Origin of the sequence: Ancylobacter aquaticus, assembly GCF_004339465.1 — a bacterium.
GTDB classification, from domain to species: domain Bacteria; phylum Pseudomonadota; class Alphaproteobacteria; order Rhizobiales; family Xanthobacteraceae; genus Ancylobacter; species Ancylobacter aquaticus.
The window spans coordinates 1228597-1283712 of sequence record NZ_SMFY01000002.1 but is presented as its reverse complement, the minus strand read 5'-3'; the positions used below and the strand labels follow the sequence as shown (position 1 = coordinate 1283712).

At 67.3% G+C, this 55116-nt stretch carries 52 protein-coding genes and 1 riboswitch; of the genes, 37 read left to right on the top strand and 15 right to left on the bottom strand.

Annotation, left to right across the window (positions count from 1 at the left end; translation table 11 throughout):
• Positions 1 to 93: 93 nt before the first annotated feature.
• Positions 94 to 2376 (bottom strand): FdhF/YdeP family oxidoreductase, encoded by a 2283-nt coding sequence (locus tag EV667_RS15590; protein ID WP_131836207.1) that lies wholly within the window; start codon positions 2374 to 2376, stop codon positions 94 to 96.
• A 717-nt stretch (positions 2377 to 3093) separates the two neighbouring features.
• On the opposite strand from EV667_RS15590, the gene EV667_RS15585 reads away from it, so the two are divergent.
• From EV667_RS15585 to EV667_RS15555, 7 genes are all read left to right on the top strand, one after another.
• A complete protein-coding gene (locus tag EV667_RS15585; protein WP_131836206.1) occupies positions 3094 to 4485 on the top strand; it encodes an Nramp family divalent metal transporter in 1392 nt (463 codons plus the stop codon).
• Positions 4486 to 5075: 590 nt separating this feature from the next.
• Positions 5076 to 7931: a monovalent cation/H+ antiporter subunit A gene (locus EV667_RS15580; protein WP_131836205.1), complete on the top strand. Its 2856-nt coding sequence runs from the start codon at positions 5076 to 5078 to the stop codon at positions 7929 to 7931.
• A gap of 3 nt (positions 7932 to 7934) precedes the next feature.
• Positions 7935 to 8333: a Na+/H+ antiporter subunit C gene (locus EV667_RS15575; RefSeq protein WP_131836204.1), complete on the top strand. Its 399-nt coding sequence runs from the start codon at positions 7935 to 7937 to the stop codon at positions 8331 to 8333.
• Complete coding sequence (locus tag EV667_RS15570; protein ID WP_131836203.1) at positions 8330 to 9859, top strand: monovalent cation/H+ antiporter subunit D; 1530 nt, start codon at positions 8330 to 8332, stop codon at positions 9857 to 9859. Before EV667_RS15575 ends, EV667_RS15570 begins: the two co-directional genes overlap by 4 nt.
• Positions 9860 to 9866: 7 nt before the next feature.
• A complete protein-coding gene (locus tag EV667_RS15565; RefSeq protein WP_207907780.1) occupies positions 9867 to 10355 on the top strand; it encodes a Na+/H+ antiporter subunit E in 489 nt (162 codons plus the stop codon).
• Positions 10352 to 10621, top strand: coding sequence for a K+/H+ antiporter subunit F (locus tag EV667_RS15560; RefSeq protein ID WP_131836201.1), 270 nt, complete (start codon positions 10352 to 10354; stop codon positions 10619 to 10621). Before EV667_RS15565 ends, EV667_RS15560 begins: the two co-directional genes overlap by 4 nt.
• Before the next feature lie 7 nt (positions 10622 to 10628).
• Positions 10629 to 11003, top strand: a complete 375-nt coding sequence (locus EV667_RS15555) for a Na+/H+ antiporter subunit G (RefSeq protein WP_131836200.1) — start codon at positions 10629 to 10631, stop codon at positions 11001 to 11003.
• Positions 11004 to 11026: 23 nt separating this feature from the next.
• Here the strand turns inward: EV667_RS15555 and EV667_RS15550 are convergent, their stop codons facing one another.
• Positions 11027 to 11659: a pyridoxamine 5'-phosphate oxidase family protein gene (locus tag EV667_RS15550; protein ID WP_131836199.1), complete on the bottom strand. Its 633-nt coding sequence runs from the start codon at positions 11657 to 11659 to the stop codon at positions 11027 to 11029.
• Between the two features lie 230 nt (positions 11660 to 11889).
• On the opposite strand from EV667_RS15550, the gene EV667_RS15545 reads away from it, so the two are divergent.
• Positions 11890 to 12180 (top strand): BrnA antitoxin family protein, encoded by a 291-nt coding sequence (locus EV667_RS15545; RefSeq protein ID WP_207907757.1) that lies wholly within the window; start codon positions 11890 to 11892, stop codon positions 12178 to 12180.
• 221 nt (positions 12181 to 12401) lie between these two features.
• On the opposite strand, the gene EV667_RS15540 is transcribed toward EV667_RS15545, so the two are convergent.
• Entirely contained in the window at positions 12402 to 12668 is a 267-nt protein-coding gene (locus EV667_RS15540; RefSeq protein ID WP_131836197.1) for a hypothetical protein, read from the bottom strand.
• 238 nt (positions 12669 to 12906) lie between these two features.
• Between EV667_RS15540 and EV667_RS15535 the strand changes: the two genes are divergently transcribed.
• The 7 genes from EV667_RS15535 (at position 12907) to EV667_RS15505 (ending at position 18614) form a co-directional block, all read left to right on the top strand.
• Positions 12907 to 13218, top strand: a complete 312-nt coding sequence (locus EV667_RS15535) for a PepSY domain-containing protein (protein ID WP_131836196.1) — start codon at positions 12907 to 12909, stop codon at positions 13216 to 13218.
• 41 nt (positions 13219 to 13259) lie between these two features.
• Positions 13260 to 13898, top strand: a complete 639-nt coding sequence (locus EV667_RS15530) for a general stress protein (RefSeq protein ID WP_131836195.1) — start codon at positions 13260 to 13262, stop codon at positions 13896 to 13898.
• 214 nt (positions 13899 to 14112) lie between these two features.
• Complete coding sequence (locus EV667_RS15525; protein WP_131836194.1) at positions 14113 to 15432, top strand: NtaA/DmoA family FMN-dependent monooxygenase; 1320 nt, start codon at positions 14113 to 14115, stop codon at positions 15430 to 15432.
• 33 nt (positions 15433 to 15465) lie between these two features.
• Entirely contained in the window at positions 15466 to 16311 is an 846-nt protein-coding gene (locus tag EV667_RS15520) for a transporter substrate-binding domain-containing protein (RefSeq protein ID WP_131836193.1), read from the top strand.
• A gap of 25 nt (positions 16312 to 16336) precedes the next feature.
• A complete protein-coding gene (locus EV667_RS15515; protein ID WP_131836192.1) occupies positions 16337 to 17065 on the top strand; it encodes an ABC transporter permease in 729 nt (242 codons plus the stop codon).
• On the top strand, positions 17062 to 17829 hold the full coding sequence (locus tag EV667_RS15510; protein ID WP_131836191.1) for an ABC transporter permease: 768 nt from the start codon (positions 17062 to 17064) through the stop codon (positions 17827 to 17829). Before EV667_RS15515 ends, EV667_RS15510 begins: the two co-directional genes overlap by 4 nt.
• Positions 17826 to 18614, top strand: coding sequence for an amino acid ABC transporter ATP-binding protein (locus EV667_RS15505; RefSeq protein ID WP_131836190.1), 789 nt, complete (start codon positions 17826 to 17828; stop codon positions 18612 to 18614). Before EV667_RS15510 ends, EV667_RS15505 begins: the two co-directional genes overlap by 4 nt.
• A gap of 125 nt (positions 18615 to 18739) precedes the next feature.
• On the opposite strand, the gene EV667_RS15500 is transcribed toward EV667_RS15505, so the two are convergent.
• Positions 18740 to 20053 carry an NtaA/DmoA family FMN-dependent monooxygenase gene (locus tag EV667_RS15500; RefSeq protein WP_131836189.1) on the bottom strand — a complete coding sequence of 438 codons (1314 nt, stop codon included), beginning with the start codon at positions 20051 to 20053 and terminating at the stop codon, positions 18740 to 18742.
• A 292-nt stretch (positions 20054 to 20345) separates the two neighbouring features.
• On the opposite strand from EV667_RS15500, the gene EV667_RS15495 reads away from it, so the two are divergent.
• The 5 genes from EV667_RS15495 (at position 20346) to gltS (ending at position 26823) form a co-directional block, all read left to right on the top strand.
• Positions 20346 to 21377: a LysR family transcriptional regulator gene (locus EV667_RS15495; protein WP_131836188.1), complete on the top strand. Its 1032-nt coding sequence runs from the start codon at positions 20346 to 20348 to the stop codon at positions 21375 to 21377.
• A 124-nt stretch (positions 21378 to 21501) separates the two neighbouring features.
• Positions 21502 to 22719, top strand: coding sequence for a nucleotidyltransferase domain-containing protein (locus tag EV667_RS15490; RefSeq protein ID WP_131836187.1), 1218 nt, complete (start codon positions 21502 to 21504; stop codon positions 22717 to 22719).
• A gap of 152 nt (positions 22720 to 22871) precedes the next feature.
• Positions 22872 to 24035, top strand: coding sequence for a patatin-like phospholipase family protein (locus EV667_RS15485; protein WP_245516171.1), 1164 nt, complete (start codon positions 22872 to 22874; stop codon positions 24033 to 24035).
• A gap of 3 nt (positions 24036 to 24038) precedes the next feature.
• Positions 24039 to 25484 carry a GntP family permease gene (locus tag EV667_RS15480; RefSeq protein ID WP_131836186.1) on the top strand — a complete coding sequence of 482 codons (1446 nt, stop codon included), beginning with the start codon at positions 24039 to 24041 and terminating at the stop codon, positions 25482 to 25484.
• A gap of 133 nt (positions 25485 to 25617) precedes the next feature.
• Positions 25618 to 26823, top strand: a complete 1206-nt coding sequence (gltS, locus tag EV667_RS15475; protein WP_131836185.1) for a sodium/glutamate symporter — start codon at positions 25618 to 25620, stop codon at positions 26821 to 26823.
• Positions 26824 to 26830: 7 nt separating this feature from the next.
• Here the strand turns inward: gltS and EV667_RS15470 are convergent, their stop codons facing one another.
• Complete coding sequence (locus EV667_RS15470) at positions 26831 to 28048, bottom strand: alpha/beta hydrolase (protein WP_131836184.1); 1218 nt, start codon at positions 28046 to 28048, stop codon at positions 26831 to 26833.
• 245 nt (positions 28049 to 28293) lie between these two features.
• Here EV667_RS15470 and EV667_RS15465 point away from each other — a divergent pair, with 245 nt between their 5' ends.
• Together EV667_RS15465 and EV667_RS15460 are read left to right on the top strand one after the other, a co-directional pair.
• Positions 28294 to 29379, top strand: a complete 1086-nt coding sequence (locus EV667_RS15465; protein WP_131836183.1) for an efflux RND transporter periplasmic adaptor subunit — start codon at positions 28294 to 28296, stop codon at positions 29377 to 29379.
• Complete coding sequence (locus EV667_RS15460; RefSeq protein ID WP_131836376.1) at positions 29379 to 32417, top strand: efflux RND transporter permease subunit; 3039 nt, start codon at positions 29379 to 29381, stop codon at positions 32415 to 32417. The genes EV667_RS15465 and EV667_RS15460 overlap by 1 nt, the downstream gene beginning before the upstream one ends.
• Before the next feature lie 10 nt (positions 32418 to 32427).
• On the opposite strand, the gene EV667_RS15455 is transcribed toward EV667_RS15460, so the two are convergent.
• Together EV667_RS15455 and EV667_RS15450 are read right to left on the bottom strand one after the other, a co-directional pair.
• Positions 32428 to 33894 carry an alpha/beta hydrolase gene (locus EV667_RS15455; RefSeq protein WP_131836182.1) on the bottom strand — a complete coding sequence of 489 codons (1467 nt, stop codon included), beginning with the start codon at positions 33892 to 33894 and terminating at the stop codon, positions 32428 to 32430.
• A gap of 2 nt (positions 33895 to 33896) precedes the next feature.
• Complete coding sequence (locus tag EV667_RS15450; protein ID WP_131836181.1) at positions 33897 to 34922, bottom strand: AI-2E family transporter; 1026 nt, start codon at positions 34920 to 34922, stop codon at positions 33897 to 33899.
• A 266-nt stretch (positions 34923 to 35188) separates the two neighbouring features.
• Between EV667_RS15450 and EV667_RS15445 the strand changes: the two genes are divergently transcribed.
• Both EV667_RS15445 and EV667_RS15440 read left to right on the top strand, forming a co-directional pair.
• Complete coding sequence (locus EV667_RS15445; RefSeq protein WP_131836180.1) at positions 35189 to 35728, top strand: TRAP transporter small permease subunit; 540 nt, start codon at positions 35189 to 35191, stop codon at positions 35726 to 35728.
• A gap of 61 nt (positions 35729 to 35789) precedes the next feature.
• Positions 35790 to 37202: a TRAP transporter large permease gene (locus EV667_RS15440; RefSeq protein ID WP_131836179.1), complete on the top strand. Its 1413-nt coding sequence runs from the start codon at positions 35790 to 35792 to the stop codon at positions 37200 to 37202.
• 2 nt (positions 37203 to 37204) lie between these two features.
• Here the strand turns inward: EV667_RS15440 and EV667_RS15435 are convergent, their stop codons facing one another.
• Entirely contained in the window at positions 37205 to 37693 is a 489-nt protein-coding gene (locus EV667_RS15435) for a hypothetical protein (protein ID WP_245516170.1), read from the bottom strand.
• Between the two features lie 324 nt (positions 37694 to 38017).
• Here EV667_RS15435 and EV667_RS15430 point away from each other — a divergent pair, with 324 nt between their 5' ends.
• Together EV667_RS15430 and EV667_RS15425 are read left to right on the top strand one after the other, a co-directional pair.
• Positions 38018 to 39229 carry a multidrug effflux MFS transporter gene (locus EV667_RS15430; RefSeq protein ID WP_131836177.1) on the top strand — a complete coding sequence of 404 codons (1212 nt, stop codon included), beginning with the start codon at positions 38018 to 38020 and terminating at the stop codon, positions 39227 to 39229.
• Between the two features lie 123 nt (positions 39230 to 39352).
• The gene (locus EV667_RS15425; RefSeq protein WP_131836176.1) at positions 39353 to 39760 is read left to right on the top strand and encodes a DUF1236 domain-containing protein; all 408 of its coding nucleotides are present in this window, start codon (positions 39353 to 39355) and stop codon (positions 39758 to 39760) included.
• Between the two features lie 72 nt (positions 39761 to 39832).
• On the opposite strand, the gene EV667_RS15420 is transcribed toward EV667_RS15425, so the two are convergent.
• The gene (locus EV667_RS15420) at positions 39833 to 40381 is read right to left on the bottom strand and encodes an NUDIX hydrolase (protein WP_245516169.1); all 549 of its coding nucleotides are present in this window, start codon (positions 40379 to 40381) and stop codon (positions 39833 to 39835) included.
• 76 nt (positions 40382 to 40457) lie between these two features.
• Here EV667_RS15420 and EV667_RS15415 point away from each other — a divergent pair, with 76 nt between their 5' ends.
• The 3 genes from EV667_RS15415 to EV667_RS22925 are packed head-to-tail and all read left to right on the top strand — an operon-like array spanning position 40458 to position 41438.
• A complete protein-coding gene (locus EV667_RS15415; RefSeq protein ID WP_131836175.1) occupies positions 40458 to 40856 on the top strand; it encodes an MAPEG family protein in 399 nt (132 codons plus the stop codon).
• 14 nt (positions 40857 to 40870) lie between these two features.
• Entirely contained in the window at positions 40871 to 41125 is a 255-nt protein-coding gene (locus tag EV667_RS22930; protein WP_245516168.1) for an RBBP9/YdeN family alpha/beta hydrolase, read from the top strand.
• 22 nt (positions 41126 to 41147) lie between these two features.
• Positions 41148 to 41438 carry an RBBP9/YdeN family alpha/beta hydrolase gene (locus EV667_RS22925; protein WP_245516167.1) on the top strand — a complete coding sequence of 97 codons (291 nt, stop codon included), beginning with the start codon at positions 41148 to 41150 and terminating at the stop codon, positions 41436 to 41438.
• 16 nt (positions 41439 to 41454) lie between these two features.
• Here EV667_RS22925 and EV667_RS15405 read toward each other — a convergent pair whose 3' ends face one another.
• Entirely contained in the window at positions 41455 to 41664 is a 210-nt protein-coding gene (locus EV667_RS15405; protein ID WP_131836174.1) for a hypothetical protein, read from the bottom strand.
• A gap of 90 nt (positions 41665 to 41754) precedes the next feature.
• On the bottom strand, positions 41755 to 42531 hold the full coding sequence (locus EV667_RS15400) for a phosphatase PAP2 family protein (RefSeq protein WP_131836173.1): 777 nt from the start codon (positions 42529 to 42531) through the stop codon (positions 41755 to 41757).
• 295 nt (positions 42532 to 42826) lie between these two features.
• Between EV667_RS15400 and EV667_RS15395 the strand changes: the two genes are divergently transcribed.
• The 6 genes from EV667_RS15395 (at position 42827) to EV667_RS15370 (ending at position 48547) form a co-directional block, all read left to right on the top strand.
• On the top strand, positions 42827 to 45151 hold the full coding sequence (locus EV667_RS15395; protein ID WP_131836172.1) for an MHYT domain-containing protein: 2325 nt from the start codon (positions 42827 to 42829) through the stop codon (positions 45149 to 45151).
• A 75-nt stretch (positions 45152 to 45226) separates the two neighbouring features.
• A riboswitch (TPP riboswitch) is annotated at positions 45227 to 45347 on the top strand.
• Positions 45348 to 45397: 50 nt separating this feature from the next.
• The gene (gene thiO / locus EV667_RS15390) at positions 45398 to 46420 is read left to right on the top strand and encodes a glycine oxidase ThiO (RefSeq protein WP_131836171.1); all 1023 of its coding nucleotides are present in this window, start codon (positions 45398 to 45400) and stop codon (positions 46418 to 46420) included.
• Positions 46398 to 46595: a sulfur carrier protein ThiS gene (gene thiS / locus EV667_RS15385; RefSeq protein WP_131836170.1), complete on the top strand. Its 198-nt coding sequence runs from the start codon at positions 46398 to 46400 to the stop codon at positions 46593 to 46595. Before thiO ends, thiS begins: the two co-directional genes overlap by 23 nt.
• A gap of 21 nt (positions 46596 to 46616) precedes the next feature.
• Positions 46617 to 47426, top strand: coding sequence for a thiazole synthase (locus EV667_RS15380; RefSeq protein WP_207907778.1), 810 nt, complete (start codon positions 46617 to 46619; stop codon positions 47424 to 47426).
• 18 nt (positions 47427 to 47444) lie between these two features.
• Positions 47445 to 48041: a thiamine phosphate synthase gene (locus EV667_RS15375; RefSeq protein WP_131836168.1), complete on the top strand. Its 597-nt coding sequence runs from the start codon at positions 47445 to 47447 to the stop codon at positions 48039 to 48041.
• Positions 48042 to 48103: 62 nt separating this feature from the next.
• On the top strand, positions 48104 to 48547 hold the full coding sequence (locus tag EV667_RS15370; RefSeq protein WP_131836167.1) for a YybH family protein: 444 nt from the start codon (positions 48104 to 48106) through the stop codon (positions 48545 to 48547).
• 33 nt (positions 48548 to 48580) lie between these two features.
• On the opposite strand, the gene EV667_RS15365 is transcribed toward EV667_RS15370, so the two are convergent.
• The 4 genes from EV667_RS15365 to EV667_RS15350 form a co-directional block, all read right to left on the bottom strand.
• Positions 48581 to 49951 carry an NAD(P)H-dependent oxidoreductase gene (locus EV667_RS15365; RefSeq protein ID WP_131836166.1) on the bottom strand — a complete coding sequence of 457 codons (1371 nt, stop codon included), beginning with the start codon at positions 49949 to 49951 and terminating at the stop codon, positions 48581 to 48583.
• A gap of 82 nt (positions 49952 to 50033) precedes the next feature.
• Positions 50034 to 51083 (bottom strand): coiled-coil domain-containing protein, encoded by a 1050-nt coding sequence (locus EV667_RS15360; RefSeq protein WP_131836165.1) that lies wholly within the window; start codon positions 51081 to 51083, stop codon positions 50034 to 50036.
• 124 nt (positions 51084 to 51207) lie between these two features.
• A complete protein-coding gene (locus tag EV667_RS15355) occupies positions 51208 to 51783 on the bottom strand; it encodes a DUF1134 domain-containing protein (RefSeq protein WP_131836164.1) in 576 nt (191 codons plus the stop codon).
• A 170-nt stretch (positions 51784 to 51953) separates the two neighbouring features.
• Positions 51954 to 52781: a 3'(2'),5'-bisphosphate nucleotidase CysQ family protein gene (locus tag EV667_RS15350; RefSeq protein ID WP_131836163.1), complete on the bottom strand. Its 828-nt coding sequence runs from the start codon at positions 52779 to 52781 to the stop codon at positions 51954 to 51956.
• A gap of 156 nt (positions 52782 to 52937) precedes the next feature.
• Between EV667_RS15350 and chpT the strand changes: the two genes are divergently transcribed.
• Together chpT and EV667_RS15340 are read left to right on the top strand one after the other, a co-directional pair.
• Entirely contained in the window at positions 52938 to 53585 is a 648-nt protein-coding gene (gene chpT, locus EV667_RS15345; RefSeq protein ID WP_131836162.1) for a histidine phosphotransferase ChpT, read from the top strand.
• Between the two features lie 155 nt (positions 53586 to 53740).
• Positions 53741 to 54997, top strand: coding sequence for a CheW domain-containing protein (locus EV667_RS15340; RefSeq protein ID WP_131836161.1), 1257 nt, complete (start codon positions 53741 to 53743; stop codon positions 54995 to 54997).
• Positions 54998 to 55116 lie beyond the last annotated feature (119 nt).

Here is a 55116-nt window from a genome sequence, read left to right as displayed (position 1 = left end):
GGGTAAGGTAGCGGGCAACTTACTCGGGCGCTAACGCATCGGAAGGGAGGGGGTTCCTGCAAAAGCGATCCGGCACCTGCCGCAGTGCAGCACTCAGTCCGGACGGACCCAGATCGGCACGGACTTGGCGGCGGGCGTTTTGCTGCCTTGCGCGTAGTGCCAGAGCGGGATCAGCGCGTTGCACTCGGGGAAATAGGCGGCGCAGGTGCCGGGCGGCAGGTCGTAGTCGATCACCTGGAAGCCGCTCATGGCACGGTAGATGCCGTCATCGACCGCCGTCACCAGCCGCGCCCTGCCATCCTCGGTCAGACCGAGCCGGATTCGGTCGTCGCGATTCATCATCACGATAAGCCGCGAGCCGTGAATGCCGCGCAGCCGGTCGGCATCGCCATAGACCGTGGTGTTGAACTGGTCGTTGGAGCGCAGCGTGATAAGCCGCAGCACATCGGCGTCGGTGCCGTCGTCGAAACTCGCCGACAATGCCTTGGGGATCTGGAAATTCGCCTTGCCGTTCTCGGTTTCCCACCGGCGCTCGCGGGCCGCGACCGGGCGGGGGAAGCCGCCGGGCGTGTCGAGCCGGGCGTTGAAGTCGTGAAAATCGTCGGGAAATGTTTCCTCGATGGCCTCGCGCACGATGGAATAGTCCTCCACCCACCGCTCCCACGGCACGAGCGGGTTCGGCGGCAAGGTCGCCTTGGCGATCTCGGCGACGATGCGCGGTTCCGACAGCAGCGTTTCCGCCGCCGGCTGGAATTTTCCCCGCGAGGCGTGGACGCAGGTGGTCGAATCCTCGATCGTCACGATCTGCGGGCCGCTGTGCTGGGTGTCAATCTCCGAACGAACGAGCGTCGGCAAAAGATAGGTTGCCCGCGCCGTGACCAGATGGGTGCGGTTGAGCTTGGTGGCGATCTGCACCGAGAGGTCGATCTCCCGCCATTTCTGCTCCATCAGCTCCCGCTCGGGGATCGCCCGCACGAAATTGCCGCCGAGGCCGATGAAGGCGCGGATCTTGCCGGCAATCACCGCCTCGCACACTTCCACCGTGTTCAGCCCGTCCTCGCGCGGCGGCTGGAAGCCGAACTGCTCCGCCAGCTTGTCCAGCGGTACCAGCTCGGCCTTCTCGGCAATGCCGACCGTGCGCTGGCCCTGCACGTTGGAATGGCCGCGCACCGGGCAGATGCCGGCGCCAGGTTTGCCGATATGTCCGCCCATCAGCAAAAGGTTGACCAGCGTCTGGATGGCGTCGACGCCGAGGCGATGCTGGGTCAGGCCCATGCCATAGATGGCTATGACCGCGCGGGCGCGGGAGAAGGTGAGGGCGGCGGCTTCCAGCGCGGCCTGGGGCAGCCCCGACTCGCGCTCGATCTCGTCCCAGTTCGTCTCGCGCACCTTCGCCTCGAAGGCGGGGAAGCCGTCCGTGTGCTCGGCGATGAAGGCGTGGTCCAGCACCGGCTTGCCCCCGGATGCCCGCGCCTCGTCGTCCAGCGCCAGCAGCGCCTTGGCCATGCCCATCATGGCGGCGATGTCGCCGCCGGCGCGCACCTGGTGATACTGGGTGGCGATGAGGGTTGGTTCGTTGGTGAGCATCTGGCCCGGCCGCTGCGGGTTGACGAAGGCCTCCCAACCTTTCTCCCGCAGCGGATTGAACACGACGATCGGCACGTCGCGCTCGCGCGCTTCCTGCAGGGGGTGCAGCAGTCGTGGGGCATTGGTGCCGACATTCTGCCCGAAGGAAAGGATGCAGTCGGTGTGCTCGAAATCCTCCAGCAGCACCGTGCCGACAGGCGTTCCCAGGCTCGGCGGCAGCGCCACCGAGGTGGTCTCGTGGCACATGTTGGAGCTGTCCGGCAGGTTGTTGGTGCCATGCAGCCGGGCCAGCAACTGGTACATGTAGGAGGTTTCCAGCGAGGCCCGCCCTGAAGCGTAGAATACCGCCTCATTCGGCGGGTAGCTCTGCAACTGGGCCCCGATCTGCGCGAAGGCCTCCTCCCACGTCACCTCGACATAGTGGTCGGTGCCGGCGTCATAGCGCATGGGGTGGGTGAGGCGGCCTTCCTTCTCCAGCTCGTAGTCCGACCAGCCCAGCAGTTCGGAGACGGTGTGGCGGGCGAAGAAGTCGGGCGTGGTGCGCTTCGAGGTCACGTCCCAGAAGGTGGCTTTGGCGCCGTTCTCGCAGAATTCTGCCGCGTGAGGCTTGGCGGGCTTGGCCCATGCGCAGCTGGTGCACATGTATCCGCCCGTCTTGTTGTGGTCCGCCACCAGAGCTGCCAAGGCGGAAACGGCATGCTGCTCGGTGGAATGTTTGAGAAGAGACTTCGCCGACCCCCAGCCGCCTACGGGTTGTTCATAGGATTCGTGCCGGGCGCGTTCGGTCATCTCGGTCTCCTTGGCTGTGAGACGCTAATGGCCCGGTGCCGCTTCGGTTCCGGCGCACGGCGCACGGACGGACACATCGGTGTGACGGCGGGGACGTCTAAACTGTGCCGTTCCAGCGATTTAACTCGTGATTCGTCGGGTGCCGGCTAGAACCGAAACGCTATTTCTCAATTAATCTGTCCCTCAACGGTCGCTTCCGTCGCGGAAATGGGTTAGACCTTTGGTTGGGTGTCAACGTCGCGTTCGGCGACCGAGACAGGTTTTTGCGCTGGTCGGGCCGCCGCGCGGGAGCCACGCTTATGCCACGACACCCTTTCCCCCATCTGCGGCGCAGCTGCGCCTTTTTCTCTGGTTTCGACGCGCCGTGTGAACGCGCGCGGCGGGAAGATCCGGCATAAATCCGGCCCTGCGGGGCCTGTCAGGGGTGGCGACCGGGCGAGCCTCCGGCGCCTGACATCCGACACGACGCCCGCATCAAAGTAAATTTTAAATATAAAATCACCAAGATAAATCATTAGATCAGAACATAACATGAACGTGTAATATACAACATGATTAAAACTCACAATCGCGTTATATGTTCGATTCTATAGTTCGCGCCTCCAGTCCAATGGATTAGTTATAAATTATGCCACGCCTCCGGAGGCGGGCATCAAGGAGAAAAAGACCTGCCACACCTGATGTTCGGCTCGGCAAGCCGAGGAGAGGAAACGTCACATGAATATCGTCACCGACGCGGAAAACGCTGAGGCGGGAGCCAAGCTGCACCCGGAAAAAAAGACCATTCGCCTTGAGGCGCCGGGCCTTGGCGCGGCCAGCACATGGCGGCACATGGGCCCTGGCGTTGCTGCCGCCATGACCGGCATCGGCGCCAGCCACATCATGCATGCTCCCACGGCAGGCGCCCAATATGGCTACGCCCTGCTCTGGGTCATTCCCTTCGCCTATATCCTGAAATACTGCGCCTTCGAATTCGCCCACCGCTATACGCTGGTGAAGGGCGAATCCATCATGGATGCCTATCACCGCATCGGCCACGGCAAGGGCAACTGGCCGCTCTGGTATCTGATGTTCCAGGGCGTGGCCAACACGTTCGGCATCGCCGGTCGCACGTTGGGCTGCGCCGCCATGATCTGGGCTGCCTTTCCCTTCCTGTCGCTTGAGCTCTGGTCGGTCGTCATCCTTCTCGTGACTGTCGGCATTCTCTGGCTCGGCAAATATGCCGCCGTGGAAGCGGTGGTGAAGGCGCTCATCATCGTGTTCGCCCTCTCGTGCTTCATCGCCTTCTTCCTGCAGGCGCCGTCGCCGGGCGAGTACATGTCGCGCCTGCTGCCGACCCTGCCGCCGATTGGCGCGGCGCTGCTGTTCGGCGCCATGTGGGGCTATTTCCCGACGACGCTCGAAGTGGCGCCGATGCAGTCGAACTGGGCGGTCGACAAGAAGTCCGGCATGGTGAAGGTGCGTGATCTTCGCCGGCAGGGCTACGAGGTCGAACTCGCACCGAACTACATGCGCAACTACTTCACACTGTTCAAGCGCGACATGAACATCAGCTACATCATTTCCGGTCTTACCGGCATGATCTTCCTGATCGTCGGCGCCGCCGTGCTCCACCCCATCGGGCTGGTGCCGTCGAGCCGCGAAATGGGCCTGACCATCGCCCGCATCTACACCGATACCTTCGGCGCGTGGATTTTCCCGGTCATCATCGCTGGCGGTGTCGCCGCGCTGTTTTCGACCGTCTTCACCTATTACGACGGTCAGGCGCGGCTGGTCGAGGAATCGGCGGTGCGCCTGCGCGCCTCGCTCGATACGCCGGAGCGTCGCAAGCTCATCTATCGCGGCTTCCAGGTCTTCCTGACCGCTGCCGGCATCGGCATCGTGTACGGCCTTCCCAACCCGATCTTCGTCGTGCAGATCGCCTCCTTCGTCGCGCTGCTGTTCTCGCCGGTGCTGTTCTGGCTGAGCATCCAGTCGGTGAAGCGCAACTTCAAGACGCCTGAGGAAATGGAGTTCATGCCCTCGAAGTTCATGTTCGCCTGGGCATGGGTGGGCACGGTCGGGCTGGCGTTGATCAGCGCCTACGTCATTTGGATCGGGTGGCTCTGAATTCCTCTCCCTAGGGCCTGAGACACTCGAAACTGCCCCGCCTTCCCGAAGGCGGGGTCTTTTTTGGGGAACGCCGCTGGCATGCCTCAAACGGCGTGACAAGAGCCGCCCGATCCATTAGAAAAGCCGCAGGGTGTCTCTTCTCGTCACAGTAGAGGCAGGTTTTGCGTCGGTCGGGCCGCCACGCAGGAGCTGCCGTGCATGAGATCATCTGACATCCATTTTCCGTCTTCTCACTTTATTAGATCGTCGCGCCACGTCCGCGCGAGCGCTGGGCCTATTGCGTTTTGCCTGAACTTTGCCCTGCCCGTATTGACGAGCCTCTAGTCTTATCGAAACTACGGCGGAACAGGATTGTCACGATTGTCTCGGAATGACTGCGATTTCAAGGGATTGGCAGGGCGGCGCTCAAGCCATCATCGCCAGGCACGTGGCCGGCGGCGGCGTACGGCGCTTCGCGACGGGTGGCAGGACGGCGGGCCATCCGGCGCGCGTGGCGCCCCGGTGCAGCATCGGCCCGGCGCGCATGAGACGGTGCGGCCCTCCGTCGGCGGATGGCGCGGGATGGCTTTCGGCGGGATGATGTTCTGATGGTGCTCTGGCTCATTCCCCTTCTGCCGCTGATCGGCGCCATTCTTCCCGCGCTCCTCATCCGCTCGGGGCGCGATGTCTGCGCGGGGGCGACAGGCTTCGTGTCGTTGGCGGCGCTCGCGCTGTTGCTGTCGCAGGCGCCGGCGGTCTTTGCCGGAGAGGTGGTCAGCGTCAGCTTGCCCTGGGTGCCGCAGATCCAGCTGTCCTTCTCCTTCATGCTGGACGGGCTGGGCTTCTTCTTCGCGGCGATGATCCTCATCATCGGCCTGCTGGTCATTGTCTACGCGCGCTTCTATCTAGACCGCGCCGACCCGATGGGGCGTTTCTACGCCTACCTCCTGCTGTTCCAAGGGGCGATGCTGGGCGTGGTGTTGTCCAACAACGTCATCCTCCTGCTGGTGTTCTGGGAACTCACCAGCCTGACCTCCTTCCTGCTGATCGGCTTCTGGCGCCATCGCGCCGATGCGCGGCAGGGGGCGCGCATGGCCCTCATCGTCACCGGCGGCGGCGGCCTCGCGCTGATCGGCGGGCTGCTGCTGCTCGGCAACATTGCCGGCAGCTATGAGATTTCCGAGATTCTGGCACGCGGCGACATCATCAAGGCCTCGCCGTTCTATCTGCCGGCGCTGGTGCTGATCCTTATCGGCGCCTTTACCAAGAGCGCGCAGTTCCCGTTCCATTTCTGGCTGCCGCACGCCATGGCGGCGCCGACGCCGGTGTCGGCCTATCTGCACTCTGCCACCATGGTGAAGGCGGGGATTTTCCTGCTGGCGCGGCTGTGGCCTGCGCTGGCCGGCACCGAGGCGTGGTTCCTCATCGTGGCGCCGGTCGGGCTGGCGACGATGGTGATCGGGGCGTGGATCGCCAATTTCCGCGACGACCTGAAGAGCCTGCTGGCCTTCTCCACGGTAAGCCATCTCGGGCTCGTCACGATGCTGCTGGGCCTCGGCACGAAGATGGCGGCGGTGGCGGCGGTGTTCCACATCCTCAACCATGCGACCTTCAAGGCGGCGCTGTTCCTCAGCGCCGGCATTGTCGACCATGAGGCCGGCACGCGCGATGTGCGGCGGCTCGGCGGGCTCGCCAGCCTGATGCCGATCACCGCGACACTCGCCATGCTGGCCACCGCCTCGATGGCGGGCGTGCCGTTCTTCAACGGCTTCCTGTCCAAGGAAATGATGCTGGAGGAGGCCGCCCACACCACCTATGCCGGCATGGCCTGGCTGTTCCCGGTGCTCGCCACCCTCGGGGCGCTGCTCTCTGTTGGCTACTCCGCGCGCTTTGCCATCCGCACCTTTCTCGGCCCGGTCCGGCACGATTACCCCCATCACCCGCACGATCCGCCGGTGGGCATGTGGCTGCCGGTCGCGCTTCTCATCGTGCCGGTGCTCGCCATCGGCCTGTTTCCCGGCGCGGTGGCGGGCGGGCTTGTGGCGCTGACCGCCGGGGCGGTGATCGGCGGGCCGCTGCCCGATTATTATCTGGCGCTCTGGCACGGGCTGACGCCGGCGCTGATCATGAGCGCCGTCGCCTTCGCCGGCGGCGCTATGCTGTTCCTGACGCAGGAGCGCATGGATGCGCTGCGGCGGCGCTTCCCGCGCCCGGAGGCGAAGGCGCTGTTCGAGGCGGGCTCCAGCGCGGTGGTGCTCGCCGCCCGCCGCGCGACCGCGTGGTCTCATGACGGCTCGCTCGCCTTCTATTTCAGGGTGATCCTTGCCGTGCTGGTCGCCACCGGCGTCTATGCCATGGCGACCGCGTCGCACGAGGCGGGCACCCGGGCGATGATCCCGGTCACGCTCCCCGCGCTCATCGCCTGGCTGGCGCTTGTCGTGGCGTGCCTCGCCACCGTGATGCGGCACCGCGACCGGCTGCTGGCGCTGATCCTGACCAGCGTGGTGGGGCTGATCGTGGCGCTCGGCTTCGTGCAGTTCTCGGCGCCGGATCTGGCGCTGACGCAGGTGTCGGTCGATGTCGTCACCACCATCCTGATGCTGCTGGCGCTTAACCTGTTGCCCAAGACCAGCCCCAACGAGTTCAGCCTGCCGGCGCGGTGGCGCGACGGCGCGATTGCCGGTGTCGGCGGGCTGGGCATAGGGCTGCTCGCCTATGCGGTGATGACGCGCGATGGCGCCTCGATCGCCGACTATTTCCTGGCGCAGTCGAAGCCCGGCGGGGGAGGGACCAACGTCGTCAACGTCATCCTGGTCGACTTCCGCGGCTACGACACCTTTGCCGAGATCATCGTTCTCGGCATCGCGGCGGTCGCCATCTTCGCCCTGCTCGACCCCAGACTGCCGGCGGGGGCGCTGAAGCGGGTGCGTATGCTGATGCCGCAGGAGGAGTCCGGCGACGTTCATCCGCCCATGCTCGTGGTCGCGGCGCGCGCGCTGCTGCCGCTGGCGCTGGCGGTGGGGGTCTTCATTTTCCTGCGCGGGCACAATCAGCCGGGCGGCGGCTTCATCGCCGGGCTTGTGGTGGCCATCGCGCTGATGCTGCAATATGTCGCCTCCGGCTATCGCTGGGTGGCCGACCGCAAGCGCATCGATTCGCAGGCGATGATCGGCGCCGGCGTCGGCATTGCCGGGCTCACCGGCATTGCCGCCTGGGCGTTCGGCAAGCCCTTCCTCACCAGCACCTTCGGCTATTTCACCCTGCCGGTGGTCGGCACGTTCGAGCTGGCTTCGGCCCTGCTGTTCGACCTCGGCGTCTTCCTCACCGTGGTCGGCGTGATGGTGCTGTCGCTGGCGCAGCTCTCGCGCGTCGGCCAGAGCGTCGACCCGCTGCCCACGCCGGAACAGCCGATGGATCTGCCGCTCGATGCGGCGCCCCTGCACCCCCAGCCGAGGGAGGCCTGAGCCATGGAAATGCTTGTCGCCAGCGCCATCGGCCTGATGACCGCCACCGGCCTGTTCCTGATTCTGCAGGGGCGGAGCTTTCCGGTCATTGTCGGGCTGACCTTCCTGTCCTACGCGGTCAACGCCTTCCTGTTCGCCATGGGACGGCTGACCATCAACCTGCCGCCGATCATCACGCCCGATGCGGCCTATACCGACCCGCTGCCGCAGGCACTGGTGCTGACCGCCATCGTCATTTCCTTCGGCATGACGGCGCTGATCGTGGTGCTGGGGCTGCGCGGCTTCCTAGAGACCGGCTCCGACCGCACCGATCTCAGCCTTGCGGAGGCGGCCAAGGAGCCTGCCGCCGCCCCGGACAGTGACCCTGCCGGCACGCCGGCGGGTGAGGCCACACGGGCATGAACAACTGGATCATCATGCCGGCCGTCCTGCCGGCCTTCACCGCGGCCTTCCTGCTGCTGACGCTTCGGCATCGGCCGCAGGCCCAGCGCATCGTCTCGATCGTCGCCACCGCGCTCGGCCTTCTGGTGGCGATCGGCCTCGCGGTTGAGGCGTCGGACGGGGTGCCGCAGGCCTACCGGCTGGGCGACTGGCCCGCCCCCTTCGGCATCGTGCTGGTTCTCGACCTCCTGTCGGCGACCATGCTGGTGCTCACCGGGGTGCTGTCGCTGTGCGTCGTGCTCTACGCCGCCGCCGGCTGGGACCGGCGCGGGCAGCATTTCCATACCCTGCTGCAGTTCCAGTTGCTGGGCATCAACGGGGCCTTCCTCACCGGCGACGTGTTCAACCTGTTCGTGTTCTTCGAGGTCATGCTGATCGCCTCCTACGGGCTGATGCTGCATGGCGGCGGTCCGGCGCGGTTGAAAGCGGGCTTCCACTATGTCGCCATCAACCTCATCGCCTCGGCGCTGTTCCTCATCGGCGTCGGGCTGATCTATGCCGTCACCGGCACGCTGAACATGGCCGATCTCGCCATGAAGGTGCCAGAGGTGGCGCCGGCGGATCAGGGCCTGCTGAAAGCCGGGGCGCTGCTGCTGTTCCTTGTCTTCGCCACCAAGGCCGCGCTGGTGCCGCTGCACTGGTGGCTGCCGGCGACCTATGCCGCGACCTCCGCGCCGGCCGCCGCCATGTTCATGATCATGACCAAGGTCGGCGCCTACGCCATCCTGCGCGTCTATGGGCTGGTGTTCGGCGCGGAGGCGGGCGCGCTGGCGCTGGTCGCCGCGCCCTTCGTCCTGCCGGCGGCGGTGGTGACGCTTCTGCTCGGCACCGTCGGCGTGGTGGGCAGCCGCAGCCTGCGAGGCCTGTCCGCCTTTGCCATCGTCGCCTCCATGGGTACGCTGCTGATCGCGCTGGGGCTGTTCGACGAGACCGGGGTTTCCGCCGCGCTTTACTACATCGTCCATTCCTCGCTTGCCGGGGCGGCGCTGTTCCTGCTCGCCGGGCTGGTGCTGGAAGGGCGCGGCGCCGTGGGGGATCGCCTGCTGCCGGCGCCCGCCATGCGCGGCGAGATCCTGGTCGGCGGCCTGTTCCTGCTCTGCGCGGTGGCCATGGTCGGCCTGCCGCCGCTGTCGGGCTTCCTCGGCAAGGTAATGATCCTGGAGGCGGTGCGGTCCTCGGCGGGCTGGCCGTGGATCTGGGCGCTGATCCTCGGTGCCAGCCTCGCGCTGACGCTCGGTTTCGTGCGGGCCGGCGCCGTGCTGTTCTGGGCGAGTGGCCCGCCCGGCGTCGGTCCCCGCCGGCGGCTCGCCCCGCTGCCGATCACCGCCATCGTGCTGCTGCTGGCGCTCACCGGCGCCTGGACCGGCGCCGCCGGCCCGGCCATGGACTGGATGGACGCCACCGCCCGGCAATCGCTCGACCGCGCGGGGTATGTCGAGGCCGTGCTGGGGCCCACCAACACCCGTTCCGCCGGGCTGGGGGAGTGAGACGATGATGGCGCGCCTCTTCCCCCATCCCGTTCTGTCCGTTGTCATCGCGGTGGTCTGGTCGCTGCTGCTGAACGAGGTGAGCGCCGGCGGCGTCGTTCTCGGCGTTGCGCTGGGCCTGCTCATCCCCTGGTACACCGCCCGTTTCTGGCCGGACCGGGTGCGGCTGAAAGCGCCGTTCACCATCGCCGAATATGTCCTCATCGTGCTGTGGGACATCGTGGTGTCGAACGTGCAGGTGGCCTGGCTCATCCTGTTCCGGCGCGGCGACAGCCTGCACTCGCGCTATGTCACCGTGCCGCTGGACCTGAAGACGCCGGAGGCCATCGTGGTCTTCGCCGGAACCATCACCATGACTCCCGGCACGGTGAGCGCCGATATCAGCGCCGATGGCCGCTCGCTGCTGGTCCATTGCCTGGAGGCCTCGGACCCCGACGAGGTCGTGGCCAACGCCAAGAGCCGGTATGAGCGCCGCCTGAAGAGGATATTTGAATGATAGCCACCGCTTCGATGATCGCCGTCGGCGCCGTCGGCCTGTCGCTGGCGCTCACCCTTTACCGGCTGCTCAAGGGGCCGGACGCGCCCGACCGCGTGCTGGCGCTGGACACGCTGGCGATCAACGCGATCGGCCTCATCGTCCTGTTCGGCATCATCTTCGCCACCACCATGTATTTCGAGGTCGCGCTGCTGTTCGCCATGGTCGGCTTCGTGACGACGGTGGCGTTCTGCAAATTCCTGCTGCGCGGCAATGTGATCGAGTGAGGGCACCATGTCGTTCGTCATCGAACTGATCATCAGCGCGCTTCTCGTCATCGGCGCGTTCTTCCTTCTGGTCGGCTCGCTCGGGTTGGCGAAGCTGCCGGACACGATGCGCCGGCTGCACGGGCCGACCAAAGCGACGACGCTCGGCATCGGCAGCCTGCTGATAGCCTCCATGCTGTATTTCTTTTTCCAGCACGGCCAGCTCTCCATCCATGAGCTGCTGATCACGCTGTTCCTGTTCCTCACCGCCCCGATCAGCGCCAACATGATCGCCAAGGCGCATATTCTGCGAAGCGCGCGCGAGCGCGGGGAACTCACCCCGGCCGGCGCGGACACCGGCTGGGCGACGCTGCAGCCCCCTCGGCCGGCCAAGGGACCTTGAGGCCGGCGCCCGACGTGCGGGGCTCAGCCTTCTTTCGCTCCCATCGCGAGGCGCTCGCGCAGCTCGGCATTCTCCGCTTCCAACTGCGCCAGCCGGTCGCGCAGCGGGCGCACGGCGTCGGTGATTTCCGTCTCGGTGAAGCGCGGGGTGATGTGCTGGGGGCAGTTCCAGTCAAAGGCGTCGAGCCGCAGCCGGAACAGCCGTTCCAGCCGGGCGCGATAGCCCTGCGGGCTCAGTTGCTCGGTCAGCTCCGGTTCGGCGTCGAGGGGCAGGACTTCGGCATGGGCATAGATCTTGAGGCGGGTGCGCCGGGGATAGTCCATCAGGAACAGGCAGGCCCGCCTGTTGGCCGCGACATTGCCGGTGCTGATGTACTGGCGGTTGCCGCTGTAATCGGCGAAGGCGAGCGTGCGGTCGTCGATCATCTTGAGAAAGCCGGGCGGCCCGCCCCGGTGCTGCACATAAGGCCAGCCGGTCTCGGAAACGCTGGCGATGTAGAAGCTGTCGCGCGCGGCGATGAACAGCGCCTCGCTCTGGGTGAAGCGGTCGGAAGGGCGGTCGCCCCTGAAGTCCTTCCAAAGATGATCCACCCCCATCTTTTCCTGCGCCGCCCGGACGCTGGGGGTGATGGCGATATCGAGGAAGCCATAGGACATGAAGAACCTCCGGCCAGCGCGCCCTCGCGCCGACGCAACCTCTTTGCGCCAGCGTGGCTGGCCTGATGCCCGCCCGCAAGAGATTTCAAGAACAGATTTCAAGCCGATTTCAAGCGCGCCCGAGCCGTGCCTGAAGGGAGCCACGCCGCGCCCATGCCGCCGAAATCGCCGTGCAGGCTGGCGGGCGGGCGGTGTTGAGTTGTAGTCTGCAGGAGATTCGAGGACCCCCTATGGCAATGACCCCCACACGACGCACCATCGGCTCCGCCCGCGATGTCGCCGAAGCGGCCTTCAAGAGTGCGACCGCCAAACCAGCCGCGATGCCCGCAGCGATGCCCGCGCCGAAGACTGCCACGACCACGGCGGGAAACACGCTTTCGGCCAAGGCGCCGTCGCTCCCCAACGCCCGGGAAATGGTGTCGCTGCGGCTCGACAGGGATGTGCTGGAGCATTTCCAGCAGGACGGCCCCGGCTGGCAGGATCGGGTCAATGCCGCTCTGCGCAAGGCGGCCGGGCTCTAGCCGCCCGAAGGCGGGCGGGCTCTGGCCGCCTGTATTGAAATTCGGTCGCCTGCTCCATCCAATGAGGACCGCAGGCGCTGTGGGGATCGCTTCGGCGTCCATCCCGGTGGGCGGTCCCGGCTTGCTCACCGCTTCTCACCGCAGCCGGGATGACTGTCCCCAAGGGGCAGACAGGCGCAAAGTCCCTCGAGCGCCGCTTCCGCTCCGCTCCGCAGGCGCCCTCAGGAAGGCGACCGGCGGATGATCGGCGGGGCGTTGCACGGCAAGGTGATGCAACTCGGATTGGGATTGTTCTCGCGCACCACCGGCGGGGGCTGAGGCGCGGGCTCCCACGTCTGCGGCGGCGGATCGGCGCGCTTAGGGATCGGCGTCGTCGCGCCCGGATTTCGCAGCGCCGGATTGCCTGAATACTGGGCCGATACGACGCCCACGCTGGCGGAGAGCGTCAGCGCGACGAGAAGGGCCGTGAGGGGAAGGCGGTTTTCCATGACGTTTCCTTGCATGGGGCTCGCCATCTAATCAAGCGCGCCGGCCGTTCGGGTCAAGGGCGCCCCGCCGGCGGCGGGCGCGTCGCGGCGTTCCCGGCGCCCCTCTCCCTCGACTGCTTCCCCACCTTTTCTGTTCTTAGAGTCTGCCGCGACTGCCGCCCAATCTGTGGCGCCGGAAGGGAACCGATCTGCCTAAATGGCGTTCACTCTTCACATTTTGTGATCAGAGGGCCATCAAATGAAGCACGTTCTGCCCATCATCGCTGCGGTTGCGATCGCTGTTCCCGCCTGGGCCCAGACCCCGCCGGCCACTCAGGATCCCGCCACCCCCGCCGTGACCACCGAGAGCGCGCCCCAGCCGTCCGAGCCCGCCAAGGGCGCCAACAGCTTCACCGAGGCGCAGGCCAAGGAGCGCATCGAAGCGCGCGGCTTCGCTGACGTGACCGGCCTTGCCAAGGACGCTGACGGCGTCTGGCGCGGCAAGGCCATGAAGGCCGGCGCCTCGCACGACGTCGCGCTCGACTATCAGGGCAACGTTTTCCCGAACTGAATGTAACCGGGGTCCTCGACAGGATCCGCTGGGAGGAACACATGGCGACCGTTTCCGGACTTTTCGACAATTATGACGATGCCCTCACGGCTGTGAACCGGCTTCAGGCTCTGGGCATCGACCGCGCGCAGATCAGCCTCGTCGCGAACAATGCCGATGACTGGTATGGCCGCGATACCACGACGACCCACACCGAGACCCGCACGGGCACGCATGAAGAGAGCCATGCGGGCGAGGGCGCGGCCACGGGTGCTGGCATCGGTGCCGTGCTGGGCGGTGCCGGCGGCCTGCTCACCGGCCTCGGGCTGATGGCCATTCCCGGCGTCGGCCCGGTGGTCGCGGCCGGCTGGCTGGTGGCGACCGGCGCAGGCCTGGTAGCCGGCGCGGCGGCGGGTGGCGCCGTCGGCGGCATGGTCGGCGCGATGACCTCCGAGGGCGTTCCCGAGGAGCGGGCTCATGTCTATGCCGAAGGCGTGCGCCGTGGCGGCACCGTGGTCTCGGCCCGCGTTCCCGACGAGCACGAGGTTGAGGCCCAGGCCATTCTCGATGACGAGGCGGCCGTGGATGTGACGGCGCGCGAGCGCATCTATCGCGACGAGGGCTGGACCCGCTTCGATCCCGATGCGCCGGCTTATACCGCCCCGGAAGTCCAGAAAGAACGCGACCGCTATCGCGCGTGAGGCTTGACGAACACGATGCCGGGCTCGCAAGGGCCCGGCATTTTTCGTGGGCCTGACGGAAAATGGTGTAATCTGCACCTGTTTTAGGCAGGCTTAATTCTCAAGCAGAAAACCAAGCTTCGCCTCTTGGCGATACTCCCCCCGGGGGACCCGCCTTTAACCTGCTGTGCGTGTCGACGGAAGTCGGCGCGCGGATCAGGAAGAAGGTGCGTGCATGACGGCGAATCCTTTCCATCTCGCCTGGTTTCTCCAGGGCTCCAGCGTTCAGGCGTGGGGCGAGCCGTGGACCGGCAATATCGGTCAGGACTGGATGAGTGCCGATCTCTTTGTCGACCTCGTGCGGTCGATGGAGCGCGCCTGCTTCGATTATCTGCTCATCGAAGATTCCATCTATGTCGGCGAGAACTGGCAGAATTCCCGCGACATCTTCCTGAAGGGCGGCATCTGCATCCCCCGGCAGGAGCCCAGCGTGGTCGCCACGCTGCTGGCCGCCTCGACGCGCAAGCTCGGCATCGTGCCGACGCTCTCCACCTTCGCCTACCACCCCTACCTCACCGCCCGCATCGTTTCCTCGCTCGATCAGATTTCGGGCGGGCGTGCCGGCTGGAACATGGTGACGGGCTCGTCGGATTTCTCGGCCCAGAACTTCGGCATGGATAAACTGCCCGAGCACGATGAACGCTATCTGATGGCGGAAGAATATATCGACATCGTCAAGAGCCTGTGGGGTTCCTGGGAGCCCGGCGCCTTCCTCGACGACCGCGAGAACGGCGTTCTGATCGACCCCGCCAAGGTCCACACCATCGACTATCGCGGGACCTATTACTCTTCCCGCGGCCCGCTCAATTCCGGGCCGTGCCCGCAGGGCCAGCCGGTGATCGCGCAGGCCGGCGGCTCGAAGAGCGGGCGCAAGATCGCCGCCACCCACGCCGACACCATCGTCGCCGCGCCCAACGGCGTCGCCGCCATGAAGCAGTACCGCGACGACGTGCGGGCGCAGATGGCCTCGCTCGGCCGCAACCCGGACGACTGCAAGATCCTGTTCCTGCTCTCGCCCATCGTCGCCGAGACCGAGGACCAGGCGAAATGGGCGGCCGACCAGCGCCGCGTCTCCGCCGCGCAGAACCTCGACACGCGCATGGCCCGCTTCGGCTGGAGCACCAATCTCGATCTCTCCAGCCTCGATCTCGACACGCCGGTCAGCCAGCTCAGCCTCACCACCAATGGCCACCAGTCCTCGCTCTCGCAGTTCCTTACCCGCGCCGGCGACAAGCCGCTGCGCGAGGCGATGCTCGACCATGTGAGCGGCGGCTACTGCGTCGACGTGGTGGGCACGCCCGACAGCGTCGCCAGCCAGATGGACGAGATCATGGAGGAGATCGGCGGCGACGGCTTTCTCATCGCCCTCTCCGACGTCTCGCGCCGCTCGGTTTCCACCATCACCGACGGGCTGGTGCCGGTCCTGCAGCGCCGGGGCCTGACACGCGCCGCCTACACCCACCAGCATCTGCGCGACACGCTGACCGAATTCTGATCCCAAACCGCCCCTCACCATGGAATGACGCCGATGATCACACGCCTGCCGCATCATCCTCTCCGCCGGGCCGGTGCCTTCGCCCTCGGCGTGCTCCTGGCGAGTGCCGGCCTGTCGGCCGCTTCCGCCGAAAAGCTCAAGCTCGGCAATGAGGGCGTCTACCCGCCCTTCTCCATGGTCGAATCCTCCGGCACCCTCACCGGCATGGAGCCGGAGCTGGCGCGCGAAATGTGCAAGCGCATCGGCGCCGACTGCGAGATCGTGGTCATGGACTTCAAGGCGCTGATCCCGTCCATGCTGCAGGGCAAGTTCGACGGCATCGTCACCCAGATTTCGCCGACCCCCGAGCGGGTCGACAAGGCGCTCTTCGCCACGCCGATCGTCTACAACCCGGCGACCTTCATCGTGAAGAAGGACAGCAATCTGACGCTCACCAAGGAAGGCGTCACCGGCAAGGGCCTGCGCATCGCGCTGCAGCGCGGCGCCTCCATGGTGCCTTACATCCACAAGCATTTCGGCAAGGACACCTTCGTCGAGGTCTATTACGACAATCCCGACCAGATGAAGCTCGACCTGCTCGCCGGGCGGCTCGACCTCGTCTTCGATTCCAAGATCAACTGGACGCTGGAACTGATCGCCAAGCCCGAGGGCAAGGACTACATGCTCGCCGGCGGCGACCATTGGCTGGGCGACCCCGCCATCCCCGAGGCCGAGCGCGGCTATAGCTGGATCTTCCCGAAGAAGAGCGAAGAGCTGGTCAAGCGCGTCAACACCGCGCTCGCCGAGATGATCAAGGACTGCACCTACACCACCATCCGCAAGAAATACGTGCCGGTGGCCACGCTCGCGGCGGAAGCGGCCTGCGAGAAGACCAACTGACCGCGCCCCACCCGGAGAACGGCGGATGACGAACCTCTCCCTTGCCGATTTGGCAGGCTATCTGCGCCAGCTCGGCGAGGGAGCGCTCATCACGCTGGAACTCTTCTTCGCCAGCTTCACGCTGGCTTTCGTGCTGGGCGTGCTGATCGGGGTGGTGACGCTCTCGCGCAACCGCTTCATCCGCGCGGCGTGGCGGGTCTATGCCTCCGTCTTCATGGGCGTGCCCTCGCTTCTGGTCATCTTCCTGATCTTTTATGGCGGCAGCGCCATGCTGGCGGCGGTGCTGGGCGAGTTCGGCGCCCGCATCGACATTTCTCCCTTCGGGGCCGGCGTCGCGGCGCTCGGCATCGTCTATGCCGCCTATATCGCCGAGCTGGTGCGCGGGGCGATCGAGAATCTGCCCAAGGGCCAGTTCGAGGGCGCCCGCGCGCTCGCCATTCCCCCGCTCATCATGTGGGGGCGGGTGATCCTGCCGCAGGTGATGCGCCTGGCTCTGCCCGGCCTCGTCAATGTGTGGAGCTTCATGCTCAAGGAGACGCCGCTGGTGTCGCTGGCCGGGCTGCAGGACCTTGTCGCGGCCGCCAAGATCGCGGCAGGGGCGACCAAGGAGCCCTTCCTCTTCTTCGTCGCCACGGCCCTGCTTTTCATCGCGTTCAGCGCCGCCAGCCTCTGGCTCGCCAACCGGCTGGAGGCCCGCCTCGACCGTGGCCAGCGACGCGCCCCGGTCCGCTCGTCCGCGCAGGCCGAGGCATGAACGCGCTGCCGATCGACCTCGACCTCGCCTGGGAGAGCCTGCCGGCGCTGTTCGACGGGCTGATGGTGACGGTGTTCCTCACCGTGCTGCCGCTCATCATCGGCCTCGCGCTGGCCTTTCCCATCTGCTTCGCCCGCATGTCGTCGCGGCGTGCGCTGGCGCTGCCGGCGGAAACCTTCGTGGTGTTCTTTCGCGGCGCACCGCTGCTGATCCTGCTCTATCTCGTCTATTACGGCCTCGGCCAGATCGAGGCGCTGCGCAACGGGCCGTTCTGGATCGTGTTCGGTTCGCCCTTCGGCTGCGCGATCGTGGCGCTCAGCCTCAACCACGCCGCCTACATGGTCGAGGTGCTGCGCGGCAGCCTGCTGGCCGTGCCGCACGGCATCGTTGAGGCCAGCGAGGCGCTGGGCATCACCCGGCGCAACATCTTCCTTTGGGTGCGGATGCCGCTCGCCCTGCGCTATGGGCTGAAGGCCTACCAGAACGAGGTGGTGAGCTTCGTCAAAGGCACCGCCATCGTTTCGGTGGTGACGATCACCGACCTGATGGCGGTGGCCAACTCGATCTTCGAGCAGACCTATGACCCGTTCACCCCCATCCTCTGCGCTGCCGCCTTTTACTGGGCCTTCGTCAACCTGATCCGCGTCGGCTTCACCTTCTGGGGAGGCTGGCTCAATCGCCACAATGCCGAGGATGTCGCCATGCCCGGGCCCGGCCGACTGGCGCTGGCGCGGCTCGCGGGCCGGGCGAAGGTGATGCCATGATCGCCCGCCCGCCCGCTTCCGACCTCGCCGGCGACCTCGCCCCCGCGCCGGTCGCACCGGCCATCCTCCTCGCCGGCGTGGTGAAGCGCTACGGCGCCCATCGCGCGCTGGCTGGCGTCGACCTCCAGGTGCAGCGCGGCGAGAAGGTCGTCATCTGCGGCCCCTCCGGCTCGGGCAAGTCGACCCTCATCCGCTGCATCAACGCGCTGGAGCGCCATGATGGCGGGCGCATCGTGGTCAACGGCATCGAACTGACGGGGGACGAAGGCACGGTGCAGGACATCCGCCAGGAAGTCGGCATGGTGTTCCAGCACTTCAACCTGTTCCCCCATCTCACCGCGCTGGAAAACTGCATGCTGGCGCCGCAACTCAATCGCGGGCTGTCGAAGGCGCAGGCGGAAAAGCTCGCCATGGCACATCTGGAGCGCGTCCACCTCGCCGATCAGGCGCGCAAATATCCCGCGCGTCTGTCCGGCGGGCAGCAGCAGCGCGTCGCCATCGCCCGCGCGCTGTGCATGGAGCCGCGCATCCTTCTGTTCGACGAGCCGACCTCGGCGCTCGACCCTGAAATGGTCAAGGAGGTGCTGGGCGTGATTGAGGAACTCGCCGCCAGCGGCGTCACCATGGTTTGCGTCACCCACGAAATGGGTTTTGCCCGGCGCGTGGCGGATCGCTGCGTGTTCATGGACCGGGGCGAGATCGTGGAAGAGGGCGGGGCGCAGGATTTCTTCGACGCCCCGAAGAGCGAGCGCCTGCGCCATTTCCTCGCGCAGATCCTGCGCTGAGGGGCGGGCACCTCGACGACCCGTCCCGCTTGAGCCGGGATCGCCCACCGGGATACGCCAGCGGTCCCGGACAGGACCTTCGGTCCTTCCGGGATGACGCCTGCTCGTGGAGTCGTCAGCCGCGCTCAGAACTCCCGCAGCATCTGCCGCAGCGTCGCGCCCTCGGTGTAGCTCGTGCGGGCGAGGCCCCGGCGCTGCAAGGCCGGCACCAGCCCCTCGCAGATATCGGTGATGTATTGCCGGCTGATATTGGCGGTGAACGGGCGGGTGATGAGGAAGCCGTCGCCGCCCACTTCCGCCATCACCTCTCCCATGCGTTCGGCCACCTGGTCAGGCGTGCCCACCAGCCCGTCCAGCCCGCGCGAGAGCTGGTCGGCGCAGAGCTGGCGCAGCGTCTTGCCCGAGCCGGTCTGCTGGAAGGCATCGAGCGAGCCTTGCTCTCCATTGGTGGTGAGGGGAGGCAGCGGCGCGTCGAGGTCGAACGTTGAGAAGTCGATGTCGGTGATGGCGGCGATCAGCGCCAGCGCCTTCTCGCAATAATCCGGCGCCTCGATGATGCGCGCGGCCTTCGCCTTCGCCTCTTCCTCGGTTTCGCCGAGAATGGGGGCGACGACGAACAGCACCTTGATCTCGTCCGGGTCGCGTCCGCCGGCCTCGGCCCGTGCCCGCACATCGGCGCGGTAGGCCTTGAGGCCTGCAACGCCCATGGAGGGGGCGATGATGCTGTCAGCGGTCATCGCCGCGAACTGCCGCCCGCGCGGCGAGCCGCCGGCCTGTACGAAGGCGGGGCGGACCTGCGGCGAGGGCACGCAGTTCAGCGGTCCCCGGCTCTTGAAATACTTGCCGTTGAAATGGATGGGCCGGACCTTGGAGGCATCGGCATAGGTGCCGGTGGCATGGTCGCGCACCACGGCGTCGGAATCCCAGCTGCCCCAGAGCTGCTTGCACAGCTCGACATACTCATCCGCCATGTCGTAGCGCTCCTGGCGCGGCGGCAGCTTGTCCATGCCGAAATTCTCGGCAGCGAGGTCCTCGCCCGTGGTGACGATGTTCCAGCCGAACCGGCCCTTGCAGATGCTGTCCAGCGTCGAGCACAGCCGCGCCAGCATGAAGGGCGGATAGGCCATGGTGGAAAAGGTCGCCACCACGCCGAGGTTCTTGGTGTTGGCGCCGATCAGCGCCGCCATCGGCGAGGGGTCGGCCTTCGGCCCCATGATGTTGTGCTTGAGATAGACCTCGTTGGAGCCGCCATAGGCCTCCGAGATCATCAGCGTGTCTTCCAGCATGATGTAGTCGAAGCACGCCCGCTCCATGGCCTGCGCCATGTCGATGTAGAACTTGCCGTCCCACGGGTCGCCGCCGCCGCCGGTGAAGGGTCTCGTCCATTCGTCGACCGCGAAATTGGTGAACCACCCGAGGTGTAACGGTCGCGGACTCATGACGCTGCCCCATCTGCCTGCTCAAACGAAGCAGCCAGCGTAAGCCGGCGACCCTTGCCGCCACCATTGCGAAAAGCCCAAGCGATGTTCCGCTCAGGGGCGGCTCAACATTGGGCAGAGGGCGGGGGCGTGGGCAAACACTGTGCAATCGGCCCGGTCGGCGCGGCGGCGGCGCGCCCCGATGGCTCTGGAATATCAGCAAGACCGCGCCGGCGCTGGTGCGGCGCACAAATTGCTAAGTGCGGTGCGCCGGGGGGAAAGGGACGTCATCGACACGGAGCGAGGCATAGCCATGTCGCACATCAGCCAGATCTACGATATCGACCTGAAGCTGCTGCGCTGCTTCTGCACCATTGTCGAGGAGAGAAGCTTCACCGCCGCGCAGGCGGCGCTCAATCTTTCGCAATCCACCCTCAGCGAGAACCTGAAGTCGCTGGAGATCCGCCTCGGCACGCGGCTCTGCCGGCGCGGGCCGAAGGGCTTCAAGCTCTTCCGCGAGGGGGAGGTGGTCTACAAGGCCGCCAAGGAACTGTTCGCCTCGGTGGAGGCCTTCAAGCAGAAGGCCTCGAACATCAACCAGAACACCGTCTACGAACTCTCCATCGGCATTCAGGACGGCATTGTCGAGAACCCGTCCGCGCGGCTGCATGACGCCATTCGCCGTTTCTCCGACTATTACCCCAATGTCCGCTTCCGCATGGAGGTCATGCTCGGCTTCCAGCTTGCCGGGCGGGTGGCCGACGGCATGCTGCATGTCGGCATCGGGCTGGTGAACGAGCATTACGCGCAGCTCACCTACGAGCACCTGTTCGACGAGCAGGGCTTCATGTGCTGCGGCGACCGGCACCCGCTCTACGCCATTCCCGAGGACGAGCTGACGCTGGCGGACATCGAATCCGCCGCCTATTGCAGCCGGGGGCACCTTGAATATTACCATCCCGAGCGCGCCCGCCGCAGCGACACCTGCGGCGATATCGGCCTCGGCATCCAGTCGCAGCTGGCGCTGATCCTGTCGGGGCGCAATATCGGCTATGTGCTGGACCACACCGCACAGCCGCTCATCGCCAGCGGTGCCTTGCGGGCGCTGCGGCCGGACCGGGTGCGCATCGTCAACCCGATCACCGCGATGATGGGCCCCGCCGCTGCCGACTTCAAGCTCGCCCGCCAGTTTGTCGACTGCCTGATCGACGTGCATATGGAGCTCGGCCAGAGCCGCCTGCTGCCCCGGCCGGACTTCGTCACCAGCTGCGGCACGGTGGTGGACCGGGACGGCGTGTTCCGGGTGTTGTCGAACGCCAAGGCACCGGCCCTCGCCGGCGCATGAGGCACCGGCCATGCGCGCCGAAGCTGTGCCATCGCGCCTTTACAGCCGAGGGATCGAAACGGTAAAATCCGCCCACATGCGACGCGGGGGCGGGTGCCTCGCGTCCCGCAGTGATCGGGCGGGGATGAGCGGAACGTCAGGGCACGCCACGCGCGAGGCCGATGCGACCTTTGCGCTGCTCCTGCGGCTGTGCGCGCTGGCCGCGCGGCACGGGGCGCCGGACGTGGCCGCGCCGGCCGGCCGGGTGGATTGGAAGGCGTTCATCCGCCTCGTGGAGCGGCACCGCGTGCCCGGCATCGTCCATCTGGCGCTGGGGCGCCTGGCCGGTGACGCGGCGGACGAGATTCCCGGGCATGTGCGCCAGTTCGTCGCCGAGAAGGCGGGGGTTCTGGCGCGGAACAACCTTGCCATGGTGGCCGCCACGATCCGCCTGCAGAAGATGTTCGACGCCGCCGGCATCGAGGCGGTCTTCTTCAAGGGCGCGCTGGTCGGCCAGCGGGCCTATGGGTCGGTGGCCGTGAAGCATGGCAAGGACATCGACTTCCTGGTGCGGCCGGACGATCTGCCCGCGATGTTCGCGTGTCTCGCGGGCGAGGGCTATCGGCCGGTCTTTCCCAAGGCTCCGCTGACCCCGGCTAGAATCAACGCGTTGCGTGCCTTCCAGATGGAAGCGATCCTGGTCGATCCGGCGCGCGGCGTGCAACTGGAGCCGCATTGGCGCCTGACCGAAAACCGCCGGCTGCTGCCGCTTGCGCCGCTTCTGGCGGCGACGGGAAAGCGCGAGAGCCTGGGCGGCGTCTCCGTTCGGGGTTTCCATCCCGATGACGAGTTCGCCTATCTGTGCGTCCACGGCGCCCGCAGCGGCTGGTTCCGCCTCAAATGGCTGGCCGATCTGCACGCGCTTCTCGCGGGGCTGCCGGAGGAGGAGCGGCTGCGCCTCTATCGCCACGCGCAGGCGCGCGGGGCCGGGCCGGCCGCCTTGCTCGCCTTCGACCTGTGCCGCGAGCTTCTGGGTCTGCCGGTGCCGGCGGCCTTGACGCGTCCGGTGGAGGCGCCGCTGCAGCGGGCGATGCGCCGGCTCTGCCTCGCCTCTCTCGGCGCGGCCAAGCCGCAATTCGCGCTCCGTCAGGTGGTGCTGCTGCCGATGCTGCACGCGCTGGCCTGCGGCCCCGGTCATGTGGGCACCGAGATCCTGCGCTGGACGGTGAACTGCCAGGACGCGCTCGACATGCCGCTGCCGCGCCGGCTGTATTTCCTCTACCCGCTGCTGCGTGTTCCGCTCTGGTTCGGGCGGCTGCTGGGAGGCAAGGGCCTGCTGCGCCGCAAGGTGGCCCGCGACTGACGCGGCATCCCCTCGTTCCGCCGCTTCCGGCCGCGTTCCCGGCATCTGGCCACACGCCCCACAGGGTCGCGGGCCCGCCATGCCGGTTTCGATGTTGCGATGCAGCATCCGGGCCGGTACGGTAAGGCTATCCGGTTCCGAAAGGCGCGCCAATGCCCTCCAAGGTCCTGCCTCCCGCCCCGCCTCCCGAAGTCTCCGCCGCCAGGACGCCGCGGCGAGGGGTCCGCAAAAGCGCCGACAGCGGTCCGGCCGCCGCTTCCGAGGACACTTCCGCAGCACCGGCGGCGCCGGCGCCCACGCCATCCGGGCCGATCCGGGTCGATCTCGCTTTGCAGGGCGGCGGCTCGCACGGGGCCTTCACCTGGGGCGTGCTCGATCGGCTGCTGGAAGAGGACTGGCTCGCCATCGAGGGTATTTCCGGCACCTCGGCCGGGGCGATGAACGCGGCCGTGCTGGCCGATGGCTTTGCCGCCGGCGGGCGGGAGGGCGCCCGCGCGGCGCTCGATGCCTATTGGCGTCACGTGTCGGACGCGGCGCGCTTCAGCCCGTTCCAGCGTGGCCCGCTGGATGTGCTGCTGGGCCGCTGGTCGCTCGATCATTCGCCGCTGTTCGTGACCATGGATTTGATGTCGCGGCTTTATTCGCCCTATGACCTCAATCCGGGCGGCTCCAATCCGCTGCGCGCCATCCTGGAAAAGGCGATCGACTTCGAGCGCCTGCGAAGCTCCCCGGTCAAGCTGTTCATCACCGCCACCAATGTGCGCACCGGGCGCGGCCGGGTTTTCCGCAATGCCGAAATCACGCCGGAGGTGCTGCTCGCCTCGGCCTGCCTGCCCACCCTGTTCCAGGCGGTGGACATCGACGGCGAAAGCTATTGGGATGGCGGCTATTCCGGCAACCCGACCATGACGCCGCTGGTGCGCGAACTCGAATCCGACGACACCATCCTCATCCCGATCAACCCGGTGGAACGGCCCGGCACGCCGCGCACCGCCTCGGAAATCCTCAACCGGCTCAACGAAGTCTCGTTCAATGCCGTTCTGCTGAAGGAATTGCGGATGATCGCCCTGCTGCGGCAGGTCGCCGATCCCGGCAATTGCGAGGGGGCCCAATGGGCCCGCATGCGCATTCATCTGGTGCGCAACGAGGTCATGGACAAGCTCGGCTATTCCTCGAAGCTCAATGCCGAATGGGAATTCCTCAGCATGCTGCGCGACGAGGGCCGCAAGGCCGCCGATGCCTTCCTCGAAGCCGATGGCGGCAATATCGGCAAGCGCTGCTCGGTCAATCTCGACGTGCTGCTGGAAGGCGTGTGAGCCATGGGCCTCATCGGCATCCTGCTCGGCCTCGGCCTTCTCGTCTGGTTCGCCTATCGCGGCTGGAGCGTGCTGCTGCTGGCGCCGCTCGCGGCGCTGATCGCCGCCCTCCTGTCCGGCGAGCCGCTGCTGGCGAGCTGGACGCAGACCTTCATGGGCAGTGCGGCGAGCTTTGTCGGGCAGTTCTTTCCCCTGTTCCTGCTCGGCGCGCTGTTCGGCAAGCTGATGGAGGATAGTGGCTCGGTCTCGGCCATCGCCGAGTTCATGACGGCGAAGCTAGGCGCGCAGCGCGCCATCCTCGCCGTGGTGCTGGCGGGCGCCATCGTCACCTATGGCGGGGTGAGCCTGTTCGTCGCCCTGTTCGTGCTGGCGCCGATGGCGCAGGCGCTGTTCCGCACCGCCGACATTCCGCGCCGGCTGATGGCGCCGGCCATCGCGCTCGGCACTTTCACCTTCACCATGATGGCGCTTCCGGGCACGCCGGCGATCCAGAACGCCATTCCCATGCCGTTCTTCGGCACCACGCCCTTCGCCGCGCCGGGCCTCGGCATTGTCGCCTCCGCCATCATGCTCGGCTTCGGCCTGTGGTGGCTCGCCCGCGTGGAGACTTCCGCCCGCCGGGCGGGGGAGGGGTTCGGCGGCGGCACCGTCAACGCCGACCTCGACGACCCGGTGCTGCGCGAGCGGGCGAGCACCGCGCACGCCTTCGACCCGGCGGAAATCGCCCACGGCCACCAGAGCGTGGAGCGCCCCTCCATCGCGCTGGCCGCGCTTCCGCTCGGGCTGGTCATCAGTGTCAATCTGCTGATGTCCTTCGTGCTCCTGCCGCGCCTCGATTTCGGATTCCTGGCCGAGGAGCGCTGGGGCGGCATCCCCCTCTCGGCGGTCAGCGGCGTGTGGTCGGTGGCGGTGGCGCTGATCGTGGCGATACTGGCGACGCTTGCCCTCAACTGGCGCCGCCTGCCGAAACTGCGCGAAACCATGGATGCCGGCGCCAACGCCTCGGTGCTGCCGATCTTCTCGGTGGCGAGCCTTGTCGGCTTCGGAGCCGTGGTGGCGGCGCTGCCGGCCTTTGCGCTGGTGCGCGACTGGGTGCTCTCCATTGAGGGCGGGCCTCTGGTGTCGCTGGCTGTGGCGGTCAACATCCTCGCCGCGCTCACCGGCTCTGCGTCGGGCGGCCTCACCATCGCGCTCGACGCGCTGGGGCCGGTCTTCCTGGAGCGGGCCGGCGCGCTCGGCATCGAGCCTTCCCTGCTGCACCGCGTGGCCGTCATGAGCGCGGGCACGCTCGACAGCCTGCCCCATAGCGGCGCGGTGGTGACCCTGCTCGCCGTCTGCGGGGTGACGCCGAGGGAGAGCTATCTCGACATCGTCATGGTTGCCATCGTCGGTGCCCTGGTGGCACTAGTGGCTGTCATCGGGCTTGGCTCGGTGTTCGGCAGTTTCTGAAGGCGGCAGCCGGGCGGTGCAGCGTTGCAGCGGCCTTGCAGCTTGAAGTGGCAGCAGCGGCTGCAGCCGCATGTGCAGCCGTGCCTGCAGCGGAAGTTGCAGCGCGCTGCGGGGCAGTGACGACGGGGTGACGATGTCGACGATCGAGATTTCAGGACTTCTCACCTTCACCATCGCCATCGTCGTCTTCTTCGTCGGCTCCGGCATCAACAGGGCTATTCCCCCGCTCGGCCAGTTCAACATCCCCGAGGCCGTGACCGGCGGCCTGCTGGCGGCGCTGGCGACGCTGGTCGCCTATCAGTTCTCCGATACCGCCATCGTCTTCGATCTCGCCGCGCGCGATCTGCTGCTGCTTTATTTCTTCACCGGCATCGGCCTCAATGCCCGGCTCGACGACCTGCTGGCGGGCGGCCGGCCGCTGGTGGTTCTTCTCGTTCTGACCGTGGTTTATCTGGTCATCCAGAACGCCATCGCGCTCGGCGCTGTCGGCCTGCTGAATCTGCCGGAAGGGCTCACCGTGTTCCTCGGCTCGGCCTCGCTGATCGGCGGCCACGGCACCACCATCGCCTGGGCACCGCTGATCGCGGACCGCTTCGGCGTCGCCAATGCAATGGAGGTCGGCATTGCCGTGGCGACGCTTGGCCTCGTGCTGGCGAGCCTCGCGGGCGGGCCGATCGCGCGCTATCTCATCACCCGCCACGAGTTGAAGAGCGAACCCGGCCAGGAGGCCGTTGTCGGCCTGCCCAAGGCGGTGGACGAGCGCACGGATGACGACATCAGCCATGTCAGCCTGCTGCGCACCGTGCTGGTGCTCAACGTCGCCATCCTCATCGCCTTCGGCCTTGAGGAGGCGGTGGAGTGGACCGGGCTGAAACTGCCGATGTTCGTGGTCTGCCTGCTGGTCGGCATCGTGCTGACCAACACCGTGCCACGCCTCCTGCCGCGCGTGCGCTGGCCCACCCGCACACGGGCGCTGGCGCTGGTGTCGGACCTCGCGCTGAACGTTTTCCTCGCCATGTCGCTGATGAGCATGCAGCTGTGGAGCATTGGCGGGCTGGGGATCGCGCTGGTCGTGGTGCTCGCCGTGCAGACGGTGGCGGCGGTCGCCTACATCATCTTCGTGGTGTTCCCGGCGATGGGGCGCGACTATCAGGCGGCGGTGATCTCCGCCGGCTTCACCGGCATCAGCCTGGGGGCCACGCCCACCGCCATCGCCAACATGACCGCCGTCACCAAGACGCACGGCCCCTCGCCCCGAGCGTTCATCATCCTGCCGCTGGTGTCGGCCTTCTTCATCGACATCATCAACGCCGCCGCGATCGGTTTCCTGGCGAGCTGAGAGGCGCCTAGTCGGCGCCTGGGTCCTCGACGGTCTCGGTCACGGTGCGCCCGAAGCGCTCCACCTGCCCCTGATAGGTGCGGCGGGTGTTCGGGTCGATGACGGCGAGCGGCGCGCTGATGGCAAGTCCCGCCGCGCTGCCTACGGTCTGCCCGACCCCCATCGCTCCCGCCGCGATGCGGTCGCCGAGGCTGACGTCGGAATCGGTCACGGTCTGGCCGTTCACCAGCCGCTGGCCGATCAGTTGCACCACTTCCGGAGAGGAGGCGAAGCGGCCGTGGTTGAGCGAATCGCCGCTGCGCATGGCGGTGAGGTCGATCACCACGATGCCGGACTTCTGCAGCTCGCCATAGAAATGCTGCGTGTCGATCATCCCCAGCCGATCCACGCCGCCGGCGATGCGGCGCGACACCTGCAGCGCCCGGTCGTCGCGCGAGACGAACAGGGTAAAGCGCGCCTGCGTGCCCTGAAGCGCCCGCCATTGCGAGGCGAACACGTCGACATCGACATCGGGCGAGGCGAGGATGACGTTGCGGATTTTGGCGGGCAGCTTGCCGTGGCGGATCGCCATCTGCCGCAGGCTCTCCATCGCCAGCCACGCACCCATCGAATGGGCCATGATGGTCACGTCCTCGACCCGCGGGTCGCTGGCGACCTGCCAGACCGTGTCCTCGAAGGCGTCGCGCGAGACGATGGTGCTCTCGCGGTCGAACAGATAGTCGAACACCCGTGCGCGCGAGGGCCAGGTGAACAGCACCGGCGCCACCTCCGAGCCTGAATCATGGACGATCTGGGCGAAGCGGTAGACGGCGTCCTCGAAACGGTTGTTGAAGCCGTGCACGAAGATCAGCACCCGCCGGCTCTTCGGCAGGTGCCCGTCAAGCCAGCCCTTGGCTGCCTTCACGTCGGGCAGCGGCTTCACCGCGAGGGTGGCGAAGTCGGTTTCCGGGTTGGGCGGCAGGCTGCGCGGCCACTGCACCTCGCCGATCTGCCGGCGGCTGTCCGGGGGAATTGAGACGGTGAAGGCGTCGAGCGAGACGCCTGCGGCGCGCTCGCCGGTATAGAGCGTGGCGACGTCGTTGGAGGCCTCGCGGGTGGTGGCCACAAGGAGGTCGACCTTGGTGGTGCCGGGCACGGCAGCCTCGACGGGCGTCAACACACCCACCGGCCTGTTCGAGCATCCCGCGCACAGGGCCATAGCCAACGCAACAACGACCAGACGCATTCTGCCTCCGCAGGCCCCTGCCTGTAATGAGCGCCAGCATTAGCGCGCCGATGCGCCAAAGGCGAGTCGACCCTGTCCCCGGTCTGAATGGGGGTATCTCATAGGACATGCAAAAAGGGTCGTTTACGTGTCGCTTGGCCGCTGTACTGTGACGGTAGGATCAGGCCGGCGGCCGGAGACGTCGCGGATGAGCTCCATTCGACAACGCCGGCGCCGGGAATGGCGTTTGTGAGGAGCAGGCCGCTATGGTGACGATGAAGCCGTTCGTGGCTGTAATGGCGCTCGGTGCCAGTCTCGCTCTCGCCGGCTGCGGCCAGGAAAGCGAGGCCGATGCCCCGGCCCCCCGCCCGGTGCGGGTCGTCACGGTGGAAAAGGGTGTTGGCGGGCAGGTGGCCACCTTCACCGGCGATGTGCAGGCGCAGGATGAGGCCGCGCTCGCCTTCCGCGTTTCCGGCCGGATGATCGAGCGCAGCGCCAATGTCGGCGATCAGGTAAAGGCCGGGCAGGTCGTCGCCCGGCTCGATCCGCAAAACGCGTTGAATGCCCTGCGGTCGGCGCAGGCGGCTCTGGCGGCTGCCGAGAGCCAGCTCGTCACCGCCGCCAATACGTTCGATCGGCAGGATCGGCTGCTCGGTAACGGCTTCACTACCCAGGCCAACCACGACGCCGCGCGCACCGCTTTGCAGGCGGCGCAATCGGGGGTGGACGATGCCGAGGCGCAGCTGAAGACCGCGCAGGACAATGTCAGCTATACCGACCTCATCGCCGATGCCCCGGGCACCGTGACGGCGCGCGGCGCCGAGCCGGGCGAGGTGGTGCAGGCCGGGCAGATGATCCTGCAACTCGCCCGGCAGGGCGGGCGCGACGCGGTGTTCGACGTGCCGGCGAATGTCCTGCGCGCGGCGCCGGCAGACCCGGTCATCACCGTCACGCTGAGCGACGATCCCTCCGTGACCGCTATCGGCCGGGTGCGTGAAGTGGCGCCGCAGGCCGACCCCGTCACCCGCACCTTCCGGGTGCGTATCGGGCTCGACAACCCGCCGGCCGCCATGCGCCTCGGCTCGACGGTCATCGGGCGGGTGGAACTCGGCAGCGACGCGGCGATCGAGATTCCGGCTTCGGCGCTTACGGCGGTCAATGAGCGCCCCGCGGTGTGGGTGTATGACCCCGCCAGCCGGACGGTGGCGCTGCGCAACATCGAGCTGCGTCGCTTCTCGCAGGCGTCCGTCGCCGTCGAGACAGGGCTCAGCCCGGGCGAGATCGTGGTGACGGCCGGTGTGCAGGCGCTGCATCCCGGCCAGAAGGTGCGCCTGCTCGGGGCGGGTTCGTGATGCGTTTCAACCTGTCGGAATGGGCGGTCCGCGAGCGGTCGCTGGTCATCTATTTCATGCTGGCCGTGGTGGTGGCCGGCCTGTTCGCCTATACGCGGCTGGGGCGGGCGGAAGACCCGTCCTTCATCATCAAGACCATGGTGGTGCAGGCGGCGTGGCCCGGCGCGAGCATCGAGGACACGCTGCAGCAGGTGACGGAGCGGCTGGAGCGGACGCTGCAGGAAACGCCGCATCTTGATTTCATCCGCAGCTATACCCGCCCCGGCATCACCACCATCTTCGTCAATCTGCAGGGCAGCACCACCGCGCAGGAGGTGCCCGATGTCTGGTATCATGTGCGCAAGAGCATTGGCGACATGGCCCACACCCTGCCGCGCGGGGTGGTGGGGCCGGGCTTCAATGACGAGTTCGGCGACACGTTCGGCCTGATCTACGGCTTTACCGCCGACGGCTTCACCCATCGCGAGCTGCGCGATTATGTCGAGCAGGCCCGCTCGACCTTGCTGCATGTGCCCGATGTCGCCAAGATCGAGCTGCTGGGCGAGCAGGACGAGCAGATCTTCGTCGAATTCTCGGTGCGGGAGCTCGCCAATCTCGGCATCAACCGCTCGGCCCTGGTGGCGGCGCTGCGCGCCCAGAATGTGGTGCAGCCCTCCGGCACCATCCAGACCGGCGACGAGGCGCTGGTGATCGACGTGTCCGGCGCCTTCGGCTCCGAGCAGGATGTGGCCAACATCAATTTCGCCGTGGACGGGCGCATGCTGCGCCTCGCCGACATCGCCACCGTGCGGCGTGGCTATGTCGACCCGCCGCGCCCGCTGTTCCGCACCAATGGCGAGCCGGCCATCGGCCTTGCCATTTCGATGCGCGAGGGCGGCGACATTCTCCAGCTTGGGCGCAACATCGACACGGCGATGGCGGCGATCACGGCGGAACTGCCGGTCGGCATCGAGCCGCATCTGGTGGCCGACCAGGCGGTGACGGTGGCCGGCGCGATTTCCGAATTCATGACGTCGCTCTGGCAGGCCATCCTGATCATTCTCGTCGTGAGTTTCATCGCGCTCGGCGTGCGCGCCGGCCTGATGGTGGCGCTGACCATTCCGCTCACTCTGGCGGGCGTGTTCGCGGTGATGTGGCTGCTCAACATCGACATGCAGCGCATCTCGCTCGGCGCGCTCATCATCGCGCTGGCGCTGATGGTGGACGACGCCATGACCACCACAGACGCCACGCTCGGCCGGCTCGCCGCCGGCGAGCCAAAGGAAGTGGCGGCGGTCTATGCCTTCAAGACCTACGCCTTCGCCATGCTGGCCGGCACGCTGGTGACGATCGCCGGCTTCGTGCCGGTGGGTTTCGCCGCCTCGTCGGCGGGCGAGTACACCTTCACCCTGTTCGCGGTGGTGACGGTCGCGCTGCTGGTGTCGTGGCTGGTGGCGGTGCTGTTCGCCCCGCTCATCGGTCTTGTCATCCTGAAACCCCCGAAGAACGCCGGTGGCGAGCCCGGCCGGGTGATGCGGCTCTATCGCTCCCTGCTTTCCACCGCGCTGAACGCGCCGTGGTTGACCGTCGCGGTGACGCTCGCGCTCTTCGTCGTCGCCGTGCTGGCGCTGCCGCTCATCCCGCGCCAGTTCTTCCCGTCGTCCGACCGGCCGGAACTGCTGGTGGACCTGCAACTGCCTCAGAACGCCTCGATCTTCGCCACCGAGCGCGCCATGGAGCGGCTCGACGACGCCTTGCAGGACGATCCCGACGTGGAGCGCTGGAGCGGCTATGTCGGGCGCGGGGCGATCCGCTTCTACCTGCCGCTCAACGCCCAGCTGCCCAACGCCTTTTTCGGCCAGGCCGTGGTGGTGGCGAAGGACGTGCCGGCGCGCGAGCGCCTGGAGGCGAAGCTCGACACGCTGCTGGCCAACGACTTCCCCAATGTGGTCAGCCGCGTCTCGCCGCTGGAACTCGGCCCGCCGGTGGGTTGGCCGATTCAGTACCGGGTGGTGGGGCCGGAACTGGGGCCGGTGCGCGACATCGCCTTCAAGCTCGCCGAGGTGATCGCAGCCGATCCGCTGACGCGCACGGTAAACTATGACTGGATCGAGCCGGCGCGCGAGATCCGCATCCGTGTCGACCAGGATCAGGCGCGCCTCCTCGGGCTTTCCACCGAGGCCATCGGCTCGGTGCTGAACACGGTCGTCACAGGCGCGCCGGTGACGCAGGTGCGGGACGACATCTATCTCGTCGACGTGGTGCTGCGCGCCACGGACGAGCAGCGCGTCTCGCTCGACACGCTGCGCACGCTGGAAGTGCCGCTGCCGGGCGGGCGCACCGTGCCGCTCAGCCAGTTCGCCAGCTTCGACTACGAGCAGACCTACCCGCTGGTGTGGCGCCGCGACCGGCTGCCCGCGCTCACCGTGCAGTCCGACATCGCCCCCGGCGAGCTGCCGGAGACGGTGGTGGACCAACTGGCGCCGAAGATCGAGGCGCTGGCGAAGACGCTGCCGGAAGGCTACCGCATCGAGACGGGCGGTACGGTGGAGGAGAGTGCTTCGTCGCTCGCGTCGGTCATGGCGGTGGTGCCGGTGATGATCCTCATCATGTTCACCGTCCTCATGTTCCAGCTCCGGCGTTTCTCGTTGACCGCTCTTGTGGTCAGCGTGGCGCCGCTGGGGCTGATCGGCGTCGTGCTGGCGCTGCTGGTTTCCGGCCGGCCGCTCGGCTTCGTTGCCATTCTCGGCGTGCTGGCGCTGATCGGGATGATCATCAAGAACGCCGTGATCCTCATCGGCCAGATCGAATCCGAACGCGCCGGCGGCAAGAGCGCGCGGCAGGCGGTGATCGACGCCTCCAGCGCCCGCTTCACCCCGATCATGCTGACGGCGGTGTCGACGGTGCTCGGCATGATCCCCATCGCCCCCACCGTCTTCTGGGGCCCGATGGCCTTCGCCATCATGGGCGGCCTGCTGGTGGCCACCCTGCTGACGCTGATCTTCCTGCCGGCGCTGTATCTGGCGACGGCAGGACGGGAGCGGCCGGCGGCAGCCTGACCGGCTCCGCTCACGGCGCGGGCAGGTCAGGGGCTGGTTTGATCCGGTCGTTCATGTAGGAAAAGAATGGGTTGGACGACATCCGCACCAGCGCGTCGAGGCTCACGATCAGCGCCCCGCGCTCGCCCCGCACCGCCATGGCGCCCAGCTGAAGCCCGAAATTCTCGTCCGGGTCGGGATGCGAGCCGTAAAGCGCATCTTCCGGAGGGAAGGGCAGGGCGACGTGGGAGAGCGAATAGACGTCGAGCGGATAGGCGAGGCCCAGCGGGCGGACCGTCTCTTCCATCCCGCCGGCGGGAATGGAGCGCTCCACCACCTGATCGCTGTGGGCGTCTTCATTGGTGATGATGACGGTACGGAAATCGCGCGGCAGCGGCGGCAGCAGCCGCAGCAATGCGGAATAGGATGTGGCGCGCAGCAGCGGGCCCAGCTTGGTGTTCCGGTTGATGTCGAACAGCACCAGCTCGCTGGCATTGGCCGGAAGCTGGCTGTACAGCGCGTCGATGATCGCCCGCGTCGAGACGGTGAAGTCCATCACCGACTGGAAGGTGAGTACCGGCGCGAGCCCGGTCAGTCGCCCGGCGCGCGCTTGCGCCGTGATGGAGGCCTGTAGCGCCCGGGTCAGCCGGTGCGACTGCACCGCGCCGTTGACGGGGAAACTGTTGTACTTGAACGGGTTGAACTCCGGTACCAGGCCGAGCCACGCCGCCTTGTCGAAGGCCGGCAGCCAGGCCGGCAGTGCCGCCAGCCCGGCAAAGCGGGCGAAGCGGGTGATGCCGATCATCGGCGAGATGAGCACCAGCCGGTCGGGGCGGGCCAGCGTGTCGTCACTGAGCGCGTCCAGCGCGTATTTCAGCGCCAGCGCCCCGCCATTGGAGAATCCGACGATCTCCAGCGGCTTGCCCGGGGCGCGGGCGGCCGCCTCGCGCACGGCGAGGCGGGTGGCGGCCAGCCAGTCCTCCCATTCCGCGGCGGTGAGGCCCCCCGGCACCGTGCCGTGGCCGGGAAGGCGCGGGGCGACGACGAGGAAGCCGTTGGCGAGGTAGCGCAGGGCGACATGGCGCAGGCTGTAGGGGGAATCCGTCAGGCCATGCAGCAGAACCACCACACCGACAGGATCGCCCGCGGGCGCCATCTCATAGGAACGGTTGAAATCCTGCGAGAGGTTCGGCGGGTAGACGACGCTACCGGCGAAATAGCGGTTGGAGGGGACATGGTCCGCCTCCGGCAGCTTCTGCACCACCTCGCGGGTGACATCCGCGAACAGCTTGTCCTCGCGGGCGAGATAGGCGCGCCAGTCCGCCTTGTCGAGTTCCGCGACGCTCATCTCCTCCGGCACGAAGGTGTGCCACGGCTCCAGCGACGGCCCGCTCTGGGCGAACCAGACACGCGAGCCGAGGAACGCGACAAACAGGAGAAGCGCCAGCACCGCCAGCCATTTGAGAACCCTGCGCAGGGTGGCGAAAAGAACGGTCATGGTCAGATCGCGGGCTCCTCGCGGCCGGACAACAGGCGGGCGATCCAGCGGGTGCCCTCGCCCTCCTCGCAGAAGGTGAGGGCGGCGATGACCAGCGGCACGCCGATGAAGGCGCCGGACAGGCCCCACATGAACGCCCAGAAGAACACGGCGAACAGCACGAGGAACGGCGAGATGGCCAGCGCCTTGCCGGCCACGCGCGGCTCGATATAGCTGCCGCTGAAGAACTGGATGACGTTCATGGCGAGGAATACCGCCACCGCCGTCTCCCACGAGCCGAACTGCGCCAGGGCGAAGAAGGTTGGCAGCAGGGTCGCCACCAGCGGGCCGATGAAGGGAATGTAGTTCAGCGCAAAGGCGATGACGCCGAAGGCAAGCGCGAGTTCGAGCCCGATGGCGGCGGACACCGCCCAGACGAAGACGCCGGTGAGCACGCTCATGACCGTTCGGACCATCATGTAAGTGCGGAATTTCACCGCTGTCGTCGCGCTTGCCCGCACCAGACGCCGGCCGGTCTCGCCGGCCCCGGCGAGCAGCTTGGTACGGACGATATTGACCTCCAGCAGGCCGAGCATGACGAAGATCAACGTCACCACGCCGAAGCCGAGGATGCCGTTAAGCCGCCCGGCCAATCCCTGGAAGGTGCCGATAAGCCAACCGGCGTTGAAGGTGTCGGCGAGCATGCCGGCCGAATAGAGGCCCATCTCCTCAAGCCGGGCGGCGGTTTCGGTGTAGATCGCCTGGAAGCGGCCGGCATTGGCGATCAGCCAGCGCCCGGCCTGGCTGAAGCCCCAGATGGTGACATAGCCGAGCAGCGCCAGGGCGAGCACGGTCAGCGTCAGGGTGAGGATCATCGCCACCAGCGCCGGCAGCCGCTGCTGCAGCCGCAATTGCAGCGGCCAGACCAGCGCGATGATGAACAGCGCGAAGGCAACGGGCGCCACGACCGATCGGGCGAGATAGATCGCCCCGGCCGCGAGAACGAACGCGCAGATGCCGAGAGGAAGACGAAGCGCGCTGGAGGTCATGGGAGCTTTCGCGGAGTCGGGCCGGACGATTGGAATGGGATAACACGCCACAACGTGCCGGCAAATCGCGCTGGCGCCGGCGGATACCGGCAGAACAGCCACACCACCGCACCATATGCGGCCGGCAGGGGACTGTCGGCGCGGGTGGGTTTACGGGCGGGTTAAATTGCGAGAGACGATGGTCTATCTTGCCGCGATCGGCAGGGGCGGCGATTGGGCCGCCCCGGCCGCAACGATAAGAACCGGCCAGAACGAGGGGGATTGCGATGGGTGGGCTGCTCGCCTTCAGCCGCGTCATCGACGGATTGAACGAGAGGTTCGGCCGCGTCGCGGATTACTGCGTGCTATTCGCCTGTCTCGTCAGCGCCGGAAATGCGACGGTGCGCTACCTGTTCAGCTACAGCACCAATGGCCTGCTGGAAATCCAGTGGTACCTGTTCGGGGCCGTCGTGCTGCTCGGGGCGCCCTACACACTGAAGCGCAACGAGCATGTGCGGGTCGATCTCCTCTACATGGCCGTGTCGCCTCGCGCCCGGCTGTGGATCGACACGCTGGGCTTCGCGCTCATCCTCATTCCCGCGGGCCTCTACCTCGCCTGGCTCAGCTTTCCGTTCTTCTGGCAGTCTTTCCTCTCGGACGAGGTGTCGCAAAACGCCGGCGGGTTGATCCTGTGGCCGGCCAAGCTGCTGCTGCCGCTTGGTTTCGCGCTTCTGGCGGTGCAGGGAATTTCGGAGCTCATCAAGCGCGTGGCGGCGCTTTGCGGGGCCATCGAGGTCACGACCGATTACGAGAAGCCGCTCCAGTAGCGGCCTCGATGAACCGACCTCTCCCTCTCCCGGCCCCTTTCTCCCGACGCGCGAGCCTTGCATGTTCTCTTATGGCGTGATGCCCCCGCTCATGTTCGCCGGCATGATCTGCTTCATGCTGGCCGGTTTTCCCGTCGCCTTCTCGCTCATCGCCGTCGGCCTTTTCTTCGGCACGCTCGGCATATTGACCGACCATTTCACGCTCAGCTTTCTGCAGGCGCTTCCGTTCCGCTTTTACGGCATCATCTCGAACGACCTTCTGCTCGCCATCCCCTTCTTCACCTTCATGGGGGCGGTGCTGGAGCGCTGCGGCCTCGCCGAAGACCTCCTGGAAGGCACCGGCAAACTGTTCGGCAAGGTGCCCGGCGGCCTCGCCTATGCAGTGATTGTGGTCGGTGCCATCCTAGGCGCCATCACCGGGACGGTGGCAGCTTCGGTTATCGCCATGGGCGTGATCTCGCTGCCGGTGATGATGCGCTACGGCTATGATCAGAAGCTCGCCACCGGGGTGATCGCCGCATCGGGCACCATCACCCAACTCATCCCGCCCTCGCTGGTGCTGATCGTCTTGGCCGAGCAACTCGGCCGGCCGGTGGGCGAAATGTATCTCGGCGCGATCGGTCCCTCGCTGCTGCAGGTGCTTATCTTCCTCGGCTATGTCTTCGTCCTGTCGCTGATCAAGCCCGGCCACATGCCGCCGCTGCCGCCCGAGGCTCGCGGGGAGGGCGGCTGGCCGCTGATCCGGCAGGTTCTGTGGGGCATGGTCCCCTCCATCGTGCTGATCATGTTGGTGCTCGGCACGCTGGCCATGGGCCTTGCAACCCCGACCGAGGCGGGGGCCATGGGCGCGGTCGGTGCCATCGCGCTGGCGGCGATACACGGGCGCCTGACCTGGCCGCTGATACGACAGGCCATGGGGTCCACCGCCCGGCTCACTGCCATGGTGGTCTTCATCCTTATCGGCGCCACCGTGTTCAGCCTGGTTTTTCAGGGCATGGACGGGGCGCTGTGGATCGAGCACCTGCTGGCCCAGCTGCCCGGTGGGCGCGCCGGATTCCTGATCTTCGTCAACGTGTTCATCTTCTTCATCGCCTTCTTCCTCGATTTCTTCGAGATCGCCTTCATCATCGTGCCGCTGCTGGTGCCGGTGGCGATGAAGCTCGACATCAATCTCGTCTGGTTCGGCGTGCTGCTGTGCGTGAACATGCAGACCGCGTTCATGCACCCGCCCTTCGGCTTCGCGCTGTTCTATCTGCGCGGGATCGCGCCGAAATCGATCCGCACCTCGCAGATCTACTGGGGCGCGATCCCGTGGCTGCTGATGCAGCTGGTGCTGGTGGCGGTCGTCATCCTCTGGCCGGATGCCGTGACCTACTGGATCAGCGCGGGGCCGGATGTCGATCCCTCGACGATCGAGCTGAACATTCCCCAATATGACGCGCCGCCGCTCGACCTCGCGCCTCCGCAGTTCTGAGGTCAGGCGGGCAGGGCGCTGGGCCGACTGCCGCGCAGCGCCGCGACGCCGGCGAGGACGAACAGCAGCAGCACCACGCCCTGCGCGATGGCGAAGGGCGGCTCCGCCTGCGTGGGGGCCAGAGCGTGCACCGCGGGCACCTTGGCGAAGACCTGGGCGATGGCGACGAAGACCAGCAGCCACTGGCTGGCGACGATGCCGACCGCGTAGACCAGGTTCCAGCGCCCACTCCGGTGGAAATGGTAGCGCGCGGGCACGGTGACGGCGAGCACCACGAGAGCGACGATGCCGACGATGTGCGAGGGCAGTACGCCGTTGAACGCGAAGCCGAAGCCGGTGGCGCTGGTGGCGACGGCGGTGGCAAGGAAAGTGGCTGTCCACCAGCGTCGATCACGTCCGGCGATGAGGTCGGCCAGCACGACGAAGCCGGTGGCGATGGCGATGAGGCTCAGCCAGGTGTGGAACCCGGTCCATGTGGTCGGATCGAACATGCGTATGCTCCCCCATGCGCTTCCGCCCGACGCGGTGCGCGGCGCCGGCACGGCTGCCGCCGGCAGAATTGATGATACGCATCATTTTTATTGACGTCAGCGGGAAACGTTGCGGTGACTGAATTTGCGGAAGGCACGGCGCTGAATTCACCTGCCTGTGTCTTTCGGCCTATAGGAGGAGCCCCCGCTGCGCGCTAAGGCGGGGGCCGACACCTGCCGCCGCCTCTCCCTGGCCTTTCGGGGCGGCCCTGCCGCATTGGATCACCTATGTCCTCCCCCGTCTCCACGCCGGGAAATCCTTCTCCGGGGTCTGCGCATCCCGGCATGGGATTTCGTGAGTTCGTGCTGTTCGTCGCCGGGCTCATGGCGACCAACGCCATCGCCATCGATTCCATGCTGCCGGCGTTACCGGAGATCGGCGAGTCGCTTGGCATCGACACGGCGAACCACACGCAGCTTGTCATCACCGCCTATCTTCTCGGCTTCGGCGGCGCCCAGCTCATCTACGGTACGTTGGCCGACCGTTTTGGTCGCCGCACGATCCTGCTGTTCGGCCTCGCCGTCTATACGGCGGCCTCGATTGGCGCGATCTTTGCCGGCACGCTGGAGGTGATGCTGGCGGCGCGCGTGATGCAGGGCGTCGGCGCGGCGGCGACCCGGATTCTCGCCATCACCATCGTGCGCGATTGCTATTCCGGCTCGCACATGGCGCGGGTGATGTCGCTCGCCTTCCTTGTCTTTCTGTCGGTGCCCATCATTGCCCCGTCCATCGGGCAGGCGATCATGCTGGTGGCGCCGTGGCGGGGCATCTTCCTGATGCTGTGCGTGTTCGGGGCGGTCCTGTTCGTGTGGACGCTGGCCCGCCTGCCGGAGACCCTGCACCCGGAAGACCGCTCGCCGATTTCCCTCGCCGGCATCTCCCACGCCTTCGGCCTCATCGTCCGCAGCCGTGTGACGGTGGGCTACATGCTGGCGATCACCATGGTGATGGGCGGCCTGTTCGGGTTCATCAACTCCGCGCAGCAGGTGTTCGCCGACGCCTTTGACGCGGAGGAACTGTTCACGCTGATCTTCGCGCTGATCGCCGTCTTCATGGCGGCTTCGTCGCTGCTCAACGCGCGCGTCGTCGAGCAGCTGGGCATGCGGCGTGTCTCCCATGTCGCGCTCTGCGGCTATCTCGCCGTTACGCTGATACATGCCGGCATCGTTCTCGGCGGTGGCGAGAACATCTGGACGTTCTCGATCCTGCAGGGCGCGATGATGTTTTTCTTCGGCCTCATGGTGTCGAACTTCAATTCCATGGCGATGGAGCCGGTCGGGCACGTTGCGGGCACCGCATCGTCCGTTCTGGGGTTCGTCAGCACGGTGGGGGGCGCTCTGGCGGGCTTTGCGCTGGGGCAGAATTTCGACGGCACGACACTGCCGCTGACCTTGGGTTTCGCCGCCCTCGCCCTCGCCGCGCTTGGCTGCGTTGTTTTTGCGGAAGGTGGCCGGCTGTTTCAGGGCGATCGTCAGCTATCAGATACCGAATCCTGACATCGAAACAAAAGGCGGTATTTAGCCGCCACCTTCTGTCGCCTTCCCGCACATTCGGAACAGGTTTCCAAGTGCGGAGTTAGAACCCCGCAAGTCAACGGGGCAGGGTGACAGGAGAATACTATGATACGACATGCAATTATTGCGGCTTCGCTTGTATTCGCTGCGCCGTTGGCGGCAAATGCGCAGGATGGTGCGGGCACAGCGGCCGGCGCCGCCACGGGCGCCGTGGGCGGTGCTCTTGTTGGGGGTCCAGTCGGGGCTGTCGTCGGCGGCGTGGCCGGTGCGGTGGTCGGCGGCATTTCGGATGACCGACGCTCGCGGTTCCGTGGCTATGTGGTCGAGGAACAGGTGCCCTCCTATCGCATCGAGCGAGAGGTCGTCGTCGGCACGGAGCTGCCGCCCGGGACCGTCCGCTATTACGAGGTGCCTTCCGAGTACGGGGTGAACGAGTACCGTTACACCGTGATCAACGAGCGCACGGTTCTGGTCGACCCGGCCACCAACCGGATCGTGCAGATCATCGAGTGAGTGCTGCCACCAAGGAGCCGCGTTCTGGTGGATCGACCGCGACATTCGGATCCGGATGTCGCGTCGGGATCATTAGGGCGCGGCCCTTCCTGCATCGAGCTCAACCCGACGCCCGGTCGACGCGTCGCTTCCGACCGGCTTCTGGCTGGAGGAGGCCAGTAGCACGGCGGCGCGCGATTGGGCGAAGTCGAGAATGATCGCGCCGAGTTCCGGCTCGTCCACCAGCAGGGCGGCGTCCTCGGCGGAAATCCAGGTTTGTTCACGTTCGTGACGCTCGGGCCAATCGGCCAGTTGGCGACGCACGGCAAGCGGATAGACCGCGACCTTGACCAGCACGAAATGGCTCTCCAGCCGTTTCCAGTAGAGATACTGGCCGAGGCGCTTGCGGCCGACATCGCCGATCACGCCGGCCTCCTGCCGGGCCTCGATCTGCGCTGACTTCCAGTCCTTGCGGTTCTTCATCGGCCAGCCCTTCGGGATGATCACCCGCTGGGTTTCCCGCGACGTCATGACGAGAACCTCGATGCCGCCGTCGTCGACCACGCGATACGCCAGCGCCGCCACCTGACTGAGGGGGCGGCCGTCGGTCGCTCGCCGTTTGGTCTGCTTCTGCTTGGCCATGATGTGCTAAATGTAGTGCATCGCGTAGGAATAGCGACGCCTCTTATGGTGTTTTTCGCCTTTTGGGACCCCCCGCATGACCACCGAACTGACGCTTCTCGCCTGGACGATGGTTCTTGCCCTTATACAGGTGCTGCTCCCTGCGATGTGGCGCAACCGGGAAACCGGAACCGACTACAATACGGGGCCGCGCGACACCCCTGGCCCGCCGGTGGGAATCGTCACCGGGCGGCTCCAGCGCGCGCAGGCCAATCTGTTCGAGACGCTTCCCGTGTTCGCCGCCGTCGTCCTGATCGCCCATGTCGCCGGCCGGGAAGGTGCGCTCACCTTCTGGGGGGCGTGGCTGTATCTCGGCGCCCGGATCGTCTATCTGCCGCTCTACGCCCTGGGCGTGCCCCGTCTGCGCTCGCTCGCCTGGACCGTGTCGCTTGCGGGCATCGTGCTGGTCCTGCTCGCCGTCCTGTCGCCGTTCTGAGCGAGGGCGGGGATATGGCGGTCGATTTTTCCTCGTTCGATTTCCTCATCATTCCCGGTCGCGAAAACGCACCGGCCGAGCACTGGCAGTCGCATTGGCTTGGGGCCTTCCCCAATTCGAGCCGCTTGATCCAGTCCGACTGGAGCCGACCCGAGGTGGGAGCGTGGACCGCGCGGCTCGATGCGGCGGTGGAGACAGCCCCGCGCCGGGTGGTGCTGGTCGCCCATTCGGTCGGCGTGGCGACGGTGCTGCGCTGGACGGTGGCTTAACCCGGAACGGGCGCGCGCCAAGGTGGCGGCCGCTTTCCTGGCGGCGCCGACCAATGTCGACGACCCAGACCCCTCCTTCGACCTCGTGCGTAATTTCGGTCCCATGCCGCTCTCGCCCCTGCCGTACCCGGCGCTCGTTCTGGTCTCGCGGGACGATCCGAGGGTGAGGCCGGCACAGGCAGGCGCTTTCGCGCAGGCCTGGGGAGCCGATCTGGCCGATGTCGGGGAACTCGGCCATATCGGCTCCGCTGCGCGGCTCGGTCTCTGGCCGGCGGGCCTCGTGCTGCTCGGCGGCCTGCTGGCGCGGTTTTAGGGCGCGCGCCGGTCGGTCAATGCTGGGCAAGCATGGCGGCGATGGCCTGCGCGACGGATTTGGTCACCCGTTTGCGGTAGCGCCGGTGGACGAGCTGGCCATTATGGAAGACGTCCTGCTCGACATAGAGATTATTGCCGTCCCAGCGCAGGACGTTGTCGGATTCGACGGTCTCGATGACGCCGATCCCCGGAATGAGATGTCCTTCCGGCGTGGTGGTGGTCATGGGCTTTCTCCTGCGTTGGCGGCACGCTCTGCGGCGGCCTGAGGGAATGATAGCCGAGCGCGAGGCGAAAGCCATCGGGGCTTGCGGAGATCACGAGGCGGGCGGCTTGGGGGCCTGCGGGCTGTCGGAATCGTCGCTGCCGGCGCTCTCAACCTTGCCCCGGCGTTGCAGCATCAGCACGGCGATCCAGCACAGAAGCGCCCACGCGCTGCCGGCGCACCAGCCGGCGAGGACATCCGTCGGCCAGTGCACGCCGAGATAGACGCGGCTGAACCCCACCACCAAGGTGAGGCCGACCGCGACGGCAAGGGCATAGGCCCGCAGGCGCGCCTTTCGCTCCGTGCGGGCGATGAGGACGCCGAGCGTGAGGAAGGTCACGGCCGAACCCATGGCGTGCCCGCTCGGGAAGCTCAGCGTGCTGACATCGACGAGATGGGCGACGAGGTCCGGCCGGGGGCGCTCGAAGCCAAGCTTCAGCGCGTAGCTCAGCAGCCCGCCGCCGGATGTCGCCACCAGCACGAACAGCGCCGCCGCGCGCTTGCCGTCCATGACGAGGAAGCCGGCGACGATGAGGGTGATGAGGGTGAGCACCGTCGTGCCACCCAGCGCCGTCACATCGCGCATGACGATTTCCAGCCAGTGGGGGCCGAGAGGATCGGCTGGATCGCCGGGTGCGCGGAAGGCCAGTAACACCGCCTCGTCGAAGGCGTGGGTCTCGCCTTCCACCACCTCGTCGGCAATGAAGGCGAAGGCCAGCAGCCCCAGCGTCGCGCCGAGCAGGGCCAGGAGTACGGCCAGCTCGGGCAGGAGGCCGGCAAGCTGGCGCAGGCGAAGCGGGAGGCGTTGGGCGAGGCGGCGTGGAGACATGGAGGACATCGTTCACCGACAATGAAAAATGGGACCGGGAAGCGCCGGCAGAAGGTGGAACCGATCCAGGCCCTGCGGTGTTCCCATGCTGCAACAGCTCAGGAGGTATTCATGCTTAAGGGTGGCGCTCTCTGGATGCTCGGTATTCCATTGCCGATTATTCTTATTCTGTGGTTCTTGGGTTATCTCTGACCATCGCGCATGCGGGCCGCGTTACTCTGCGGGAAGCTGACGCGACGATAACGCGGCCCGGTACCGCGCGCTGTGCGCGGAAGGTGAAACACATTCGGCGGTCATGAACATTGTCGGGAGCCACAATGGCGCGCTGGTGGCGCTGTCGATCCTGATCGCCGTCGCGGCGTCCTACACCGCGCTCGACCTTGCGGGACGCATGACGCGCGCGGGCACCGGACGGCTGGCGTGGCTCGCCGCTGCGGCCGTCGTGCTGGGTGGCGGCATCTGGGCGATGCATTTCATTGCCATGCTGGCGCTCCACGTCGGCATGGAGGTTTCCTACGGGATCGAGCTGACGCTGGCCTCGCTGCTGCTGGCGGTTCTGGCCACTGGCGTGGCGCTGTTCGGCGCCGGCCGTGCGGGCGTGGGTGTCGAAGGTATTCTGCTGAGCGGCATCTTCATGGGGCTGGGGATTGTCGGCATGCACTATACCGGCATGGCGGCGATGCGGATGCCCGGTTCGATGACTTTCGACATGATCCATGTGGGCGCCGCCATCGTGCTCGCCATTTCCGCCTCGACCGTCGCCATCTGGCTGGCTTTCCGCAATCACTCCGTTTTCCAGCGGGCCGTCGCCGCGCTTGCGCTTGGGCTTGGCATCGCGGGAATGCACTATGTCGCCATGATGGGGGTGACGTTCACTGGCTATGCCGATGCCCGTGATGCCACCGACGCGACCCATGCCGCCACGCTCGGCGGGATCGACAATGGCTCGCTCGTCGCCGTGGTGACGGCTGCAACCTTTGCCATCTTCATCGCCCTTCTGCTAGCCGCCGCCTATGATCGCCGTGTCGCGGTGCTGGCCGACCGTGAGGCCGGCGTCTGGCGCGAGAGCGAGGAACGCTATCGCAATCTTTATCGCCGCACGCCGCTGCCGCTGCACTCGCTCGGGCCGGACGGCCACATCGCGCAGGTCAGCGATCGCTGGCTCAGCCTGCTCGGGTATGCGCGCGAGGAGGTAATTGGACGGCCACTGACGGATTTCATGACCGCCGATTCGGCGCGCCGCCGTACCGAGGAGCACTGGCCCCGCCTGCTCGACACCGGCGAATTGCGGGAAGCCGAATACAGGCTCATCGCCAAGGATGGGCGCGTGCTCGACTGCGTGCTCTCCGCCGTCGCCGAACGGGACGCCGACGGCAATCTCAAGAACACGCTCTGCGGCCTCGTCGATGTCACCGAGCGCCGCGCCACCGAGGACGCCCTGCGCCAGGCGCAGAAGCTGGAGGCCGTCGGCCAACTCACCGGCGGCATCGCCCATGATTTCAACAATCTCCTCGCCGTGGTCCTCGGCAATCTGGAACTCGCCGCCAAGCGAGCGCCGGACGATGCCCGGCTGCGGTCGCTGCTGGGCAATGCGACGCAGGCCGCCCAGCGCGGCGCCGCGCTGACCCAGCGGATGCTGGCCTTCGCCCGTCGGCAGGATCTCAAGCCTGCGGCGGTCGATGTCCCCGAACTGGTGCTCGGCATGGCTGAGATGATGCGCCGTTCGATCGGCCCGAGCGTCCGCATCGAAACCCGATTTCCGCTGGGATTGCCTCTGGCGCGGGTGGACGCCAACCAGCTTGAACTCGCCCTGTTGAATCTCGCGGTGAATGCGCGCGACGCCATGCCGGAGGGTGGTGTGATCACCATTGCCGCGCGCGATGACGTCGTTCCCGCCCCGGCGCCGGACGAGGCTCCGGAACCCGGCCGGCTGAAGGCGGGTCACTATTTCTGCCTGTCCATCGGCGATAGTGGCAGCGGCATGGATGCGGAGACGCTGGCGCGCGCCGCCGAACCGTTCTTCACGACCAAGGGGGTGGGCAAAGGCACCGGGCTCGGCCTCGCCATGGTGCACGGTCTTGCCGCGCAGTCGGACGGGCGGCTGGTGCTGGCGAGCACGCCCGGACGCGGCACAACGGCGACAATCTATCTGCCGGTGGCGCATGTGGCGCGGGCGGTGCCCTCTCCCGCCGCGCTTGACGACGACGAGGGCGTTCCGGAAGGCGAGGGCGGGGCGCAGCGGGTGCTGGTCGTCGATGACGATCCGCTCGTGCTATCCGCCACCGGCGCCATGCTGGAGGATCTCGGCTGCGCGGTGACGGAGGCAGCTTCCGCCCGCGAGGCGCTGGACCTGCTGGAATCCGGCGTGGCCTTCGACGTGGTGCTGACCGATCAGGCCATGCCCGGGATGACCGGCGTGCAGATGGCGGCGGTGATCGACGAGCGCTGGCCGGGGCTGCCACTAATCCTCGGCACCGGCTATGCCGAGCTTCCCGCCGACGCCAAGGCCGGGATGACCCGCTTGGGAAAACCCTTCAGCCGAGACGCCTTGCGCCGCGCCATCGTGCTGGCGACGCGCAAGGCGACCGACAATGTGGTGCCGTTGCCGCGTCGCGGCTGAGTTCCCGTACCCAACGCCCCATGGCGGGAATGTCGAGCGAGCGACGGTGACATCCGCCGGGCGAGTGACTATATCGAGAGAGTCCGGGGGAGCCTCGTCAGGAGGCTGAGAGGCCATCAACGCGTTTGCGCGGCATGGCGACCCTTTGAACCTGATCCAGTTGACACTGGCGGAGGGAGGGAGTGCATGGCTTCCACGCAAACTGAATCGACTGGCAACGCAACGGCTTGGCATGGGGCCAATGCGATGCGCGTGCGAATTGTCGGCGCTGGCGTCGCCGGGCTCACCTGCGCCCACGCTTTTGCCGAACGCGGCGCCCAGGTCACTGTAATCGACAGAAAATCCGGTTCGGGGCAGGGGTGTTCCTGGTATGCCGGCGGCATGCTGGCGCCTTGGTGCGAGCGGGAGAGCGCGGAGCCTATCATTGCCGAACTGGGCCATGAATCGTTGGCCTATTGGCGCGAGGCGGTGCCGGATGTGCCCAATGAGGGCTCGCTGGTGCTGGCGCCGCCGCGCGATGTGCCGGATCTGCGCCGTTTCGCGCGTCGGACCGATGGCTTTCAATGGGTTGATGGCTCCCGTATCGGCGAACTTGAACCCGATCTCGACGGGCGCTTCGACCAGGGGCTGTTCTTTCCCACCGAAGCGCATCTGGAGCCGCGCAAGGCGCTTGCCGCCCTGACCCGCCGGCTGGTTCAGGAGTATCGCGTCGCCTTCCGCTTCGAGGCCGATGGGTTGGATGAGGAGCAGCGTCAGCCCGAGGGGGCCGACGGGGCCGACCTCGTGGTCGACTGCCGTGGGCTGGCGGCGCGCGACACCCTCGCCGATCTGCGCGGCGTGAAGGGCGAGATGCTGGTGCTCTATTCCACCGAGGTCAGCCTCAAACGGCCGGTCCGCATGCTGCACCCGCGCATCCCGGTCTATATCGTGCCGCGCGGCGACGGACATTTCATGATCGGCGCCACCTCGATCGAGAATGACGAGCGCGGCCGTGTCACCGGGCGTTCCATGCTGGAGCTGCTGGGCGCGGCCTATGCGCTGCACCCCGCCTTTGGCGAGGCGGAAATCGTCGAGATCGGGGCTGATGTGCGCCCGGCCTTTCCCGACAATCTGCCGCGCCTGCGCAAGCGCGGCGGTACGCTCTATATCAACGGTCTCTACCGGCACGGCTTCCTCGCGGCACCGGCGCTGGCGCGCCGGGCGGCGGAGGTCGCGTTTGACGGGGCGTATTTCCCGGAGGTGATGGATGAAGATCATCGTCAATGGTGAGCCGGCCGACACGGTCGCCGGCACTCTGGCGGGCCTGCTGGCCGAGCTGGAACTGGCCGGCGCCATCGTGGCGACGGCGCTGAATGGTGACATGGTCCGCGCCGCCCGGCGCGAGGCAACCCCTATCGCCGAGGGCGACAGGGTGGAAATTCTCGCCCCTATGCAGGGCGGATGAGAGGAGGCCATCATGGATGCGATGACCCACAACCTGCCGGCTGCGGCGGCCGATCCGGTGACGTTCTACGGCACCGAAGTGACCTCGCGCCTGCTGCTCGGCACGGCGCAATACCCCTCGCCGGCGATCCTCGCGGAGGCGATCCGCGCCTCGGGCACGGAAATCGTCACCGTCTCGCTGCGCCGGGAATCGGGGGCGGCCAAGGCCGGGCAAAGCTTCTGGCAGCTGATCCGCGACCTCGGGGTGAAGGTGCTGCCCAACACCGCCGGATGCCGGACAGTGAAGGAAGCCGTGACCACGGCGGAGATGGCGCGCGAGCTTTTCGGCACCCCCTGGGTGAAGCTCGAGGTGATCGGCGAGGACGACACGCTGCAGCCGGATGTTTTTGGTCTGGTGGAGGCGGCGCGCATCCTCACCCGTGACGGCTTCCAGGTGTTTCCCTACACCACGGAGGACCTAGTGGTGGCGGAGAAGCTGGTTTCCGCCGGCTGCGAGGTGCTGATGCCATGGGGGGCGCCGATCGGCTCCGGGCGTGGGCTGAACAACCCCTATGGGCTGCGCTCGATGCGGGCGCATTTCCCCGGCATTCCGCTCGTGGTGGATGCAGGCGTCGGCCTGCCGTCGCATGCGGCGGCGGCCATGGAACTGGGCTATGACGCGGTGCTCCTGAACACGGCGGTAGCGAAGGCGGGCGATCCCGTCCGCATGGCCCGCGCCTTCGCCGCCGCCATCGCCGCCGGGCGCGAGGCAGTGATCGCCGATCCGATGGAGGTGCGCGACATGGCCGCGCCTTCGACCCCGGTCATGGGCCGGGCCCTTCTTGGTTCCTGATCTCTCAGTGAGTGCGTGATGAAGCTCGATCCGTTCTACCTCATCGTCGACCGTGCCTCATGGCTGCCGCGCCTGCTGCCGCAGGGGGTGAAGCTGGTGCAACTGCGCGCCAAGGAGATGAACGAGGCCGAGCTGCGCCGCGAGATCGCCACGGCGCGCGAGGTCTGCGCCCGCTTCGGCGCCCAGCTCATCGTCAACGACTACTGGAAGCTGGCCATCGAGCTCGGCTGCGATTTCGTCCATCTGGGCCAGGAAGACCTTGCCGAAGCCGACGTGCCGGCGATGCGGCGGGCCGGGCTCAAGCTTGGCATCAGCACGCATGACGAGGCCGAGCTTGAGGCCGCGCTGCTTGCCGGGCCGGACTATATCGCGCTCGGGCCGGTGTACCCGACCATCCTCAAGAAGATGCGCTGGGCGCCGCAAGGGGTGGAGCGGGTGCGCCAGTGGAAGGCGCGGATCGGCGACCTGCCGCTGGTCGGCATTGGCGGGCTCAATCTCGACCGCGCGGCGGGGGTGCGCCAGGCCGGGGCGGACAGCCTCGCCGTCGTCACCGACGTGCTGCTGAACGACAATCCCGAGGCCCGCGCGCGCGAATGGGTGCTGGCCACGCGGTAGAGGGCGCGAGCGCTCGCGCCGGGCCGTGACTTTCTGGTAGACCTGTGGAAACGGGGTGCCGCATGGAACGTCTCGCACGACTGGCGTCCGGCCTTGCCGGACTGGTATTGCTGGCCAGTTCGGCGTGGGCCGGGCAGGGGGCCGAAGCCGAAATCCGCGCCCGGCTCGGCCAATGGACGGAGGCGTTCAACAACGGTGACGCGACCACCGCCTGCGAGCTGTTTTCTCAATCTCTCATCTCGGATTATCGCGGCCAGGGCGAGGCGGGCTACGCGACGCGCTGCGCCTTGATCGAGAAGGCGCTCGGCGATCGCGAGCGCCGCTTCCACTATTCCGCCGACATCAAGGAAGTGATCGTTGAGGGCGACCTCGCCGTTGTCCGCCTGACTTGGACGCTGACCATTTCGCCGGGCGACATAAAGAGCGTCGAGCCGGGGATGGACGTTTTCCGCCGGGAAGACGACGGCCGATGGCGTATCATCCGATACATCGCCTACGAGGAATAGCCGAAGCGGCGGAGGCTGGGTGCGAGGTCCCCTTTACTCCGCCCCCGCCGCCTCGACACCCGCGAAAGAACGCTCCATCTCGCGGCGCAGGCGCACGGCGGGACTGTCCTTCACCTCGACATCGGCCCAGCCGACGATCTCGCCCTCAGCAATGTCGCGGGTGAGCGTCACGTGGTGGGCGAGGCCGATGGGGAGACCGCCCTTGGCAAGCGACGTGGTGGCCGGGAACAGCTTGCCCCAGACGGTGAAGCCGCCTTCGCCGTCCAATGTCTCGCCGCGTTTGAGCGGGCGCTTGGCCACCGCCACCACGTCGGCGTTGAAGGCTTCGGTGACGCCGGTGGGCTCATTTCGTAGCGCCGCCGAGGCGACGCTGACGCCGAGTTCCAGCCCGATCAGGTGATAGGGGCGGTAGAGCGCGGTATAGCGGGCGGAGGCATCCGTCACCACGCCATATTCCTTGAAGCAGCGCCGGGCATAGTCGCCGCGCGCGCTCGGGTCGGCCTCGAAGACCACATAGACGCCCCAGCGCAGGTCGCGGAAAACCGGGCGGCCGTCGCGCTCCAGCGAGGAGACGGTTTCCACCGTGCCGGAATGCTCCAGCAGACCGCCGGCCGCGCGGGGGCGGAGAATAGTGGCGAGGTCGTCGACGCCGCAGGGCGGGAACAGCAGCCCGTCGGAGGGGGCGGTGAGCCCCGCCGCATTGGCGATCGCCGCCATCTCGATGGACGATTTGGTGCCGTCGGCGAAGGAATTGAACATCTGCGCGTTCATGCCGCCTTCCGCCGCCTGCTCAGGCGTGAGGCCGTAAAGGCTCCAGATGGTGTCCGGGGTGGAGCGGTGGAAGCTGGGGAGGTATTTGGTGCCCTTGCCGGCGCAGACCACGTTGAAGCCGCAGGTGCGGGCCCAGTCGACCATCTCGCACACCAGCGCCGGCTGGTCGCCATAGGCCATGGAATAGACGACGCCGGCCTTGCGGGCACGTTCGGCCAGCAGCGGGCCGACCAGAACGTCGGCCTCCACCGTGACCATGACGATGTGGCGGCCCTGCTCGATGGCCATCAGCGCATGGGCCGCGCCGGCGGCGGGGCTGCCGGTGACTTCCACCACGACATCGAGCCCGTCGGCGGCGATCAGCGCCGAGGCGTCCTCGGTCAGCATGGTGCGGCCGGTGCGCAGGGCTTCCGCGAAGGAGGGGGCGAGGACCGCTTCCGTATCCCAGCCGGTGGCCTCCAGCGCGGCGCGGGCGCGCGGCACCGAGAGATCGGCGATGCCGAGCAGGTGCAGGCCGGGCGTGGTGCGCAGCTGCGACAGGAACATGGAGCCGAACTTGCCGGCACCGATGAGGCCGACGCGAACGGGGCGGCCGGCATCGGCGCGGGCCTTGAGCAGGCGGGCAAGATTCATCAGGCGTTTCCTTCCCAGGGTGCGGCCGGGCTTGGCGCCCGGTCCGGTTCTTCGCCTGCCAGCCGGGGCCGGCGGCGCGATGTCAGCCGGCGACGGCGCGGCCCTGGGGGCGGGCTTCTTCCGCCGTCAGCGCCTCGGCGGCGGTGTGCGCGGCCTTGAGGTCGAGAATGCGGTCGGCCAGGGTCGGCGGGGCGCCGGGCACGCGGGAATGGCCGGCGAGCAGTGCGTCGATTGGCGAACCGGGGCCCTCCAGCCGGGCCGTGAGATGAGCGACTCCGGCGGCGATGTCGCTGATGTGCTCGCGCAGCATCGCCGTGTCGGCCGCGCCGTCCGGCGCCTCGGCGGATGGTGGTGTGGCGGATTGGGGTGCGGCGGCCAGCACGGTGAGGTGCTCGATGCGCGCCTGCAGGGCGGCGTGGCCCTCCTGCGCGAGAGCCTGCGCCTCAAGCGCCTTGGCCAGCTCGTCGTTGATCTCTTGGTTGCGGCGCCGCTCGATGGCGAGGCTTTCGCCCGTGGCCCGCACCGTCTCGCGCTCGCTCGCCAGAAGTGCGTTGGCAGAAGTGAGCTGTCGGCCGAGTTCGCCGATGCGGTCCTTGAGCGTGTCGCGCAACGTGGTCAGCGCCACATGCTCGATCTTCAGCTCGTCTTCCCGCGTGCGTGTGTCCTCGAAGGCGTCGCGGGTGCGGGCAAGCTCGCTGCGGGCGTGAAGCAAGGCGGCGCGGGTCTCTTCGAGATGCCGCGTGGTGGTTTCCAGTTCGCCGCGCAGATGGTCGCGATGGGTGGCGACAGTGGCATGTTCGGTCTGCAGCGCGTCGAGGTCGGTCGACAGCCGCTCGACGGCCTCCTGCCGCGTGCGCAGCGCCTCTGCCTGCCGGACGATCTCGCCATATTGCGCGGCGGTGCGGGCCTGCTGGCGCTCCACCTCCATTTCGAGGTGGCGAATGCCGACGGCGAACAGGGCACGCTGCTCGTCCTTGTCGGCCTGCACCTCGGCAATGGAGACCGGAATCGCGCCCTCGATCCGCTTGCGGGTGAGCCGCACCGCCCGCCGCCACACCGCCGGCAGCGTGAGCAATGCCAGCAAGGTCGCGGTCAGGAAGCCGATAGCGGAATACATGATCGCTTCGATCATGCGGCGTTTCTCACCTCAAAGGGTGGCGGGGCGGTCCGGGAAGGACAGCCAGCCAGGGAGCTAACAGGTTACAGATACCAAAACGGCCGGGCTAGCCCGGCCCCACGGCGTCAGGCGGGGCCGTTCAGAAGGGGTTCCACGTCGCGGCGGGGGTGAATTTGAGATAGCCGATATTGGCGCCGAGGCGCACGCCGACACCCGAGCGGATTGGCACCACGACGATATTGTCCGAGGCCAGCGCCGTCATGCCGAAGCCGGCGACGAAATAGGCCGAGCCGGAAATGCCGCCGAAGCGCCGGAAAATGTCGTTGATACCGTTGAGGTTGTACACCAGAATCATGGTGCGGGCGCCGTCGCCGCCGAAGTCCCAGCCGAGCGAGGGGCCCTGCCAGTAGACCTTCAGGTCGCCGGCATTGCGGGTGTAGAGCGTGCCGTCGCCATAGCGCAGGCCGCCGACAAAGGCGCCGGAACCTTCCTGGCCGAGGATGTAACCATTGGGCTGGCCCCACTGGTTGACCGCCTTCTCGATGGACAGAGCGAGGCCGCGCGAGACCTCGCCGAAAAAGCCGTGGCCCTGCTGCACCAGTTCGTCGCTCGAATAGGTACCGGCCTGCTGCGCCTGCGCCTGAGCGGGCGCGGCGAGGAAGGGCAGGGCGCAGAGAAGGGCGAAGGAGGCAAAAAGGGCGCGCAAGGTCGGCATTGGCGGTCTCGCGTTTGATCTCAACAAGCGGAAGAGAGCCCATCGCAGGCCCCGAACCGGACCCGGGCATCCAACTCCCCGAAGGCTATCAATAGCATGGAGTGCGACCAGAGAAAGGCGACATGCCTCCAAAAGCGCAGCTCGCGGCACATGCGCCACAGTTGGGTCGCTCACGTCCCGGCACCGCGGGTGATGAAACCATGGACCCGATAGTCGGCTTCCGTGCGGGCATAGGGCAGGGCGCCGCCATCGGTCCGGCACACGCTGCCGCCGGCGGCCCGCACCACCGCATGGCCGGCGGCGACATCCCATTCGCACACCGTGCCGAAGCGCGGATAAAGATCGGCCCGCCCTTCCGCCACCAGGCCGAATTTCAGCGCCGAACCGCAACTGATCGATTCGGCGATGTCGAGGCCAGCGAGAAAAGCCGTCGTCTCAGGGTCGAGATGCGAGCGGCTGGCGACCGCGATCAGCCCCGTGTGCGGCATCGGCCGGCAGCGAATCGGCGTCCAGGAACCGGGATCGGCGTCGCGCCCGCCAAGGAAGGCGCCCGCCCCGGCCGCCGTGGTGGCGCCGGCATAGAGCTTGTTTACCGCCGGGGCGAGCACGATGCCGAAGCTCGGCACGCCGGCTTCCACCAGGCCGATATTCACCGTGAACTCGCCGCTGGCGCCGATGAATTCGCGGGTGCCGTCGAGCGGGTCGACCAGTAGGAAGGTCTCGGCCGGCGCCTCGCCCCGCCCCTGTGCAACCGCCTCCTCGGCAATGACGGGCACGCCCGGCAGCAGGCGGGCGAGCTCGGCCCGCAGCAGCTCCTCCGCGGCGAGATCGGCGGCGGTGACGGGGCTCTCGTCGCTTTTTTGCGCGCTCGCCATCCCGCCGCCGGCCAGACTTTCGGCGCGGATGCGCAGGATGACCTCGCCCGCCTTCAGGGCCGCGCCTGCAAGGGCGGAAAGCAGGCTGAGATGGGGCGGCAGATGCGGGGGCAGGGAAGACATGGCGCTAGCGTTTCCGGCTTGGAAGGAGAGGGGGCGGGAGGGAGAAACGGTTGGCCTCAATGGGAGCGCGGTGTATCACACCCAGCGATGTCGGCCACACGGGCCGGCTGCATTCTGGGGCGGCCGATTCGCCGCACACTCTCCGCAAGGGACGCGATGACGACCGCCATCGACCTCGACAAGCTCGACCTCGCCGCCCTCCTGTGCTCGCGCGTGTGCCACGACGTGATCAGCCCGGTCGGCGCCATCGTCAACGGGCTCGAAGTGCTGGAGGACGAGGACGACCCGGCGATGAAAAGTTTTGCGCTCGACCTCATCGCAAAGAGCGCCCGGCAGGCCTCCGCCCGGCTGCAATTCGCCCGACTCGCCTTCGGCGCCGCCGGCTCGGCCGGGGCGCAGATTGACACCGGCGAGGCTGAGAAGGTGGCGCGCGGCTTTATCGAGGACGACCGCACCAGCCTGACCTGGCAACTGCCGCGCGTGCTGGCGCCAAAGAACAAGGTGAAGCTGCTGCTGAACCTTCTGGTCGTCGCCACTTCCACCATTCCGCGTGGCGGACGCATCGGCGTGGAAGAGAACGGCACGGGCGAGGAGGGCGGTTTTCGCCTGACCACGCAGGGCAGCCATTCCCGGATTCCCCCGCACCTCGTGTCGCTGCTGGCCGGCGAGGCGCAGGAAGGCGGCTCGGTCGATGCCCACGCCATCCAGCCGCACTATACCGGGCTGCTGGCGCGGGCGACCGGCTATGGCATCAGCCTCGCGCATGAGGGCGACGCGGTGACGATCCTGGTTGCGCGCGGCTGATTCCCGCGCCGTTTGCGCCGCTGGCGACGGGGACGCTTTTCGGCAGCTTCCCGGGAGGGCGTGCGGGAGGTTCAGACGACATTAACGGTATCGGTGGAAACTGACGCTCGCAGGCCGAAAGGTCGGTGTGTCGTGTCCCGTATTGCCGGTCGCCCATGTTCCCCGTCGATTCCCTGCCTGCCGCCCCGCGCGGCCCTGTCTCCCGCGAAGCCGCCCGCATCGCGGCGAGCCTGCGCGCGCCCTCGCAACGTACCGAATTTCCGCGCGAGGAAATTTCCCGTGCCGAATCTTCCCGCGCCGATGCGCCGCAGAGGGAGCGGACCCGCGCCCCGGCGCCGCGCGTGGACATTCTGTCCTTCGCGCAGGGCGGCCTGCGTCTCGCCTTTTCCGCTACCCAGGTGATGGACTCCATGACCGTGAGCGGCGAGCGCTGGGCGCGGCTGCTGGCCATGGCCGACACGGGGACATTGGCGTCGAGCGGCCTGCCGCTGATCGAACTTGCCGCCCGCATGGGCGTTGCCACGCCACGCGCCACCAAAGGCACGCTGCTGCTGGTCGGCACCGGAGGCAAGGTGCGCGCCGCCGTGCTGGTGGAAGGCGAATTGCAGCGCCAGACGGCGGTGGTGGAAACTCTGCCGCCGAGCTGGCGCGAGCGATTCGGCCCCGGCGCCCACATGCTGGAGGGCGTGGCGCTGCTCGCCGACGGCGCACGCGTGGCGATGGTCGACCTGCCGCTCGGCGTGGCGGCAAAGCGCCCGACGCCCGAAGCCGATACGGCGCATCTGTTGGTGCGCGCCGGCCGCGCGCAGATGGAGGCGGTTCGCATCGCCACGCTGCAGAGCGTGACGGCGCTTGAGAAGGTGCCGGGCATCGCGCTGCTGCCCACCGCCGGCCGCCCGTCACGGCGCATGCTGCTGGCCTTTGGCGGCGAAGGTGAAGTGATCGTCGTCGACGAGATTGTCGGCTTGGCGCCGCAGGGACGGATCGAGCGGGTGGGCGGCATGCGCTTTCTCGCCACCACCAGCGGTCGCTACCGGCTGCTGGAGCCGGCGGGTACGCAGGCAACACATTCCACACCGTGTGCCGCGCCGCTGCGCGTGCTGGTGACGGCGCCGCATGGCGCGGCCCGTGCTGCCCTGCGCGACCTCGTCCGATCGATGGGCCATGAGGTGAGGCTGGCCGACGACCCGCGCGCGGCGCGGCTCATGGGCGGGCGCTTCGACGTCATCCTGTTCGATCTCGACGCCTATGGCGCCGTGCGGGAGGACGGCGTCGCCGCCCAGGACCCGGGCCGGCGCATCGGACTTTCCGCAACCCCGCTGCCGCCGCCGCCCGGCTTCCAGGCCGTGGTGCCGGCGCACGAGCCGGTGGCGCTGGTGCTGGCGCTTCTGGAGGGCGAACCGACGCGGTGAGGCTGCGGTGCGCTCATCACAGCTGCGCCATCCGCGCGATACCCATCTGTCTCGCCCGATGCCTACCCGCTAACATGACGGCTTCGCTGGCTCCTGCGCGCAAAGTGGGGGCGGCCTGC

Bases quoted from the DNA above. Each gene is read 5' to 3' on its own strand.
- EV667_RS15590 (WP_131836207.1), bottom strand. From the start codon at position 2,376: ATGACCGAACGCGCCCGGCACGAATCCTATGAACAACCCGTAGGCGGC.
- EV667_RS15585 (WP_131836206.1), top strand. From the start codon at position 3,094: ATGAATATCGTCACCGACGCGGAAAACGCTGAGGCGGGAGCCAAGCTG.
- EV667_RS15580 (WP_131836205.1), top strand. From the start codon at position 5,076: ATGGTGCTCTGGCTCATTCCCCTTCTGCCGCTGATCGGCGCCATTCTT.
- EV667_RS15575 (WP_131836204.1), top strand. From the start codon at position 7,935: ATGGAAATGCTTGTCGCCAGCGCCATCGGCCTGATGACCGCCACCGGC.
- EV667_RS15570 (WP_131836203.1), top strand. From the start codon at position 8,330: ATGAACAACTGGATCATCATGCCGGCCGTCCTGCCGGCCTTCACCGCG.
- EV667_RS15565 (WP_207907780.1), top strand. From the start codon at position 9,867: ATGGCGCGCCTCTTCCCCCATCCCGTTCTGTCCGTTGTCATCGCGGTG.
- EV667_RS15560 (WP_131836201.1), top strand. From the start codon at position 10,352: ATGATAGCCACCGCTTCGATGATCGCCGTCGGCGCCGTCGGCCTGTCG.
- EV667_RS15555 (WP_131836200.1), top strand. From the start codon at position 10,629: ATGTCGTTCGTCATCGAACTGATCATCAGCGCGCTTCTCGTCATCGGC.
- EV667_RS15550 (WP_131836199.1), bottom strand. From the start codon at position 11,659: ATGTCCTATGGCTTCCTCGATATCGCCATCACCCCCAGCGTCCGGGCG.
- EV667_RS15545 (WP_207907757.1), top strand. From the start codon at position 11,890: ATGGCAATGACCCCCACACGACGCACCATCGGCTCCGCCCGCGATGTC.
- EV667_RS15540 (WP_131836197.1), bottom strand. From the start codon at position 12,668: ATGGAAAACCGCCTTCCCCTCACGGCCCTTCTCGTCGCGCTGACGCTC.
- EV667_RS15535 (WP_131836196.1), top strand. From the start codon at position 12,907: ATGAAGCACGTTCTGCCCATCATCGCTGCGGTTGCGATCGCTGTTCCC.
- EV667_RS15530 (WP_131836195.1), top strand. From the start codon at position 13,260: ATGGCGACCGTTTCCGGACTTTTCGACAATTATGACGATGCCCTCACG.
- EV667_RS15525 (WP_131836194.1), top strand. From the start codon at position 14,113: ATGACGGCGAATCCTTTCCATCTCGCCTGGTTTCTCCAGGGCTCCAGC.
- EV667_RS15520 (WP_131836193.1), top strand. From the start codon at position 15,466: ATGATCACACGCCTGCCGCATCATCCTCTCCGCCGGGCCGGTGCCTTC.
- EV667_RS15515 (WP_131836192.1), top strand. From the start codon at position 16,337: ATGACGAACCTCTCCCTTGCCGATTTGGCAGGCTATCTGCGCCAGCTC.
- EV667_RS15510 (WP_131836191.1), top strand. From the start codon at position 17,062: ATGAACGCGCTGCCGATCGACCTCGACCTCGCCTGGGAGAGCCTGCCG.
- EV667_RS15505 (WP_131836190.1), top strand. From the start codon at position 17,826: ATGATCGCCCGCCCGCCCGCTTCCGACCTCGCCGGCGACCTCGCCCCC.
- EV667_RS15500 (WP_131836189.1), bottom strand. From the start codon at position 20,053: ATGAGTCCGCGACCGTTACACCTCGGGTGGTTCACCAATTTCGCGGTC.
- EV667_RS15495 (WP_131836188.1), top strand. From the start codon at position 20,346: ATGTCGCACATCAGCCAGATCTACGATATCGACCTGAAGCTGCTGCGC.
- EV667_RS15490 (WP_131836187.1), top strand. From the start codon at position 21,502: ATGAGCGGAACGTCAGGGCACGCCACGCGCGAGGCCGATGCGACCTTT.
- EV667_RS15485 (WP_245516171.1), top strand. From the start codon at position 22,872: ATGCCCTCCAAGGTCCTGCCTCCCGCCCCGCCTCCCGAAGTCTCCGCC.
- EV667_RS15480 (WP_131836186.1), top strand. From the start codon at position 24,039: ATGGGCCTCATCGGCATCCTGCTCGGCCTCGGCCTTCTCGTCTGGTTC.
- gltS (WP_131836185.1), top strand. From the start codon at position 25,618: ATGTCGACGATCGAGATTTCAGGACTTCTCACCTTCACCATCGCCATC.
- EV667_RS15470 (WP_131836184.1), bottom strand. From the start codon at position 28,048: ATGCGTCTGGTCGTTGTTGCGTTGGCTATGGCCCTGTGCGCGGGATGC.
- EV667_RS15465 (WP_131836183.1), top strand. From the start codon at position 28,294: ATGGTGACGATGAAGCCGTTCGTGGCTGTAATGGCGCTCGGTGCCAGT.
- EV667_RS15460 (WP_131836376.1), top strand. From the start codon at position 29,379: ATGCGTTTCAACCTGTCGGAATGGGCGGTCCGCGAGCGGTCGCTGGTC.
- EV667_RS15455 (WP_131836182.1), bottom strand. From the start codon at position 33,894: ATGACCGTTCTTTTCGCCACCCTGCGCAGGGTTCTCAAATGGCTGGCG.
- EV667_RS15450 (WP_131836181.1), bottom strand. From the start codon at position 34,922: ATGACCTCCAGCGCGCTTCGTCTTCCTCTCGGCATCTGCGCGTTCGTT.
- EV667_RS15445 (WP_131836180.1), top strand. From the start codon at position 35,189: ATGGGTGGGCTGCTCGCCTTCAGCCGCGTCATCGACGGATTGAACGAG.
- EV667_RS15440 (WP_131836179.1), top strand. From the start codon at position 35,790: ATGTTCTCTTATGGCGTGATGCCCCCGCTCATGTTCGCCGGCATGATC.
- EV667_RS15435 (WP_245516170.1), bottom strand. From the start codon at position 37,693: ATGTTCGATCCGACCACATGGACCGGGTTCCACACCTGGCTGAGCCTC.
- EV667_RS15430 (WP_131836177.1), top strand. From the start codon at position 38,018: ATGGGATTTCGTGAGTTCGTGCTGTTCGTCGCCGGGCTCATGGCGACC.
- EV667_RS15425 (WP_131836176.1), top strand. From the start codon at position 39,353: ATGATACGACATGCAATTATTGCGGCTTCGCTTGTATTCGCTGCGCCG.
- EV667_RS15420 (WP_245516169.1), bottom strand. From the start codon at position 40,381: ATGGCCAAGCAGAAGCAGACCAAACGGCGAGCGACCGACGGCCGCCCC.
- EV667_RS15415 (WP_131836175.1), top strand. From the start codon at position 40,458: ATGACCACCGAACTGACGCTTCTCGCCTGGACGATGGTTCTTGCCCTT.
- EV667_RS22930 (WP_245516168.1), top strand. From the start codon at position 40,871: ATGGCGGTCGATTTTTCCTCGTTCGATTTCCTCATCATTCCCGGTCGC.
- EV667_RS15405 (WP_131836174.1), bottom strand. From the start codon at position 41,664: ATGACCACCACCACGCCGGAAGGACATCTCATTCCGGGGATCGGCGTC.
- EV667_RS15400 (WP_131836173.1), bottom strand. From the start codon at position 42,531: ATGTCTCCACGCCGCCTCGCCCAACGCCTCCCGCTTCGCCTGCGCCAG.
- EV667_RS15395 (WP_131836172.1), top strand. From the start codon at position 42,827: ATGAACATTGTCGGGAGCCACAATGGCGCGCTGGTGGCGCTGTCGATC.
- thiO (WP_131836171.1), top strand. From the start codon at position 45,398: ATGCGCGTGCGAATTGTCGGCGCTGGCGTCGCCGGGCTCACCTGCGCC.
- thiS (WP_131836170.1), top strand. From the start codon at position 46,398: ATGAAGATCATCGTCAATGGTGAGCCGGCCGACACGGTCGCCGGCACT.
- EV667_RS15380 (WP_207907778.1), top strand. From the start codon at position 46,617: ATGACCCACAACCTGCCGGCTGCGGCGGCCGATCCGGTGACGTTCTAC.
- EV667_RS15375 (WP_131836168.1), top strand. From the start codon at position 47,445: ATGAAGCTCGATCCGTTCTACCTCATCGTCGACCGTGCCTCATGGCTG.
- EV667_RS15370 (WP_131836167.1), top strand. From the start codon at position 48,104: ATGGAACGTCTCGCACGACTGGCGTCCGGCCTTGCCGGACTGGTATTG.
- EV667_RS15365 (WP_131836166.1), bottom strand. From the start codon at position 49,951: ATGAATCTTGCCCGCCTGCTCAAGGCCCGCGCCGATGCCGGCCGCCCC.
- EV667_RS15360 (WP_131836165.1), bottom strand. From the start codon at position 51,083: ATGATCGAAGCGATCATGTATTCCGCTATCGGCTTCCTGACCGCGACC.
- EV667_RS15355 (WP_131836164.1), bottom strand. From the start codon at position 51,783: ATGCCGACCTTGCGCGCCCTTTTTGCCTCCTTCGCCCTTCTCTGCGCC.
- EV667_RS15350 (WP_131836163.1), bottom strand. From the start codon at position 52,781: ATGTCTTCCCTGCCCCCGCATCTGCCGCCCCATCTCAGCCTGCTTTCC.
- chpT (WP_131836162.1), top strand. From the start codon at position 52,938: ATGACGACCGCCATCGACCTCGACAAGCTCGACCTCGCCGCCCTCCTG.
- EV667_RS15340 (WP_131836161.1), top strand. From the start codon at position 53,741: ATGTTCCCCGTCGATTCCCTGCCTGCCGCCCCGCGCGGCCCTGTCTCC.